43 protein-coding genes and 3 pseudogenes (1 of these 46 running past the window's edge) are annotated in these 57,671 nt (G+C 40.0%); 29 read left to right on the plus strand and 17 right to left on the minus strand.

Going from position 1 to position 57,671, the window contains the following annotated elements; translation table 11 throughout:
• Nucleotides 1-571: 571 nt before the first annotated feature.
• Nucleotides 572-724, plus strand: a pseudogene (locus IQ274_RS27545) (IS5/IS1182 family transposase); the annotation flags it as partial.
• A 59-nt stretch (nucleotides 725-783) separates the two neighbouring features.
• Here IQ274_RS27545 and IQ274_RS27550 read toward each other — a convergent pair.
• Both IQ274_RS27550 and IQ274_RS27555 read right to left on the minus strand, forming a co-directional pair.
• Nucleotides 784-5,073 (minus strand): eIF2A-related protein, encoded by a 4,290-nt coding sequence (locus tag IQ274_RS27550; RefSeq protein ID WP_194144076.1) that lies wholly within the window; start codon nucleotides 5,071-5,073, stop codon nucleotides 784-786.
• 52 nt (nucleotides 5,074-5,125) lie between these two features.
• Nucleotides 5,126-6,517: an AAA-like domain-containing protein gene (locus IQ274_RS27555; RefSeq protein WP_194144077.1), complete on the minus strand. Its 1,392-nt coding sequence runs from the start codon at nucleotides 6,515-6,517 to the stop codon at nucleotides 5,126-5,128.
• A 282-nt stretch (nucleotides 6,518-6,799) separates the two neighbouring features.
• On the opposite strand from IQ274_RS27555, the gene IQ274_RS27560 reads away from it, so the two are divergent.
• The 3 genes from IQ274_RS27560 (at nucleotide 6,800) to IQ274_RS27570 (ending at nucleotide 8,197) form a co-directional block, all read left to right on the plus strand.
• Nucleotides 6,800-7,678 carry a hypothetical protein gene (locus tag IQ274_RS27560; RefSeq protein WP_194144078.1) on the plus strand — a complete coding sequence of 293 codons (879 nt, stop codon included), beginning with the start codon at nucleotides 6,800-6,802 and terminating at the stop codon, nucleotides 7,676-7,678.
• Nucleotides 7,679-7,751: 73 nt separating this feature from the next.
• Entirely contained in the window at nucleotides 7,752-7,928 is a 177-nt protein-coding gene (locus IQ274_RS27565) for a hypothetical protein (protein ID WP_194144079.1), read from the plus strand.
• Between the two features lie 92 nt (nucleotides 7,929-8,020).
• Nucleotides 8,021-8,197, plus strand: a complete 177-nt coding sequence (locus tag IQ274_RS27570; protein WP_194144080.1) for a hypothetical protein — start codon at nucleotides 8,021-8,023, stop codon at nucleotides 8,195-8,197.
• Between the two features lie 253 nt (nucleotides 8,198-8,450).
• On the opposite strand, the gene IQ274_RS27575 is transcribed toward IQ274_RS27570, so the two are convergent.
• On the minus strand, nucleotides 8,451-12,047 hold the full coding sequence (locus IQ274_RS27575) for an NB-ARC domain-containing protein (RefSeq protein WP_194144081.1): 3,597 nt from the start codon (nucleotides 12,045-12,047) through the stop codon (nucleotides 8,451-8,453).
• 476 nt (nucleotides 12,048-12,523) lie between these two features.
• On the opposite strand from IQ274_RS27575, the gene IQ274_RS27580 reads away from it, so the two are divergent.
• The 17 genes and pseudogenes from IQ274_RS27580 (at nucleotide 12,524) to IQ274_RS36795 (ending at nucleotide 39,835) form a co-directional block, all read left to right on the plus strand.
• Nucleotides 12,524-13,414: a hypothetical protein gene (locus IQ274_RS27580; RefSeq protein WP_194144082.1), complete on the plus strand. Its 891-nt coding sequence runs from the start codon at nucleotides 12,524-12,526 to the stop codon at nucleotides 13,412-13,414.
• A gap of 300 nt (nucleotides 13,415-13,714) precedes the next feature.
• Complete coding sequence (locus IQ274_RS27585) at nucleotides 13,715-15,049, plus strand: hypothetical protein (RefSeq protein WP_194144083.1); 1,335 nt, start codon at nucleotides 13,715-13,717, stop codon at nucleotides 15,047-15,049.
• A 47-nt stretch (nucleotides 15,050-15,096) separates the two neighbouring features.
• A complete protein-coding gene (locus IQ274_RS27590) occupies nucleotides 15,097-17,532 on the plus strand; it encodes a CHAT domain-containing protein (RefSeq protein WP_194144084.1) in 2,436 nt (811 codons plus the stop codon).
• 20 nt (nucleotides 17,533-17,552) lie between these two features.
• Nucleotides 17,553-17,603 (plus strand): annotated as a pseudogene (locus IQ274_RS38110) (hypothetical protein); the annotation flags it as partial.
• Between the two features lie 321 nt (nucleotides 17,604-17,924).
• A complete protein-coding gene (locus tag IQ274_RS27595) occupies nucleotides 17,925-19,820 on the plus strand; it encodes a WD40 repeat domain-containing protein (protein WP_194144085.1) in 1,896 nt (631 codons plus the stop codon).
• A gap of 179 nt (nucleotides 19,821-19,999) precedes the next feature.
• On the plus strand, nucleotides 20,000-21,031 hold the full coding sequence (locus IQ274_RS27600; protein ID WP_194144086.1) for a hypothetical protein: 1,032 nt from the start codon (nucleotides 20,000-20,002) through the stop codon (nucleotides 21,029-21,031).
• Between the two features lie 47 nt (nucleotides 21,032-21,078).
• Nucleotides 21,079-22,722, plus strand: a complete 1,644-nt coding sequence (locus tag IQ274_RS27605) for a C25 family cysteine peptidase (protein WP_194144087.1) — start codon at nucleotides 21,079-21,081, stop codon at nucleotides 22,720-22,722.
• Nucleotides 22,723-22,980: 258 nt separating this feature from the next.
• On the plus strand, nucleotides 22,981-23,196 hold the full coding sequence (locus tag IQ274_RS27610; protein WP_194144088.1) for a LysM peptidoglycan-binding domain-containing protein: 216 nt from the start codon (nucleotides 22,981-22,983) through the stop codon (nucleotides 23,194-23,196).
• A gap of 76 nt (nucleotides 23,197-23,272) precedes the next feature.
• Nucleotides 23,273-26,959: a glycoside hydrolase family 18 protein gene (locus tag IQ274_RS27615; protein WP_194144089.1), complete on the plus strand. Its 3,687-nt coding sequence runs from the start codon at nucleotides 23,273-23,275 to the stop codon at nucleotides 26,957-26,959.
• Complete coding sequence (locus tag IQ274_RS27620; protein ID WP_322745354.1) at nucleotides 26,889-29,291, plus strand: glycosyl hydrolase family 18 protein; 2,403 nt, start codon at nucleotides 26,889-26,891, stop codon at nucleotides 29,289-29,291. The genes IQ274_RS27615 and IQ274_RS27620 overlap by 71 nt, the downstream gene beginning before the upstream one ends.
• Before the next feature lie 486 nt (nucleotides 29,292-29,777).
• Complete coding sequence (locus IQ274_RS27625; RefSeq protein WP_194144090.1) at nucleotides 29,778-36,845, plus strand: MAC/perforin domain-containing protein; 7,068 nt, start codon at nucleotides 29,778-29,780, stop codon at nucleotides 36,843-36,845.
• A gap of 399 nt (nucleotides 36,846-37,244) precedes the next feature.
• Nucleotides 37,245-37,635, plus strand: a pseudogene (locus IQ274_RS27630) (hypothetical protein).
• 33 nt (nucleotides 37,636-37,668) lie between these two features.
• On the plus strand, nucleotides 37,669-37,911 hold the full coding sequence (locus IQ274_RS27635; protein WP_228058395.1) for a hypothetical protein: 243 nt from the start codon (nucleotides 37,669-37,671) through the stop codon (nucleotides 37,909-37,911).
• A gap of 598 nt (nucleotides 37,912-38,509) precedes the next feature.
• Nucleotides 38,510-38,710, plus strand: coding sequence for a hypothetical protein (locus IQ274_RS36785; protein WP_228058396.1), 201 nt, complete (start codon nucleotides 38,510-38,512; stop codon nucleotides 38,708-38,710).
• Nucleotides 38,710-39,063 (plus strand): hypothetical protein, encoded by a 354-nt coding sequence (locus tag IQ274_RS36790; protein WP_322745356.1) that lies wholly within the window; start codon nucleotides 38,710-38,712, stop codon nucleotides 39,061-39,063. Before IQ274_RS36785 ends, IQ274_RS36790 begins: the two co-directional genes overlap by 1 nt.
• Entirely contained in the window at nucleotides 39,060-39,617 is a 558-nt protein-coding gene (locus IQ274_RS27645) for a transposase (protein ID WP_228058397.1), read from the plus strand. Before IQ274_RS36790 ends, IQ274_RS27645 begins: the two co-directional genes overlap by 4 nt.
• Nucleotides 39,618-39,694: 77 nt before the next feature.
• Entirely contained in the window at nucleotides 39,695-39,835 is a 141-nt protein-coding gene (locus tag IQ274_RS36795) for a hypothetical protein (protein ID WP_228058398.1), read from the plus strand.
• Here IQ274_RS36795 and IQ274_RS27650 read toward each other — a convergent pair.
• The 13 genes from IQ274_RS27650 to IQ274_RS27710 form a co-directional block, all read right to left on the minus strand.
• Nucleotides 39,830-40,096 carry a hypothetical protein gene (locus tag IQ274_RS27650; RefSeq protein ID WP_194144091.1) on the minus strand — a complete coding sequence of 89 codons (267 nt, stop codon included), beginning with the start codon at nucleotides 40,094-40,096 and terminating at the stop codon, nucleotides 39,830-39,832. The genes IQ274_RS36795 and IQ274_RS27650 overlap by 6 nt on opposite strands.
• Nucleotides 40,097-40,231: 135 nt before the next feature.
• Nucleotides 40,232-41,623 (minus strand): replicative DNA helicase, encoded by a 1,392-nt coding sequence (locus IQ274_RS27655; RefSeq protein WP_194144092.1) that lies wholly within the window; start codon nucleotides 41,621-41,623, stop codon nucleotides 40,232-40,234.
• 14 nt (nucleotides 41,624-41,637) lie between these two features.
• Complete coding sequence (locus IQ274_RS27660; protein WP_228058399.1) at nucleotides 41,638-42,975, minus strand: hypothetical protein; 1,338 nt, start codon at nucleotides 42,973-42,975, stop codon at nucleotides 41,638-41,640.
• 132 nt (nucleotides 42,976-43,107) lie between these two features.
• Nucleotides 43,108-43,305 (minus strand): hypothetical protein, encoded by a 198-nt coding sequence (locus tag IQ274_RS27665; protein ID WP_228058400.1) that lies wholly within the window; start codon nucleotides 43,303-43,305, stop codon nucleotides 43,108-43,110.
• Nucleotides 43,306-43,555: 250 nt separating this feature from the next.
• Entirely contained in the window at nucleotides 43,556-44,155 is a 600-nt protein-coding gene (locus IQ274_RS27670; RefSeq protein ID WP_194144093.1) for an alpha-ketoglutarate-dependent dioxygenase AlkB family protein, read from the minus strand.
• A complete protein-coding gene (locus IQ274_RS27675; protein ID WP_194144094.1) occupies nucleotides 44,143-44,817 on the minus strand; it encodes a hypothetical protein in 675 nt (224 codons plus the stop codon). The genes IQ274_RS27670 and IQ274_RS27675 overlap by 13 nt, the downstream gene beginning before the upstream one ends.
• Complete coding sequence (locus IQ274_RS27680) at nucleotides 44,814-45,017, minus strand: hypothetical protein (protein WP_194144095.1); 204 nt, start codon at nucleotides 45,015-45,017, stop codon at nucleotides 44,814-44,816. The genes IQ274_RS27675 and IQ274_RS27680 overlap by 4 nt, the downstream gene beginning before the upstream one ends.
• Before the next feature lie 8 nt (nucleotides 45,018-45,025).
• On the minus strand, nucleotides 45,026-45,475 hold the full coding sequence (locus IQ274_RS27685; protein ID WP_194144096.1) for a hypothetical protein: 450 nt from the start codon (nucleotides 45,473-45,475) through the stop codon (nucleotides 45,026-45,028).
• Between the two features lie 116 nt (nucleotides 45,476-45,591).
• A complete protein-coding gene (locus tag IQ274_RS27690; protein WP_194144097.1) occupies nucleotides 45,592-46,479 on the minus strand; it encodes a hypothetical protein in 888 nt (295 codons plus the stop codon).
• Nucleotides 46,480-46,564: 85 nt separating this feature from the next.
• Nucleotides 46,565-47,236: a hypothetical protein gene (locus IQ274_RS27695; RefSeq protein WP_194144098.1), complete on the minus strand. Its 672-nt coding sequence runs from the start codon at nucleotides 47,234-47,236 to the stop codon at nucleotides 46,565-46,567.
• 43 nt (nucleotides 47,237-47,279) lie between these two features.
• Entirely contained in the window at nucleotides 47,280-47,738 is a 459-nt protein-coding gene (locus IQ274_RS27700; RefSeq protein WP_194144099.1) for a DUF1392 domain-containing protein, read from the minus strand.
• Between the two features lie 24 nt (nucleotides 47,739-47,762).
• Nucleotides 47,763-47,966, minus strand: a complete 204-nt coding sequence (locus IQ274_RS27705; RefSeq protein ID WP_194144100.1) for a hypothetical protein — start codon at nucleotides 47,964-47,966, stop codon at nucleotides 47,763-47,765.
• Nucleotides 47,959-48,132: a hypothetical protein gene (locus IQ274_RS27710; RefSeq protein ID WP_228058401.1), complete on the minus strand. Its 174-nt coding sequence runs from the start codon at nucleotides 48,130-48,132 to the stop codon at nucleotides 47,959-47,961. The genes IQ274_RS27705 and IQ274_RS27710 overlap by 8 nt, the downstream gene beginning before the upstream one ends.
• A 101-nt stretch (nucleotides 48,133-48,233) precedes the next feature.
• Between IQ274_RS27710 and IQ274_RS27715 the strand changes: the two genes are divergently transcribed.
• Nucleotides 48,234-49,355 carry an IS630 family transposase gene (locus IQ274_RS27715; RefSeq protein ID WP_194144101.1) on the plus strand — a complete coding sequence of 374 codons (1,122 nt, stop codon included), beginning with the start codon at nucleotides 48,234-48,236 and terminating at the stop codon, nucleotides 49,353-49,355.
• A gap of 305 nt (nucleotides 49,356-49,660) precedes the next feature.
• Here the strand turns inward: IQ274_RS27715 and IQ274_RS27720 are convergent, their stop codons facing one another.
• Nucleotides 49,661-50,452, minus strand: a complete 792-nt coding sequence (locus tag IQ274_RS27720) for a hypothetical protein (RefSeq protein WP_194144102.1) — start codon at nucleotides 50,450-50,452, stop codon at nucleotides 49,661-49,663.
• A gap of 211 nt (nucleotides 50,453-50,663) precedes the next feature.
• Between IQ274_RS27720 and IQ274_RS27725 the strand changes: the two genes are divergently transcribed.
• The 7 genes from IQ274_RS27725 to IQ274_RS27755 all read left to right on the plus strand — a co-directional run.
• Nucleotides 50,664-50,990, plus strand: a complete 327-nt coding sequence (locus IQ274_RS27725) for a helix-turn-helix domain-containing protein (RefSeq protein WP_094346501.1) — start codon at nucleotides 50,664-50,666, stop codon at nucleotides 50,988-50,990.
• A gap of 227 nt (nucleotides 50,991-51,217) precedes the next feature.
• Entirely contained in the window at nucleotides 51,218-52,132 is a 915-nt protein-coding gene (locus IQ274_RS27730) for a hypothetical protein (protein ID WP_190964219.1), read from the plus strand.
• An 894-nt stretch (nucleotides 52,133-53,026) separates the two neighbouring features.
• The gene (locus IQ274_RS27735) at nucleotides 53,027-54,769 is read left to right on the plus strand and encodes a phage tail sheath subtilisin-like domain-containing protein (protein WP_190964220.1); all 1,743 of its coding nucleotides are present in this window, start codon (nucleotides 53,027-53,029) and stop codon (nucleotides 54,767-54,769) included.
• A 177-nt stretch (nucleotides 54,770-54,946) separates the two neighbouring features.
• Nucleotides 54,947-55,474 carry a phage tail protein gene (locus IQ274_RS27740; protein WP_199346473.1) on the plus strand — a complete coding sequence of 176 codons (528 nt, stop codon included), beginning with the start codon at nucleotides 54,947-54,949 and terminating at the stop codon, nucleotides 55,472-55,474.
• Nucleotides 55,475-55,698: 224 nt separating this feature from the next.
• Nucleotides 55,699-56,406: a phage baseplate protein gene (locus IQ274_RS27745; RefSeq protein WP_190964221.1), complete on the plus strand. Its 708-nt coding sequence runs from the start codon at nucleotides 55,699-55,701 to the stop codon at nucleotides 56,404-56,406.
• Nucleotides 56,403-57,221, plus strand: a complete 819-nt coding sequence (locus IQ274_RS27750; RefSeq protein WP_194144103.1) for a hypothetical protein — start codon at nucleotides 56,403-56,405, stop codon at nucleotides 57,219-57,221. Before IQ274_RS27745 ends, IQ274_RS27750 begins: the two co-directional genes overlap by 4 nt.
• Nucleotides 57,222-57,223: 2 nt before the next feature.
• On the plus strand, nucleotides 57,224-57,671 hold the start of the coding sequence (locus tag IQ274_RS27755) for a DUF4255 domain-containing protein (protein ID WP_190964223.1). Its footprint extends 872 nt past the window's final position; 448 of the gene's 1,320 nt are visible here — the first part of the coding sequence; it begins with the start codon at nucleotides 57,224-57,226; its stop codon lies off the right edge, out of view.

Raw genomic sequence — 57,671 nt, forward strand, 5'->3', positions numbered from 1 at the left:
TTAATACTATGGACATCAGTTACCACACTCAAAAACAAGCGTCATTATTCAAATTACTACAAAAGGGGGGATGAAGAGGCTGCCGTCGGCAGCCTCTTCATCCCCCCTTTAAAATGATTATCATTATTGTTGATGGAATAGTTTATTTTCTGGAAGTCCCTAAAACCTCTTTCAAGATAGGGGGTAGGGAGTTGGGTGTAGTGAAAACAAGAAAGCCGTACTACACCCTACACCCCACACCCTCGCTCCTTTTCCACATAACGTGAAAAGTCAAGTCGCTTCGCTCCAATTCAAAATTAAAAATTCAAAATTCAAAATTAAAGACAATTAGTGGGAGCTTGGACTCGCCACTAATTGAAGACCACCAAATCAAAGATTATGGTGGGGGCTTGTACCCAAAATTATTAAATTCAAAAAATTCTTCTTCATTTTGAATTTTGAATTTTGCATTTTGAATTCAAAAAAGGTCAGCTAGCCAATAACTTCAAAACAGATTAATTTCTAACACGCTAGCTATTATTTAGGAGAGCATTATTTAAGATTTACTTATTATTTTTATAAGCGTTTGCCCTGCTATCACATTGGATTAGATTGGGGACTTTCAGAATCCGCAGTATGTTGAATAGTTTATAAAATTAAAAATATTTAAATTAATTCAAGAAAGTTTAGTCTACCTGGGAAGAAAGAATTATGGAAAATGTCATCGGATGAAGATTTAGTTGTGTTTCCACGAGCGTTGAACCTTGGTAAATTCCTTAAGGTATTGATTTAAAAACAATTTTGTCAATCACTCAGCTTAAATTCGTGATCTATGAACGGATTCTTTTGATTGCGTAAGGCATTGACCCAGCGTTGTCGTTGTAATTTTTTATCCTTATCATCAGTCTGTGCTATGTATACCTGAAAATCCTCAATTGCGCCAGAATTGTTGCCTGTTAATGCTCTGGCAAGACCACGGCTATCTCGAATTCCTCCATCATTAGGAGCAAGTGCCACAGCTTTTTCACAAGCATACATAACATCAGATGCATATCCCTTCAAACTGCCTTGCCAACATAGACTATTCCAAGAATTTGCAGAAATTTCAAAGTTGGGAGCGAGCTTTTGGATTTGGATGTAAGCTGCAATAGCCTCTTTTATCTTACCGTCTTTAAGAAGGTTTTCCCCCTTGTTAAAAAGCGTTGAAGCAGCTTGTATTTTTGGCTCAATGTTTAGACTGCGGTCGAGTTTTAAAGCTTTTTGGAATACAGCAACTGCATCATCAACTTTACCAGCCTGTACCAGATTTTCACCTTGTTTAATTAGTTTAGAAGCCATAAGATACCGAGCTTGTGTCTCTGGATGGAAAGCTAAACTAGGATCAAGTTTCAAGACTTTTTGGAATACAGCAACTGCACCCTTAATATTGCCCTCCTCTGCCAAATTCTCGCCTTTCTTAATCAGTGCTGAAGCTTCTGTTAATTCCTTTACTTTTGTTGTCGGCTCAAAGCTTAACTTAGGATTCCAGTGTAAAGCTTGACGCAAGGTAGCAATAGCATTATCAAGTTTACCTTCTCTTGCTTGCCCTTCACCTTCTTTAACTAGAAATTTTGCTGCCACTCTAATATTAGAATTATTCTGGCATATCTTTAGTTTCTTTAAGTCTGCGGGATGGGTGACAAGGTAATCATTTAACCAGTTACAACCCCGTTGCAAAAGTTGATCAAAATTTTCTACCTTCCAAACACGGGCTGTATTGTCAAGGGATGCGGTAACGACGCGCTGTTCATCTGGGCTAAAATCGGCTCTCCAAACACTATTTTGATGCCCTGTAAGTGTACCTAATAGTCTACCGGATAAATCCCAGATTTTAGCTGTGTGGTCGTCTGATGCAGTAACAATCATCTGTCCTTTAGGGCTAAAACTGGCGGTTCTGACAGGCCTTGGATGCCCTGCAAGTGTAACTAGCAGTTTGCCAGAGCTATCCCAAATTTTGGCAGTGCCGTCATTTGAAGCCGTAGTAAAGTGTTTTCCATCTGGGCTAAAACTGGCGTAGAACACCCAACCTTCATGCCCGTAGAGTGTGATAAGAAGTTTACCAGATAAATCCCAGACTTTGGCTGTTTCATCCCATGATGCGGTGACAATACGCTGTCCATCTGGGCTAAAAATAGAACTGTTGATCTCTCTCTGATGCCCTTGGAGTGTAGTAAGAAGCTTGCCGGATAAATCCCAGACTTTGGCTGTTTTGTCCCATGATGCGGTAACGATACGCTGTCCATCGGGGTTAAAACTGGCATAAGTGACTACACTCGAATGCCCTTGGAGTGTAGTAAGAAGCTTGCCGGATAAATCCCAGACTTTGGCTGTCCTATCTTCTGATGCAGTAACAATATGCTGCCCGTTGGGGCTAAAATTGGCACTAGTAACTCCACTCGAATGCCCTTGGAGTGTAGTAAGAAGCTTGCCGGATAAATCCCAGACTTTGGCTGTTTTGTCCCATGATGTAGTAACAATGTGCTGCCCGTTGGGGCTAAAACTGGTATTAATGACACCAAGGTTATGTCCTTTAAGTACAATTCGCTGTTTGCCGGATAAATCCCAGATTTTGGCTGTATTATCGAGTGACGCAGTAACAATATGTTGCCCGTTGGGGCTAAAACTGGCATTTATCACCCAACCCGTATGTCCTGGGAGTGAGGCAAGCTGGTCTCCGGACAAATTCCGCACTATGTTATTCATAATGATGCGTTGTCCATCCGGGCTAAAACTGGCGTTAAACACATAGCTTCCAGATGAGTCAATGCTTTTGAGAAGTTTGCCGGATAAATTCCAAATGTTAGCCTTGTTATCATGCGATGCAGTAATAATATGCTGCCCGTTGGGGCTAAAACTAGCACTGTTGACTCTACTTCCATGCCCGTTCAGAGTGGTAAGAAGTTTGCCAGATAAATCCCAGACTTTGGCTGTGTTATCAGTTGATGCGGTAACAATGCGCTGTCCGTTGGGGCTAAAGCTAGCGCTATTGATCTCTTTTTGATGTCCTTTGAGAGTGGTAAGAAGCCTGCCGGATAAATCCCAGACTTTGGCTGTCCTATCTTCTGATGCAGTAACAATACGCTGTCCGTTGGGGCTAAAATTAGCACTGGTGACTCTACTTTGATGCCCTGCGATTGTAACTAGTAAATTACCAGAAGCGTCCCAGACTTTAGCTGTCTTGTCAGTTGATGCGGTAACAATACGCTGTCCGTCAGGACTAAAACTAGCACTTCTGACACCTCCTCGATGCCCTCTGAGTTCCACAAGCACTTTGCCAGATAAATCCCAGACTTTAGCTGTCTTGTCAGTTGATGCAGTGATAATACGCTGTCCATTAGGGCTAAAACTGGCAGTTCTAACAGCTCCTCGATGCCCTTTAAGTTGGGTATGTTCTCGGATATTATAGAGAATTGTTTGTAAAGCCAGTATAGGACTCGTTGTTGGATATTTTTCTAGAGAACGCTTGTCTTTGACTAGTGTTTGCAAGTCTTGTCCAGCTTGCATGGCTGAAAGTAATGCTTGAATTTCTTGAAACTCAAATTTTGATATTGCGCGGTTTCCTTCCATCTCTATTCTTTTAGCTTCTTGAGCTTCTGCAAGAGATTTCGCTAACCAAATTCCTACTAATGCAGCAATAGCTAGGGTCACACCCAAGACACCAGTTCCGATGCGAATCAGCCTATTGGCTTTTTGTGTCGCCGCTTTCAAAATATTATTGGCTTTTTCTTGAGCCTCTAGTTTTTTTCTTTCTGCTTCTAAATTAATTTCAGCTTCGAGTTTTTCAAGTTCTCTAGCCCTTTGTATTTCTCGCTTCTCCAATTCTTGGCTAGCTGTTAAAAATTGATAATCGCGATCGCTCAAGCTTTTGTTGGCTGACCATGCCAAAGCATCATTTAACGCCTGTCCTCGTAACAGACGCGACTCATCTGTATAACCTGAGTCAACCCAAGCTTTGAAAGCCTCAGCGTAAGGTCGCAGCTTGGCTAATTCCTTTTCAACCCAACTCAGGTTGAAAACACATTGATAAATGCGATTATAAATCTTTAATCTTCCTTTCTTCTTAATCACTAATCCCGACAAACGCATTGTCGCTTGTTCGTAACTGTCATCTGCTACCACTTCGCCTTGGAGCAAAATTTGTTGATAAAGTCCCAACCAACGACCTGCACGTTGTTCATTCGTAGTCATGCGATCACGGATTGTTTTCAAATGCTCAGGTTCATCCTGAGATTGCCAATTCTCAATAATATATTTGTGAACTAATTGCCCAATATTTGGCTGGCTACTTTCTGTTTTATCAACAATTAGCTGACACAACTTCTGAGTGAGGAAGGGTTGTCCTTCCGTCCACTCCAACACCTCTTTTAAAACTGCTTGCGGATTGTCTACCTTGCCTACCAATCCCTGAATTAAGGATAACTTTGCTTCTTCTAATGTAAAGCCAGTTAACTCAATCGCTTGACCAATATTAAATGGTGTTCGTTTTTTGTCAACTATCAAGTCTGACGGTGTTGCTACCCCTAATAAGCAAAAGGTGAGGCGATTGTATTCTGAAGCATCTACTCGCCGATTATGACAAGCGCGGATAAAAGCAAAAAAATCATCACTTGGAAAGTCTAAGCTGAGCACACTATCAATTTCATCTATAAAAATTACAATATTTTGGCATATCTGCAATAATAAAATTGATTCAATAAACTCTTTAAATCGGTCTAAAGGTGATAACCAATCTCGTTCTTTGATCCAGCTTCTTAAATTGATATCTAAATGAAAGTCTTTTGTTATATCGTTAAGGATACCAGCATACCACTGCTCTAGGTTTGTTTTCCGAGTATTTTTCCCAGAAATATCAATTACGCTACAAGCAAATTCTTCTTTTTTAAGTCTATTCATAACTTGCACTCGCAAGCTGGATTTGCCTGTTTTTCGAGCGTTGAACACATAACAAAAGTTTCCCGCTTTCAGCCCATTATAGAGTTGGTCATCAGCTTTCCGCCTGACATAGGTAGGGGAATTCTCACTGAGAGTAGCATTAACTTCATATTTGCAATGCATAAAATCTTTATTTTTAAATAATATTTAGTATTTGTTTTTCAAGTGTTTATATTCACAATTCTACTAGTTGCGCTGCAAAATATTGACGATACAAGTTATAACTTGGACTCCAATCATCGCCTTGTGTTTTCACTAAACCCATACTTTGTAATTTAAACGCCTCGTTAGACCTAAGCTTTACAGGAGTATTCTTCGTCACAACTTCCCGAAAAGCTGCTGCTAAGTCTCTATATTGTTGTAAATTCCATAAATGTTGCCGTAAATGGTTGCGGAATGGACTTGATTCCTTTGAAGCTATTTGTAAAAGTTCCTCTAACGAAATTTGCTGGCGTTTAAGATAATCGAGAGCTAAACGCACCAGATGAGGATGTCCGCCAACCAAATTCATCAGCTGCTCAATCTCGGTCTTCACAAGATCGAGTTCATAACGCTTTGTTAAATCCTGTACCTGTTCTGGAGTAAACTCTTCTAAAGCAATAATCCGCCCTACTCCTTGTAGTGGTGAGTAATTAATATCTAAGGAGCTATAAACTTCTGTGGAGTGTACCACTATCAATCTAAGTTTTTTCCAAATAGCACCACGATTACCACTCCGCGTTGCTAAATCGTGCCATGCTCGTATCAAGCGGCAAAAGTCAGTTGCAATTTCAGGTTGCTCAAAAACTAAATCGACTTTATCTAAAGCAAGTACCAAAGGATTGTTAAGGTCTGCTAACAGATACTCTTCAAGGTAATTTGTAGCATTATCATTACAACCAAAAATATCGTCCCAAAATTCATTTAACTTATTAGGCATTCCTAACTGTTTACTCACACAAGCACAGAAATATCGTAAGAATTTATTGATGTCGGAAAAGACTGTACTATCTGTTTCAAGACTCAAATTTACAGTTTGATAATTTTGTCTTTCAGATTCAGATAAAATTCTTTCTAGTAAAGAGGTTTTACCCATCTCCTGGGGAGCTTTAATGCGGATTAGTACTCCATCTTGCTTGATAGTTTCATAACATAAAGATTCAATTTCATAACGCTTTACATAAAAGCGGGAATTCAAAGGAACTCGTCCTCCAGGGAATTCTAAGTTTTCTATTGACCAATCTTTATATATCGATGCTGTATTATTTGCAGATATGTTATGAGTAGTGCCTCCAAAGGCACTCCGCTTCTCCTGATAACGCCTCAATGCTTGTTGAAAATTCTTCTTAGTAACCTCTTCTCCTAAAGCATTAGAGAGCTTTTTCCATAATGGACTACCAACATCTTTACTGAGGTAGATAACAGAAAAACCCAGGTTTTCGGCAAGCTCATTATAAGTTTTACCTTCGTACGCTCCCCATAATACCTTGATCTCAACATCGTTCAGGTGTCTCCCCGTTAATTTAAATACTAAATCATCTGCCAGATTTTGCACTTTTTCCCACGTTAGGTCTGATTTAGAGTTCATAGCTCGAATTGGCAGAATTTTTAGTAAAATTCTAGCAAATATATTCTAATTATTCAATTAGGTAAAAAATCCTACTTTCTCCTATTTTTTCCTGTTTTTTCCATATTTTTAAAATTTCAAGTATTAATTGTCTGCAATTTATAAACTTAAAAATAGGTTTTTTTAAATAAACAACCTATTTTTTCATAATGACAATTAGATATTTATTTAAGACTATAAAAGTATGAAAATTACATCTGCAAATTTTTCCTGCCCTACCCAAAACACTTTACAAGACTAACCATGCATAATGGCTTTTTCATAGATGTTGGTTCAATCTCTATTGAATCTAAGGAAGTAATGCCGAATACTAAGACTCATGCTGGGAGCAATCAATCTAATTTTGCTAATGACAGAGATTGCTTTACTTCAAAAATAATTGATGCAGACATACTCGCTAAAACTCGGAAGCTTTTGGATAGTTCAATAGTATATGCCTGGCATAAAGTGCCATTGAAGTGCAAACCACCTGCCTTAACTCGTATACGCTGGATCTGGCGACTTGCAGGTGCTTACCATTCAAGTCGTTATACTTCGAGATTAATGGAACAAGCAAGCCAACGCTTTGCTGCATCTGGTCGTCACAGTTTAGCGCAATGGGCGGCACAGAAAGCTAAAGAAGAAGCAGGTCATGACCGTCTTGCTCTACTCGATATTCAATCAATGGGATACGATCCCCTTGCTGTTGTGCAAGCACTTGTTCCATCTGCTGCTCAATCCTTAGTAGATTCTTTAACTCGAAGTGTACAAGCTTTAAATCCAATTGATTGTGTTGGTCATGCTTATGCGAGTGAACGTCTAGGAACATTTCAAGGAGAAAAGTATATTCAAAGTGTAGAAGCTTTATTACCAGTAAATATTTGTGCTACACGTTGGCTACGCGTACACACTGCTGTTGGTGCTGAAATCAAGCATGTAGAAGAGATAGTTGAAGTAGTTGCACAGCTTAACGAACGGGAGCGTCATCATGTAGCAGAAGCTTGTTATAAAACTGCATTGTTACGATTTAACCCACCTAAAGAGGGTTATATCTCAGATGAAGAACTCCAACAGATATTAAAAACGTTGGAGTTACCTGCACATATGCAAGCAAAATTCAATTACAAGTTACTAACGGCATAATCAAGAGCTTTAGACAGTTTACATAAAGCTTAATTGTTGTACTTTTCACAAAAATTTTAAGGAGAACAAAACGATGACTACAGTAAATTCCTCCCTCAAACAACAACCTTTAACTGAGGACTTCAAAAATCAGTTATGCGAAATTAGTCAAGGCACATTAGATGGCAACAATATCGACGAATTAGAAAGTCTTTTAAGCACTGAATTTACTCAAGGATTACCTAGTGATATGGAATTCAACGCTTATTAGATTTAGCTTGTCGTTCTGTGGTCTAGCCTAGACTGCAAACAACTAATATTGCTGATTGTTTACTATCTGTATAACTTTAGGAGAACAAAGCGATGACTACAATAAATTTCTCTCTCAAACAGCAATCTTCCACTGAAGATTTCAAAAATAAGTTGTTGGAAAATAGTCAAGGTACATTAGATGGCAATAACATGGACGAATTGGAAAGTATTTTAACCACTGAATTCACCCAAGGATTACCCAGCGATATGGAGTTCAATGCTTATTAAATTTAGCGTGTCTTCTCAGTAAATGCTGTAGACTCTAAATATTTTATTTCCCTGGTTATCCAGTCTATGTTGAGCGAAGAGCTAAAGTAAGTTTGGGATAATTAGCTCTAATTAATCAACAGCTAGGTAGTCAGGGATTACAATGATTATGTAAAAGCAAATTATTAACTTTATAATTTAATGTCCAATATTTTTTTCTAGAAAATTATTTTAAATTGAAAAATTTTATGTTTTTTTAATAGAATTAAACTAGTTAATTGTTTTTAGTAACTGCACCCAATAATTTGAGTGTAGAGATAGTCGCTGAAGTTAAACCTTTAACTCCCATAATATTCATTTGCTCATAGGGTCGCTCTACTTTTAATATTTTTAAACATTCTCCTGTTGCAATGCTCCATAGCCTTATTGTCTCATCTTCACTACTGCTAGCTAATATTTGATTATCAGAACAAAACACAACTGACCAAACTCTACCAGTATGACCATGTAAAGACTTGAGGCATTCTCCAGTACTTATATCCCATAGTTTGACTGTATAATCATAACTACAACTTGCTAGTATTTGGCTATCTGGGCTAAACGTAATTGATTGCAACCAGGCTGTATCTAAGAGTAAAACTTTAAGGCATTCAAATGTTTTGGTGCTCCACAACCTTAATGTTCCATCTGGGCTAGTACTTGCTATTACATCTCCATTAGGACTAAAGGCAATTGACCAAACCCAACTATTATGTCCTTCTAGTGTTACTTCACATTCATTAGTAGTTGTATTCCACAATTTAATTGTTTGATCTAAAGAACCAGTTGCAAGCATTGTTCCCTGAGGATGAAAAGCAATTGACCAAATAGCAGCCCTATGCCCTTGCAAAGTTTGTAAGACTTGACCAGTATTTACATCCCATAACTTTATTGTCTGATCGTCACTGCCGCTTGCAAGCATTGTTCCCTGAGGATGAAAAGCAATTGACCAAATAGCAGCCCTATGCCCTTGCAAAGTTTGTAAGACTTGACTAGTATTTACATCCCATAACTTTATTGTCTGATCGTCACTGCCAGTTGCTAATATTTCTCCTTTTGAAGAAAAGGCAACTGATCGCACAGCAGTCCTATGTCCTTGAAAAGTTTGTAAGACTTGACCAGTATTTACATCCCATAATTTAACTGAAGAGTCACGGCTGCCGCTCGCTAACTTCTTACCATTGGGGCTAAATATAATTGAGAGTAATTGACTAGTAGATCCTGTTAAAGTATTCAGGCATTCCCCAGTTTGAATACTCCATAGTCTTACCGTTTGATCTTCACTACCACTGGCTAACAAACCATCTTGTGGACTAAAAGCAACTGAAAATATATGGCTAGAATGCCCATATAAACTTTTCAAGCATTCGCCAGTGTAGATATTCCAAAGCTTTATTGTCTTATCATTACTACCAGTAGCTAAAATATCACCTTTTGGACTAAATTTAACCGAATAGACTTCATTGGAATGACCTTTAAAGCTGGTGATACATTTGCCAGTATTTATATTCCATAATTTGACTATATAATCATCACCACCACTTGCTAACAACTGCCCATCAGGACTTACAGTAACTGACCTGATTCCGTCACAGTGTCCCTGTAAAGTGTTGAGACATTCACCAGTATTAATATCCCACAATTTAATTGTGTGATCGTCGCTACCACTTACTACTATTTGTCCATCTGGACTGAAAGCTACAGAGCATACCCAACTTGTATGTCCTTCCAAGGTTCTCAAGCATTGACCAGTATGGCTACTCCATAACTTCACTGTTTGATCGTCGCTACCACTAACTAATGTGTTACCATCCGAACTAAAAGCTACAGACCAGACCTCGTTTTTATGACCTTCTAAAGTTTGAAGGCATCGGCCTGAAACGATATCCCAGCATTTAACGGTACAGTCAATACTACTGCTAGCAATTCTTCTGCCATTACTACTAAAAGCGAGTGATACAACCCAGTTATTGTGACCCTTACAGGTTAAAATTTGTTTCCAATCCAAAGTTTGGTAAAAGTGGATTTCACCATTGGTATCACCCATAGCTAAAAGTTTACCATCAGGGCTAAAGGCTATTGATAAAATACCTCCAAAGGTTTGAGAAAAAATAGATTTAGTTAAATCTGCGTTTTGAAAGTTGACATGATGCAACTTCGCTCGACGTAAATCTGCTTGTAAAATTTTTAAATTAGAAAAATCATAGCTTGTTAAATCAATTTGGCACTGAATCAGTAAGTTAATTATATTTCCACCGCCATACCCACCTGTGGCTGCAAACTCATTTTTAATTTTGAATAGAACTTGACAAAGTTTGCCTTCGAGATTTCTTTTAGATATAAGGTTAGTTTCTAGCCGATGGACAATTGGATCTAAAACCATGCGGATTTGACTTTCTCTTATGTATTCCTTTGCGGTCACTTTCATCAGTGCATGGCTAAGTAAAAATTTAGGTTCCTCTTTTGCAATCTCCTCACAACACAATTCAATGATTTCTTCGGTCACGTATTCCATGACAACAGGTTGTTGTGTATAACTGCTAGACCACTTTTCTATCAGATTGCGTCTCCATAGACTTTCTAGTGCTTCCAACAGCTTAAAGCGAGACACCATAGGCACTAAGTCTGACTCTAACTCGCCAAAGGTTGTCCATTCCCGATTAATGGCTAACCAATACATGAGACTTTTTTCCAAAGGTAACAAGCGTTCAAACTGTTGATTGAGTAATCGCCTGACTCCATTGAATATAAAACTGTCTTGTTTAACAAAAGCCTCAATATCCCCATCAAATAGGTCATTAATTGAAGTGGCAACAATTTTTACTGCTAGGGGATTATTACCGTAGCGATCGCACAGCTGTTGTTTTTGTTCTTCACTCCCTACTAACCCTTTAGCGCAGAGCAAGCCAATCCCTGCTTCTTTTGAACCACTCAACCTCAGAGAGCGTACTTTTAAATGTTCTCCTTCGTTAGTAGCGATCGCACTAGGCTTTTCTCGGCTTGTGAGAATTAAACAACTGCTATGTGTATTCTCTGCAATCATCCTTAACAATTCATCATATGTCGAGTAACCGTCACGAAAGTGCCCTGTATCTTCAGCATCTAAGATAGTTTCCATGTTATCCAAAATTAGCAAGCAACGGTTACCACGTAAGTAGTGAAGTAACCGCCATATATCTGCTTTGCTCTCTTGAAAATCGGACACAAAGGCAACTAACTCAGCTAATAGGCTTTCTAAAGGGGGAGCATTCCGCAGACTTCGCCAAATGACGTATTCAAACTCAGACTGCACTTGTTGTACCAATTTTGTAGCTAAGGCGGTCTTACCTACTCCGCCTATACCCAGTATTGCTACTTGGCGACAACAGTCAGTTAAAATCCATCGCTTTAATTGAGCAACTTCTTCAGTACGTCCATAGAACTCAGAGACATCGATCACTTCTTGCCAGTCAGTGTGAGGAGTTGTGAACTGATTTTGTTGTACTACGTTTTCTAAACCTTGTTTACTCTGTTGGTCTTCTAAAAACTGACTTTCAACTCTAGTTTTTACACTAAAGGTTTCCGAAGTACTACGCCATCTGCGCTCTAGTGCTAGTTGAAAGTTGGTCTTGCTCACCTTTTCACCCAAACCTTCTGCTAACAATTTCCACAGCTTGGGCCCCACAGTCTGCTTTAAATAACTTACGGAATAACTTGTTTCTTTAGCAATTTCCTCATAGGTCTTGTTATGCCACGAACCTTTTAAAATTGCAATTTCGGCATGATTTAACCGTTTTCCAGCCTTGGTAAAGACTGCTTCATCAGCTACTTCCAGTCCTTGTTCATAGTTCATAGTTCATAGTTCATAGTTCATAGTTTGCAATTTAGATACTGTAAGTATGAAGTACCAAGCATTATGAGTACTTTACCAGAACTTTATGCGAACTTTTACGAACTTATACATATCGACAAGTAGAAGTGAATACTGGAAACTGAGATTTAAGGGACTTCCAACTAAAAAAATATTCCCAGTTTTCTTGTAGGATGGGCATCTTGCCCGTCCTGAATATGTGGTGGGCTATCCGTCCCACCCCAGAAAATGGATAATTTATTTCTTGGAACACCCTAAGTAGTGATACATACTAATGACAAAGTAAGGATTTAATAACTGAAAGTAATATTATGCGTTGCCCTCGCTGCTAGCCGAGGAACACTGTCAAAAGCGGAGGGACTCATTACAGGAAACAACGCTTGTTCTCTTCCATTCTGAAACACCTTAAACAAGAGACTTAAGCTTTTTACACTACACATATACTAGGGAGCATTGCCATGAAACACTTCACAGAGGAAGAGCAAAATACTCTTTTGGATGTGCTTGCAAGACACGAGGATGAGTTGTGTGCATTTAAGGGTGTACACTACCTAGATGTAGGTATCAAATTCGAGAATGAAATACCAACAGATCAGTTAGCTATACGAGTTTATGTTCACGAAAAATTGCCTGAAAGTCAGTTGGAATCTACTGAGGTACTTCCAAAAGAAATAGAAAATATACCTGTTGATGTTATTCAAAGCAATCCTGAATTACAACAAGACCGAAATCAGCGCTTCGATCCTTTATTGGGAGGAATTGCTGTCCGTAACACTCGATTGAGAGGACTGGGTACACTAGGTGCGATTGTGTATGATCGCACTTCATTATCGCCTCTGGGTCTTTCTAACCATCATGTTTTGGTTGGTGATGATGGTCAACCAGGTGATGCAATAACACAACCTGCAAGCAAAAATACAGACGATATTATAGGTTCGCTACTACGTTGGAATAAAGAACTAGATTGTGCAGTATGCACAATTAATAATCTCCGAGGTATATCGCTTGGAGTAGTAGATTATTCACAAGAAATAGCAGGTATAAAAAAACCCTTAATTGGTATGCGTGTTACAAAGTCAGGAAGGACTACTGGTAAAACTTTTGGCATTCTTGATGGCGTTAATCAACAAAATTTTACAGTCATTACCGATCCCGAACATCCATCTGACAATGGTGAAATCAGTACGGCAGGAGATTCAGGTTCAGTGTGGCTGGAAACGAAAAGCTTATGCGCCGTAGGATTGCATTATGCAGGAGAAAAAAGTCCCGATCCCAAGCATGAAAAAGCATGGGCTAAGAGAATGGACTTGGTAGCTAATGCTCTCAATATTACATTTCAGAAACCTTAATCTTAATTAAAGGATAGTGAGCAGATTGATAGCGGTTGTTAATTGAGTGCAATACATACTCGAATAAACAAACCGCAGATGTACCCATCTTGACTCATTTATTCCATATTCACATCCAACATTTTCTAATTTTCAAATACAGATATGCTCAAGTTTCAACATTTTATGAATAACAAAATATTTCAGATATTTTAAATTTTAATAAATCGTTATAGGGATTGTTCAATTAAAGAGTTCGCATTTTGCGTTGCCGAAATTGAAGAAACACCATGAAGGACTAGGTAAAAAAGGAATTGAATAATGCCAACTGAAATGACACCAGCAGAAGGAAAGCCTTCATTACACTACTACTTAATAAGTTTTGATAGTGCTGGTAATGAACGTGAAGACTACCCACAAAAGATAAGCAAAAAGATATTAAATATCTTAAGTGATGAACCAATTACTGATATTTTCTTGTTCAGCCACGGTTGGATGGGGGACAGAACATCAGCACAAAATCAGTATAATAAGTGGGTTGAAGCAATGTCCAAAAGCATAGATGACATTGAACAAATAAAACAGGTACGACCTGAATTTAACCCATTATTAATTGGTATACACTGGCCGAGTTTACCTTGGGGTAATGAAGAACTAGGTAGTAGCTTCATATCATTTGATTCAACAAATATTGCACCAATTGAGCAATTAATTGAGGGATATGCTCATCGAATTGCCGATACAGAAACTTCTCGGCAAGCTCTGAAAACAATTTTCCAGACAGCGATCGCAGATATTGCGCCTGAGCATTTATCATTAGAGGTACGTCAAGCTTACGAAGTTTTAAATCGTGAATCAGGCTTAGGTAGCGAAGGAGAGGGAGCAGCACCAGGGAGCGATCGCTTTTCTTTTGACCCAGAAGGTATATTTGAAGCTAACAAAGCAGAACCTGTGAGTTTTGGTCAGTTCGACTGGAATGGAATTTTGATGCCTCTGCGAGCCCTATCTTTTTGGAAAATGAAAGACAGAGCGCGTCAAATTGGTGAAACTGGAGGTTTTGCGTTACTAGCACAACTCCAAAAAGCAACTGCAAATACTGTGCGATTTCACCTTATGGGTCACAGTTTTGGATGTATTGTCGTCTCTGCTATGTTAGCTGGCCCTGGTGGTCAGGGTAGCTTAATTCGTCCAGTTAATTCTGTAGCTTTGATCCAAGGTGCTTTATCCCTGTGGTCTTATTGTGCAGACATTCCTGTGTTACCAGGCCGTCCAGGCTACTTTCATTCCATAATCGCTAACCGTAAAGTTGCTGGGCCGATTGTCACTACCCAAACGCAGTTAGATAAAGCTGTTGGTAAGATGTATCCACTTGCTGCGGGGATACGCCAGCAAATAGTCTTTGACCCTATGGAATTGCCTAAGTTCGGCGCATTGGGTACTTTTGGCGCTCGTGGCACAGGTTTGGAGATTGTAGATATGAAAATGCTTGCTCTTAGTGAACCGTACCAGTTTGCAGCAGGCAAAGTCTACAACTTGGATAGCACTCAATATATCTGCGATATCAGCGGAGGGATGTTTGTTGGGTCTCATAATGATATCGCTGAACCAGAAGTAGCCCATGCTGTATGGCAAGCTGCATTGGCAACTGATAAGTAGATTGATTTGATTCCTAATAACTTTCAGAGATAAATACAAGCTTTAAAATGAATATTTTTGAAATTATTATTCAATCTAGAACAGAAGAACAATCTGAAACAGAATATAGTTGGCCTGTTGTTGTTAAATATACTCCATTCAATGGATATTCTATAGAAGCCAAATATACTCTCAAGCTAAATAGCAATTACGATCAAGAACTAAGAGCAATAGAGAATGATGGCAAGTTAAAGAAGTACGGTACAATATTGGGCGAAGCATTATTTAGCAACAGTATTCGTATTAGTGGTACTGATGTTAATGAGAAAAAGACTTCATTGGAAACGGATTTTAGCAAGGCTCTTCCAAAAGATGAAAAATGCCTACACGTCCTTCTTCGCGTTGATGCTGATGACCTTAAACACTTGAGATGGGAAAGGCTACGTGCTCCCATTAATAACACATGGGATTATTTGGCGCGTAACAATAAGACCCCGTTTTATCACTACATACCTACCATGATAGAACGGCTGTTTCCTGCCATTGGCAGGCGCGGCTTGCGGGCATTGATTGTAGTTGCCAGTCCTGATAAAGGTACAGAGCAGTATGGTCTACAGCATTTTAACGTAGAGTCTACAGTAACCAGTCTGAAAACCGCTTTTGGTGACATTCCTTGCGATGTGCTGGCAAAAATTGATGGCGCAATAGGGACACCAACTCTAAAAAAACTGATAAAACTTTTATCCCGAAAAGATAAATACTATACGATATTACATTTAGTGTGTCACGGCAGAGTAATCGAAAAAGAAACAGTAATCTATTTAAATGAGGATGAGGATGAAAATTTAAATGAAGATAAAAATCGGCTAAAGCCAGTAAAAACATCGGAGTTAATAGACCAACTTAGAAGCAACATTGAGCGCGCACCACACTTTACTTTCCTATCTAGCTGTGAAAGTGGTAGTTCAAAGGCAGAGGCAATACCAGAAATCGGTGGACTAGCACAGAGCTTGGTACGCGATCTGGGGATGCCTGCGGTGTTGGGTATGACAGACAAAATAACTATAAAAACTGCTCAAGACCTTGCAACAGCCTTTTACAAAAACTTGAGAGAGCATGGCTACGTAGGCTTGGCGTTAGCCGAAGCAACTGCTCAAATCAGAGGGCAAGCTGATGAGACAGTACCAGCACTATTTAGCCGCTTAGGAGAACGGCCTCTATTCGATGAAAATTTAGACCGACCTCTATCAGTTGGAGAAATTGAATTTGGTCTTGCTCTTTTTGAAAAGTTGTTAAAAAAAAGAGCGCCAATTATGAAAGACAAATTTAATGAACAAAAAGAAATATTACAACGCTATTTGAATATAGAAGGCTTAAACTCAGAAGCGACAGATGAAGGGGACTACGCTTTAAAAGAAATTAATCAGCTTTGCAATCAAGTTCTAGAAATAAGCTTTAATTCTTTGGCTGTAAATGGAAAAATACCAAATTATAATCTCCGTTGTCCTTTTAAAGGCTTATTCTCTTTTACAGAGCGTGATAGTAAGTATTTTTTTGGACGGGATAAATTAATTGAAAAGTTAAAAAATAAACTTAAAGAACATGATTTCTTGGCTGTATTAGGTGCTTCTGGAAGTGGTAAGTCGTCAGTAGTAAAAGCAGGGCTTATTCCGAATTTAAAAAGAGATGAAAAATATCTTCAAGTCAAGTATATTAAACCAGGTAAAAATCCTCTTGAGAATTTGCAATCTGCATTATCAAATATTAAACAGGAGTATCCTTTAATATTAGTAATAGATCAATTTGAAGAATTATTTACTCTTTGTAATAGTGAAGCAGCGCGAAAGATTTTTATAGAAGAATTATTAGCACTTGTTAAAAATAGAAAGCAAAGAGTTGTAATTACGATGCGGGCAGACTTTTGGGGAGAATGTGCCCGTTACACGCAATTAAAAGACCTAATGCAAGAGCATCAAGAATTGATTAGTCCAATGGAGCCTAAAGAAATAGAAGAAGCAATCAAAAAACCAGCCAAGCAGGTAGGTTTGCAGTTTGAAATTGGCTTGATTAATTCAATTTGCAACGAACTTGAAGGCGAACCTGGAGCATTACCGCTTTTACAACATACTTTGCTGGAGTTATGGAAACGACGACATGGAAGAAATTTAGTTTGTGAGGAGTATATTAAAATCGGTGGTGTCAGCAAAGCGATCGCCACTACAGCTGATAATTTCTTTTACAAAGGATTATCCAAAGATAAAGAAGATAAACAAGAAATAAAAAAAATACAAGAAAAGGTCAAAAACATTTTTTTACGATTAACTCGTTTGGATGAAAGTTTTGAAGAAATCAGGGATACACGTAAGCGAGTTTATCTTAAAAATTTGTCACACAATGATGATTTAAAGGTGATTGATGAACTAGTACAAAAATTAGCAAAAGAGCGGCTATTAGTAACCAACTATGAGAAAAAAAATATGAAGGAACAGGTGAAAAGACAGTAGAAATTGCTCATGAAGCTTTAATTAAACATTGGGATACATTAAAAGCTTGGTTAAATACAGACCGTCAAGATTTACTATTTCGTCAAGATGTTAATAAACAAGCCAGTGATTGGAATAATGGTAAAAATAAAGATAATGATAAAAATCAAGACAACGAAGAATATTTACTGCTTGAAGGCTCTCGATTAGAGCGTGCTAAAGAGTTATTAGATAAAAGTGGATTTTTTAACGACGATGAAATTGAATATATAAACGCGTGTAAAGCAAAGCGCGATCGCATCAAAAGTAAAGAATTAGAGGACACTATTTCTACTTATACTGCATACGCTCAAACACTTTTTGTTTCCAATAAAAGGCTGGATGCGTTAGTAAGGCTTATAAAAGCAGGAGAAATGCTGCAAGGAACCAAAATTAGTGAAGATGCAGAATTTAAATTTTTGGTATCATTTGCCCAGATATTTAATGAAGTTGCAGAATTTAATAGTTTTGATGGGCATGATGATGAGGTTTGTAGTGTAGCTTTTAGCCCAAATGGACAAATTATTGCTTCTGCTAGCTATGACAAAACTGTCAAACTTTGGAAACGAGATGGAACTTTAATTCAAACTTTAGAGGGTCATGAAAACATAGCTACAGATGTATGTTTCAGCCCAGATGGAAAAATCTTAGCTTCTGCTAGTATGGACAACACCATCAAAATTTGGCAGAAAGGAACAATAACAAAAGATAAAATTGACCGATATTCTAGCAAATGGTCAGTCCGAAAAACATTAGCAGGTCATCATGGTTGGGTATTGACAGTCAGTTTTAGTCCTGACGGTAGGCTAATTGCATCTGGAAGTAGTGATAACACTATCAAACTTTGGGATAACAATGGAGAGTTAATCAAAACCCTCAGCGGTCATCAAGATCCTGTTGTCAATGTGACTTTTAGTCCAGACGGTAATATGATTGCTTCTGCAAGTCAAGACAAGACTTTAAAGCTATGGACACGAGAAGGTGGATTAATTGCAGATATTAAAGAACATAAAGAGACTGTTACAGCAGTAAGTTTTAGTGATGATAGTAAAACATTAGTTTCAAGCAGTCGTGATTACACTGTTATACTCTGGAGTGCTGAAGGACAATTCCTCAAAACGCTTAGAGAACATAAAGATGATGTTGAGTATGTTGCTTTTAGTCCAGATGGTGAAAAAATCGCATCAGCTAGTAAAGATGGCACAATCATAATTTGGCATAAAGATGGCTCTTTTTTTAGAAATTTAAGAGGGCATAAAGATAGAATAACAAAGGTCAGTTTCAGCCCGGATAGCAAAACACTTGTTTCTAGTAGTCGTGATAAAACTATAAAACTGTGGAATTGCAATAGTAAATTTGAAGGACATACTAAGTTAATTTACAAGATTAATTTCAGTGCAGATGGTAAAACAATTGCCACAGCTAGTGAAGACGGAACAAGTAAGATTTGGGATTGTAATGGTAGATTACTGCAAACCTATGGCGATCATAATGGTGGGGTTTTTGATGTTAAGTTTAGTCCTGATGGAGAAACTCTTGCAACAGCTAGTGAAGATGGAAATGTGAGGCTGTGGAAGCGTGACGGAAAATTACTTAAAACCCTTCGGAGCCATAAAAGTGATGTTACGAGCATTGCTTTTAGTCCTGATAATACGATGGTTGTCACGGGCAGCCTTGATGAAACTGTCAAGCTTTGGAGTATAGAGGGATTTTTGTTAAATACTTTTTATGGGCATTGTGATTCTGTTGCAATAGTAACTTTCAATCCTGAAGGCACAATGATTATTTCAGGTAGTGGTGACAATACTTTTAAAGTATGGAGTCTCAAAGGTGAATGTTGCAAAAATATTAATGCTCATGAAAGTATTGTTCATCTTATAAAGTTTAGTCATGATGGTAAAAACATTGCCACAGTTAGTAGGAATGAAATTAAAATTTGGGATAATAATTATGAACTACTGCAAACGTTTAAAGTAGATACCAAAGGTATAATTGAGGCTATTACCTTTAGTTCTGAGAATGATACAATTTCTATAATTTCTGAAAACCAAAGTTTAGAATTGTGGAGCCTTAATGGTCAATTACTGCAAATAATAGAAGGAAATGATAAAAAGATTGATAGTGCTAATTTTAGCCAAAATGGCAGCGTAATTGCTGTAGCCACTTGTGAACACAGGATAAATTTATTTAATTTGAATTTGAAGCAAATATTGACAGATAGTTGTAACTATATTAATGACTATATAAATAAAGATGATACTTATGCTTAATAACAGTTTTTTAATTGTAAACAAAGTAATTTAAATCCTGAATCTTAATATGTTAAGATTTTATAAAGCTGTTAATTACTAGCTTTTTATGAGATTTACTTAATTGCTCTACATCAAGAAAAGAGTTGGATTAAATTTGTTCATTTCAACAAAATTATAATTATCAAAGTAGGACAAGTATGAAGCCACAAAATGCTAATATCAATTCTCTAAATTCCACAGACAAAACCTTACAATTATCACAACCAATCATGAAAATATTAAAAGCTTCTACACTGATTCTTCCCCTGCTCATAACAACGGCTAACCTCAATGAGTCTCTGGCTCAATCACATAGGAATATTTCATCTAAATCTACTTCAATTTCTAAAACAATTGCTAAACAAAATCTAAGCAATAACTCACCTACATCTCACCTAATATCTCAGAGTGAGCGTAAACAGAATTTAAATAATCAAAAGGGCAGGTTGCGGTTTGTCAATGATACACCCTATACAGGAATAGTTCTCCTGTATAGGCCTGGTGATGGCAAGCAACAGCCTAATAGATACGCTTATATTCCACCTTGCCATTCTAGAGAACTTGCAGCAACATACAGCGGTTATTGGAAAGTCAGCTTCAATGGCACAGAACCAGTTGCTATTGGTGATGTATCTGAAAAAGAAAAAAATGGTATTTTCTTTGAAATAGAATTATCAAGTTTAAAGAGAAATAATGAGTTAATAAAAAATTGTTTATCTGGGAAATTTATTAGCCCAGATCCTGTTTATGATCCAGAAAAAACAGAGAACCCAAGAGAAAAGATATTTAAAAACCTTATTCAACAATTAGAAATAGCTAAGAAACCAAACCAGGATAATCTAGAAAAAATTAAAGCCTTGGATGATGCAGGAAAGAATATATCAATCCTTGAAAAATCTCATATGGATGAAATACTTACAGTGCATTTTAATAAATGGGAAGATGTTTTTGAGAAAGCAGCTACCATAGACTTAAAGAATCCTAAGCAAATAACTGAATTTAATATATTTTTAACTGAAAATGGACTACGAAATGTAACAAAACAAACAATAGAAAGTATGCAAAAACTATGGGGATTAAAAAAACAATGGTTTACTAGATTAGGCAAAACTAAAGAAGCTTACATAGCAAAAGAAATATCGCAAAGCAGTTTATGGAATAGATTGAAATTGTTGGGGAGTTGGATGTGATTACTTCCCGTAAAAATTCAGATTTTTAACTAAATCAAACAAATATTATGTCAAATAATAACAAGGAAGAACTTCTATTCTTCAATGGTATCAATGGTTCGACTGGTGAATATTTGCTACTACCGCTCACACCTGAACAGATTTCTAAAATAGCTCAAGGTGAAGAATTAGACCCAGCACATATAAACGAACTTCAAAGGAAAAATAGACAAATCCAAGGTCTAGATCCTGAGTTTGCACCCATAGAAGGAGTTGATCCAAAAAACTTAGCAGAAACTGGTTGGGGAGTTATTTTTGCTTATGGTGCTGACTCAGCAATTAAAGAAGCTCTGAGTCCATTATTGAAACTGCGCCAACAGCAAGCTACCCAAAAAAAAGAACATTATTATCAAGAATATATCGACGTTAAAGCATATCGTCCAGGAGAGACGAAAAATAAGTTTTTAGCTCGTCATAACGTAGGGCCGGGGCCTGCTGACCCTGATAAAATGCCTTACTACTTGCTCATCGTTGGCGACCCAGAAACTATTCCCTATAGCTTTCAGTACCAACTCGATGTGCAGTATGCAGTAGGTCGGATTTATTTTGATACGCTACAAGAATACGCTCAGTACGCTCACAGCGTTGTAGCAGCAGAAACAAGTAAATTACCACTACCCCGCACAGCTAGTTTTTTCGGCGTGCAGAACAGTGAGGATAAAGCGACTCGACTGAGTGCAGACCAACTAATTAAGCCTTTAGCGGAATGGGTAGCCAAAGACCAACCAAGTTGGAATGTGCAAACTTTACTCAAAGATGAAACTACAAAAGCTCGGTTAGGGCAATTGTTAGGGGGTAGTGAGACACCTAGCCTGTTATTTACCGCTAGTCACGGTATGGGCTTTGATAATGGCGACCCACTCCAAGAACGTCACCAAGGGGCAATATTATGTCAAGACTGGCCTGGGCAATACAAATGGCGGGGAGCAATTCCCGAAGATTTTTACTTTTCTGCCGATGATATCAGTAATGATGCTCGGTTGTTGGGATTAATCACGTTTCATTTTGCTTGCTATGGTGCAGGTACACCAAAATTAAATGACTTCGCCCATCATGAATTTAGTAAAAGGTCAGCTATTGCTCCCCATGCTTTTGTTGCTAATTTACCAAGGCGCTTACTGAGTCATCCTCAAGGGGGTGCGCTGGCTGTAGTTGGTCATGTCGAGCGAGCTTGGGGGTACTCTTTTATGTGGGAGACACCTGGGGCGCAGTTGCAAGTATTTCAGAGTGCTTTAAAACGACTGATGGAAGGTCATCCTGTGGGATCGGCTTTAGAGTTTTTCAATCAGCGTTATGCAGAACTCTCTTCTGACCTCAATCATCAATTAGAAGAAATTAAGTTTGGGGCTAAAGCTGATGATTTAGCTGTAGCTGATATGTGGACAGCCAACAACGATGCTCGTAGTTATGCAATTATTGGCGACCCAGCAGTGCGGTTGGTGGTAAGTAATGAAAATGTTGTGGAACGTCCAATTATAGAAAAGGTGACTTTCCAAGCTACACCTATAGGAGAAAATCCCGTTCAATCGGATGTAATGGAAGAACAACGCCCCACTTATCTTAATCAGATACCTTCACAGGATTGGGAAAAGACTCCAGCCAGTGTCAAAAAACTAGTGGAAGATATGGCACTGCGGCTAGAGGAGCTATAACAAAAACTAGAATCTGACTGTTCCTGTTAAGTCTCTCTAGCCAATTACCAAATCTTACAAATTTAAAATCTTAGCAGAGGAAATAAATCAGAAAATTTGCACCTATTTGAAAAGCTGTAATGGTTTAGATATAACCATCAGATTCAGATTTTTGTAAAAGGCGATCGCACTTCAAAGGACAAACAATATTGAAAGAGATTTAAAGCCTTAATCAAGTAATTTGGAACCAGTAAATACTTACAAAATACGAGGTAATGTATGTCTTGTCCCAGCGCCTATGATTCCTACCACGTAAAATCTGGAGAAACACTATATATTATTGCTGAAAAAGTATATGGTGATGGTCAGTATTGGTGGCAAATTAGAAAGACAGATGGTTCTGCTTTCACAGAACAAGAAGCACAACAATTACAGATCAATCAAGAAGTTTGTGTATGGAATTCAAAAAAGGGGCCAGGGCCATTAAAGCCGTGAAGTGGCACCGAAGTATTGGTAGAAATCTCAGAATTAAAAATATTTTTTCTCTATTACTTAATACAAGGTGTAAAGTATGGGATTTTCTCAAAATTATCCTAAAGTTCCTGAATGGATACACAAGCCCGAAGGATATAAAACAGGAGAAATTGTAAAATACCAGGGCAATATATTTATTGCTGACTTCTGGGCTTCAAAACCGGGGGAAGGAGATCCGAATACTAATGGATGGCGATTGTATGATGAATTGTACGATCGCACCTCTAGCCCTGCAACTGAGCCAGCTAAGATTATTGGTTATATTCCAACCTGGCGAAAGCAAGAGGGATTTGACTATGCCAATGCAGAGATGTACTGCAATATTACTCATGGCATCGTCTCGTTTCTCATGTTTAGTGAAACCGAACTCGGTCAGTTTGAACCCAAAACTGTCAATGATGTCAATGCTATTCTTAGAGATGTTATCTTCACTGGACATCAATGCGGAACTCACATTTTGATAGCTCTTGGAGGTGCAACAGATTATGGCTTTCTTTACCTCATGGAACGCATTGGTAAAAATCCTGCTGATCCATTGCTCCAAAAAGCGGTCAAAAATGTAGTTGATTTTGTCGAGTCAAATGGACTGGACGGAGTAGATCTGGATTTGGAGTGCTGGTGGGATAAAAATAATGATGCCAATAAAGATCAAGGCGGCAGACTTAAGAGTGATGGAGCACATCCCGCAGGCAAAGGATTGACGGAATTTGCCAAACAATTGAAGCAAGCGATGCCAGATAAAATCATTTCATCTGCTGTGTTTGCCACCTCTTGGTATGGTAATTGTTATGACCCAGAATTAATCAAGTATGTTGATTGGCTCGGTATCATGACCTACGACCTAACTGGCTCTTGGAATCAATCACCAGTAGGACCTCAAACCGCACTTCTAAAAATTCGCAAACAAGAGGTTTATTCAGCCGAACAGCAGGGAGAGTGGCCTAGAAATCGCAAGAGTTCTGTGAAAGCGACCGATCCCATGTTAGACAACCCAATTCTTTCTGTAGAAGACTCGCTCTGGTATTGGACGAATCCCTTCTTCACTAACTGGCAAGGAAATGGACAAAAGCTTCCGAGAAATAAAATTGCTACAGGAGTGCCAATTTACGGATATGATTTTGCTTATGGTAAAGAGCCAGATGATTTGAGCGGTCAGGTTCCTCCTGGTTATAAGGTAATCCGTTATAAAGACCTCCTAAATCAATTTTCTAATGCTTCTAAGGCAGATAACGCCAACATTAAGGTGTCAGGAGATACCCCAAGACCCCCGTTTATCTCGGTTTTAGGAAGCTACCCATATGCTCATAACATTTACTTTGAAACGCCAGATACTGCCGTTGCTAAATTGGATTTCTTAAAAAGGGTTGGCGCACAGGGAGTGATTATTTGGGAACTATCTAATGATGTTTGGGAAAGCGAGGATAGCATCACCAAGGCACTGTATAAGAATTCAGGCAATCCTCAAAAGCAACCAAAAAATATAGACATACTGCCAAACGATGCTGTTGAAACAGATGCAAAGTCCCCAGCAGTCGCGGTCAACGACGATGGCATTGCCGTCAAAGTCTACGAGAGGGATGGAGCCTTATTCATTCGAGTTGGGTATTATGTGGAGGAGGGATTTAATTGGTTATTACAAGAATTCAAAGCAGATTCGGGCAGTGAGCCTTCTCTAGCTTTGAATAATGAAGGGTATGTAGTTCTTGTCTACGAAAAATCTAGTACTAACCACGATCTCTTCTGCCGAATAGGACGTGCAGGCTCGTCTGGTTTCTTCTGGTCTGGTTCGCCGCAAAAGTATGGGCAAGGGATTAGACCTTATGTGACACTTTCCAATGCTAACTTGGTTATCGCAACTCACCAGAAAGGCTTTGAGCTATGGAACCAGCAATTAGTCTACAACGTAGGCAAAGTTTCAGGCGGTGTCATCGACTTCCTAACTCAATCTATAGAATATGTAAAAGGGCGCGAACCAGCCATCACAGTTGTTGAACAAGATAGCAAAACTGTTGTTGTTGAAGTTCATATGAGTGATGGTATCTTTGAAAAGCTGTGGGTTCGCGTTGGAGAGGTACAACCAGATGGACACATCAATTGGTGGGGCAGCGATGTAGAATATGACACAGGTAAGCATTCCTCTATTGCTGCAACCAATGATGGTTATATAGTTGAGGTACACCGTTCAGATGGTGAATACGCCAAACTGTGGTACCGTATCGGATACCTTGATATATCTGCGAAGGGCGTAAAGTGGATCACCCAGCAAGCGATCGCCTATGCTACTGGTGAATATCCCTATGTCTGTCTGGCACGAAACCATAGAAACTACATTCTGATTGAAGCACATGGGGCCGATGTGTTCGATGTGAATACTGAAGACGAAGAAAGTCCGCCAAATTTTGTTTCTATGAGAGGAAGTATTCCCCTCGTACAAGAAATACTAGAACAAAGCGATTTTTTCGAGCGCGTCAGTGTTGATTTAGGTAGCCACGGTTTATGCCTTAGTGACGACAAGGAACAGTTGCATCGCTGCGAACTGCAAATTGCTCCCAGCCGCGCTCAGGCATACTTTGACTCTGTAAAACTAATTTTGAACTTTATTCCTTTCGTTGGAGATTTGGTTTCGATTATTGAAAACTCCATTGCTTGCAGAGATGGCGAAACGGCAGGATGCGTGGGACTTAGCATAGACGCGGCATTCCTTGCCCTAGAGATAGTTCCTGGTCTAGGAACCTTAAAAGGGACAGGCAAGGCCGTTGGCAGTGCGGTGGAAGGAATCACCCGTGCCTCCCGGCAAGTTCCTACTGACAACCTGATACGTACTTTAGATGAATCTAATCTTAATGGTCTTGGGCGATGGTGGCGCAAACGGCAGGAAGCTCGCGCCAACGTTGATTGGGACGAAGCCTTTCCCTGTCTGCGATCGGTTAGCCCTGATTCACGCAAGCTCGACGCATCGGTCAGCAGTGAAGACAAGAACTTTAACCTCTCGTTTGATATATCGATCACTCCATCTGTACAGGGCATTGCAACAACCAGCAACCAGATTCCAACCTTAAATTTAAGCGATCTGTCTAATAGTGATCTGTCGAAGATAAATTTAGGGAAAGAATACAATAAATTTATTAAAGGATTGCGAGATGACTTTGAAAAGGCTCATAAAATAGCAAGCCCAGAAGAACGGAAACAACTGGAAAAATTAACCTTCTTAAGACATATCACTATGGGCAAGAAGACCTTAGTGCTTGAGTTTAGAAAAAGCGATCTCTACATTGTTAAAGCTGGGACTCCAGAAGACTTGCAAGAATTATCTGAAAAACAAACACGTTATCAAAATACGAGTAAAAGATTAATTGTAAATAAAGAGAGGATAACAAGTGATTTTGAAGAACTCATAAAGAAAAATTTTAGTGCTGATAATTATGCCTCAGAGCATTTACGTTTATATGCTGGACTCTTTGCTGAAGCGACGCGATTTGGCTTAGTGCGTAAAGGTTTTGCAGATATTTTTAGTAGCAAACAAAAAGAATTCGACCTTGCAAGGTATACCGAATTAATCAACGATTATCAAAAAATATCCCATGCAATTGCTGGGCCTGGCGATCCAAAACGTTTACGTGTTGGCATTGCCGATCCGGAACTAGGAGTCAGTGGTGACGGTAAAAGCTACAATACATTCTTTGACGGAGCTACTTGTAAAACTAGGTATCCAGGCAAACAGTAACAATGATATTTTGTTTTCTCCCTCTAATCAAAATTTTATGAGTGGCATAGGTCTGAGTAAGAATTTAGTTTTTCACAGGAAGATTAATATGTTTGATGGGTTTTCTCGACGGCAATTTGTCAAACTTTCAGGTAGCATCGTAGCTGGAACGGCAGCAGCAGGAAGTGTGCCTTTAGTTAACTTTCTTGCAGCTAATGCTCAAAACTCTACAGGATATAAAATTGTTGGTTATTTTGAAAACTGGTCTCAATACCGTCAAGGTGGCGGACAATTTCTTCCTGCACAGATTGATCCATCGCTATATACACACATAAACTTTGCTTTCGGAATTTTTGGCTATATCAGCAAGGGTATCGATCCAAATAACCCACATCTTACTGGTGACTATAGAATTCAACCTATAGAATGGAACGATCAGACAGTACTTTATCCAGAAATTCAAAAATTGAAGCAAAAGAACCCCAATCTCAAAACATTGTTGTCGATTGGGGGATGGGGATTTAACGATCCTCAAGATCCAACTCAAATAGGTACTTATACGTACCCTCTCTTTAGCCAAATGGCGGCTTCATCAGCAGGAAGGCAACAATTTATTAACTCTGCAATTGAATACGCCCATAAATATGGTTTTGATGGGATCGATCTTGATTGGGAATACCCTGCTGTCACGGATAGAGGGGGAAAACCGGAAGATTTTGATAATTTCCTCACTCTTCTCAACGAGTTCCGCAATGCAATTAATAGTGATGCAGCCGCGCAAAAACTACTTCTAACTATTGCCTCACCTGCAATCCCAAAAGGAGAGTCAAAAACTTCTCAAGAGTTTTTTCAATGGCTTGCTCAGTGTGCCAGATATCTGGATTGGTTAAATGTGATGTCTTATGACTATCATGGTGCTTTTCCTGACGATAAAGTCACAGGAGTTAATGCTCCATTAGCAGAAGATTCTACTCCAGGAGGAACATTCAGTATTAAAAATACCGTTGAAGCTTATTTAGAATCTGGAATTCCTACTAGCAAAATCATTCTTGGAATGGCTACTTATGGGCGAACTTTCAAGGTTTCTAGCCCATTGAGCTTAAGTGATAATGGGCCAGGAAAACCTTATAGTAGTGCTGGAAATGCGGGGCCAGCAACTGTAACACCAGGAGTCCTTTCTTACTACGAAATTCAGAACTTGATATCAAGCGGTTCTCTGACGCGACAGTGGCATGAACCAACCTTAACCCCATATGCCTACAATAGTCAAACTGGGGATTGGGTCAGTTATGACGATGCTGAGTCAATCGGTTATAAAATTAGTTATTTGATTGAGAAAGGATTAGGTGGTGCAATGATTTGGGCTATTGGCCTAGATCAATTTCAAAACGGCTTTCCTCTCATCAAACACGCAAAATCTATTTTAGACAACCCAGTATCAAGACCAAAGTTACCATTTACTCTTATCTCTGGTGAACGCAGATATAATGAATACTCCTTTTTATGTAGCCATAATTCTTTTGTGAATTATGATAACCAATGGACTTGGCCTAACCAAAGCTATTCAATATCTAAACAACTAAATAGTGGCGTTAGATCTTTAATGCTTGACACATATTTTAAGGAACCTGGAAGTGGAGATGTATTTGGAGTAATTCCAGAGCCAGGAGTATATTTATTGCATGGAGTTGATGATCATGGTTGGGTAGCTGGAATTACTTATGGTAGCATTCCTGCAAAGAGGCTATATGAAGCTTTAAATGATGTAATCGAGTTTCTTAAAACAAATGTGAGTGAAGTAGTAACTGTTTTCTTGGAAGACTACACTGAAACTCCGCGATTAAAGGATGAACTGGAGAAAGTTATAGGGTTGAAAGAATTAATCTATGATCCTGATAATGATTCTAATTGGAGAGTAAAAGAAAAGAACCAATGGCCCTTTTTATCAGACATGATTAAGTGGAATAAACGCTTAGTTATTTTCAGTTCTCGAAGCCATGAAAATGCAAACACACAAATTGGAGTTGCTTATAACCGTTCTTATACAAAAGAAAACTTTTGGAGTCTTGGTGATTTAGGTGACCAATGGGATTGTCCTTCAAGATGGAATGACGGTCAGTATGTCGATGCTGATTATCCCAAGTTGTTTGTTTTCAATCATTACAGAAATACTCCTACTGTGATCACAGCAGCTATTGATAATCACTATGACAAAATCATGGACAGAATCGACAATCAATGCTCTAAAACAGCCAAGCAGCTTCCCAATTTTGTTGCTGTTGACTTTTTTGAAGTCCCGTTAAATGAGAGTAAAGCACAAGATGTTGTCAATGAGTTAAATAGAAGATGGTAAATCATGTGAGGTTGCAAGTAGTAAGGTAGTGTGATCGCCTGTGACCAGACGGAGCGATCCTCGCTTCCCTTCGCCCCAACCCTTCACTCCATCCACTGCACCCAATAGGGAGCCTCGGCCACCAACTGCCCAAACATCTGCGGCTGTGCCTGCTCCAACGCCACCAGCACCCCCCAGTGCTCGTCACTTGTAAGGGTGGAAAGAATTCTTTGACTGATAGCCTAGCTAGTTTATGATCATTGCATTTATGTCCTCAAACCCAGTCATACAAAGGTTTTAATGGTTTTCGGAGATGTCTATTTACTACCTAGACTAGCCGTTATGCACATTTTTTCGTCAAGATACTTATCCAGCAGGGTTTTTAGAAACACCATGCATTTGCCCCATCGACAAGAGTGATCGTACAACTTTTCGGTCTACTAATTTGTCTCTCACCAAAGTCATCAAAGAGCATTAAAATCCACTTACCTCAAGAGAAGTCGAACTATGTCGCAACCAACCTCGGATAATACTGACTCTAGCGTAGCAAAAACCAATGAGGGCAATGCACTCACTTATTATCGATATGCGAATAACCAGCTTATAGAAAGGGCTTCAACAGGACTGGCATTGCAAGGGGTTCTCATCGATATCAATGAAGAAATTACATTGCAACCACGAGCGAAACTCATCACTATTGAAGGTGATGCTCAGTTTGTCAATCCATCCCATCAGGGTATTGATCGTACTGAGGAATTTAAGTCGCAAACAAAAGAAAGTCGCTTTAAAAAGGTTGTCGAAAAATTTGGCTCCAATATAAGTGCTTCTGCTGAAGGAAATGCTTTAATCAACTGCCTACAAATAGGTGGTGATTTCAAGATTACCAAAAATAAGGTCAGAGACGCTACTGCGGAAGTAACAGATAGTAAAGAAACTTCTTACTACTCGCGAGTTCAATACGCGGTTGTGCCTACAGTAACTTGCATTTTAACTGACAACCAAATCCGTATCGATGGCGCTGCTTTAAAGGAATTAAAAGTTATCGATATGCAGTTAAATCAAGTTGGTTATGAATCAGAAGTAACCAATACTTGTCGGCGTTTTTTAAAAACCTATGGCTCCCATGCCCTCTTGGGAAAAGTTACATTTGGTGGCATTTATTTAATGTCTGCTTTTTTGAGTGATTTTTCAGAGTCTCAAAAAGCAGAAGCTAAAAAAGCTGTGAACGATAAGATCGCAACTGAATTCAAACTGGCTATATCAATTATTGCTAAGGGCAATGTGGCACTGGAGCAAACCTCTAGCACTGACGAACAGACAACTAATCAGCAAAGTAATATTGCATCGCAAGTGCGCTTAGAAACTAATCGATTTGGGGGTTCGCCACAAGCTGAAAATCTGCAAGATTGGAAGCGCAGTTTACTTGAAAATGCCAACAGTTGGGCAGTAATTGGCAGAGACGATCTGCGATTATTAGGGGTTTGGGAAGTTATATGTCGCCACTATGCACATGAATTTGAGTCTCCGCAAAAACTGGCGGAATTGCTCCACGCAGAATGGATGAAAATTAGTGGCTTGAAGACTGATTTTCGGTACTTTGTCGATAAAATCGGGGAAGTTCGGAATCGTATCAATAATTTGTTACAAAATCAAATCCCTCAATGGTTGACCGTTCAAGAAGTACCCGCTAGTCAACATTTAAAAGAACTGGTTAAATTGCGGCGAGAAGTAGAGGAAACAGTCAATAATAAAGCTTATTGGGGACAAGAGTTTTTATCCAATGTAGTTGTTTGCAATTATCTCAACTGTATAAAACATAACAATGAGTCTAATCAAGAGGCTAAGAATTTGATGCGTCAGTTGTTGACATCGGATGACGCGATTGTCATGAATGACTATACACAATATAAAGATGTCTTTGATTGGCTCAATAAATCAGAAGATAACGAAAAAATCGTCGTTCCAGATATTTATGATGTTGATGCTCTGATTAAGTTAATTGTTCAGCTTAAACAATTGATGGTAGAAGATAAGCTAACCGGAGATTTGACTCAAGTCTCTGAAGAAATGATGGCTAAGTGTAACAAATACTTGGTGTTAGCCATTTTAAGTTTGCGTTCTGAGTTGAGAAAACAAGATGAATTGAGTGAACTTGCTCTCTTAGTTTTGCTGCTATCGCTTGGTTATATTCCCAGTCTGAATATTTTCCCGAAAGATTTGAAGTCAGAAGAATATCAGAAATTAGCCGATATTTTGAAGGAAGATAAAGAGCAGCACTTGGGGATTATGTCTCAAGAATATCGTCGAGAAAAACGAGAAGCTCATCTGCTGCTAAAGGTTCTAGATTCAAGAGCTTTGAATTTCGAGAAAGAAAAGACAATCGAGTTTATTAATACAATCTTGCAACCCAAATTCAAGTCGGCATCTCTTCAAAGCATTCTCACAAGATACAACGTTGGAATTTCATATGAATGTGCCGATGCTCGTGAAGAAATAGAAGCAGTCATCAATCCTAAAGAAATTCCCCCAAATATGAACAATGATTTATCAGAGATTTTCAAGCAACCGGAAGGGATTCCATCACCGGGAGAGCAAACAAGCAGGCCACCTGCACCAGAATCTCCTGCTCCCATATTGGATAACCTTCTCAAGGATTTGGGATTGAGTCAGTATTATCCCAACAAGCTGAGACGGGAAGAAGTCTATACAATTACCAAGTATTCTTTAGCTGAAAATCCTTCACGCAAGCCGGAGGAACTATCACTCTATTTCCTGACTAATCTACTAGCTTTAAATCACCAGGCAAGATGGCTGAAAACTGACAGCAAAGAGGCAAAATCTTCAGAGAGTGAAGAAGAATGGTGGCTTGGAAATAGCGATGGTGATGAGTTAACCAAGAAAGATATTCATCCCTTGGATGTAATGACAGCAACATTCCTCTGTTGTCACCCCATTATTCGCCAGGATTTGGTGGTGAAACTATGGGAGTGTAAATTAGCTATTCCCCTAGTGATTCAAGAAAGTGAAAACCATGCCCCGAAATTCTTTTTGTGGGCAATGCGTGCCCTGGTGATGAGGTGGAAGAAAACACAAGGGGGACAAGTTCGCTCAGAAGAGCGCACTATCGCTGATTATCCGATGGAGATGGTGAGTTTTATTCGCTTTGATCGGGCTGAAATATCCAAATCAGTCCTCCTCAATGCGGTCATGTTTGGTAATAATCCGCACGATATCTTTTTCCACAAAGACTCAGAAGGCTCCAACCAAAATCGCCAACTTGCTGAAGGCACGGTAGAATTGGCGTGGCATCTACCTGAAGTAAATCAGAAAAATAAAAATGACGCATCGTTGCCAGGTGATGGCAACAACCAAAACGATTTTGAGTTTGACGATATTACCGCTTTTGCCAATCTGCGAGGAGATGCACGCAAGCATCCCCAGCAATTAAAATTAATTAAGCAAATTTCCTCACATGTCGTCATTTTCACTTCCAGTAAGCAACTAGAAGACTCAGCCGTCCAAGTTGTTCGTGAATTATTAGATGCTGGCAAAGTGGTCATTTTGTTATTGACCAATAAAAATATTCAAGAAGAAGATAGGGCAATAGTTCGTCAGTTGATGGCGAATTTCCAGAACGAGCGCAACCAAATCACCCTGATTAGTATTGCTGATAAATCCCAGCCAGAAATTCGGGATGAAGTGCGGAATAAGTTAAGAACCTTGAAACCGACTGCTAACTCAAAAATCAGCCTAGCAGACTTGGCAAAGGTTATGCAGCAACAAGGGATGGAAGTTGATGAAGAGGAATACTTCTGTCAGCAAGGCATTAACCAAGCCGCAGAGATTTTAAAACTCGTGCGTCAGCATCCGAAAGAAACACGGAAGGCTGAATTACTCCCCCTACAAAGCAAATGGTGGAAAGAATGGGCACAAGCAGATAAGAAAGTCGTGCGGACAAAGGGCAAAGATCCTAACGAATCTTCAGATGTTTACGTAAAGAAACAAAAAGAACGCAAAGCCCATAGCCGACTACAGCAGATTGAGATGATTCAGCAGGGGCGGCTACCGAGCGTTACACAACTCTTCCTCAAAGCACTATTCCAGAACGAGCTACAGATACTTGAATACTTTGTCAGACAGTTAAAACTAGGATTGGATGCGCTGTCACGAGCCGAACTCCCCGATTTATATGCTGCCTATGGCGAAAAAATGATACAACTAGGGCAATATCAAACCTCACCAGAATCAGCATCAGAGTCAGGAACGACTAAAACTGATGCTCAAAGAAAGCAAGAACTTCAAGCAAGAGACAACATCAATCAGGAACTGAAACTAATCGACGAACAAATTACAGCCCAGTCTTTTGGGTTAGAGCATTTACTACGAGAAATTGGACAGGTGTATTTAGCTGTCAAGGGGATTGAACCCCGTAGCCAAGAACAAGAAGAACTATATCAAAAACTGCCCCAGATTGCGGCGAACTTACTCTTGAGCGGTTATCCACTAGAAATTATGGATGGGGAGGTGAGTTCCGTTCCATTGGAGTGGGTGCAAGCAGTCCTAAGAGAATTCACCCAGATGGTGCAGCAGCAGGAAACAGCAAACCCTCGTATCTTTGTTTTATCAGCAATGGGTATTCAGAGTTCTGGGAAATCCACCCTACTGAATGTAATGTTTGGGCTACAGTTTGCCGTCAGTGCTGGGCGTTGCACGAAGGGAATTTACTTGCAACCGGTAAAACTAGCACCGGAACTGCGAGAACAGTTACAGGTTGACTATATTTTTGTGGTCGATACAGAAGGGATAAAATCACCGGAGCAATCCTTAGAGTCAGAAACAGGACATGATAACGAACTATCTACCTTTGTGATTGGTTTAAGCGATTTATCGCTGATTAAAGCATCTGGGGAAAACTCCGAATATCTGAAAGACATCTTGCCCATATCTGTGCAGGCATTTTTAAGGATGAATCAGGTAAACTTAAAGCCTAAAACTAAAATTGTTCACCGCAATGTTGATACTTCATCTCCAGAAAAACTAGACAAACAAAACGTAAATCTCAATAACACTCTCGATAAATATACCGCACTTGCTTATCAAGCAGAGCGTCAACCCGTTCGTCCTTTTCGTGACATCATCGAGTTTGACCTGAAGAAGGATGTGGAGTACTTGGGGACATTATACAAAGGAGTGGCTGCCCGCAATCCCGTAGACCCCGACTATAGCAAGGGTGTCAAGGGACTGACTAGCAAAATTATCTATGGAATAACCTCCAAGAATATATCATCGATAGATAAATTTGTAGCGCATCTTGAGGATTTATGGGATGCAGTCAAGAGAGAGGATTTTGTTTATCAATTTAAGAATACGATTGAGATTCAAGCACGTAACAAACTCAACACGTTCTGGGGTGAAATCGTTCGAGAATTCGGCGAACAAATTGCTAGTTTGCTTAGTCGTGCTCATACGGATATTAGTAGCTGTGCTTCAGAACAAAATTTATCGAAAGTTGTACAACAGTACGAAGAAGATTTGTCAAAATTAGTTCAGGAAACTTGGCAAGATCAGAAACAGAAGATTGACAAGTTTTTTGCAGAGCCAGATGGTCAGCACGAAAACGCCATAAAAAAGTGGGAAGCAAGCACTGCTAACGACCTTGATGATTTGCGCGACCAACAGCAAAGAAACGCCAAACAACGGATTCAAGATTATCAAGATAGTCGCCTAGCTAAATTGAAACGTAAAAAAAGTTATAGCGACTATAAAGAAAACGTTATTCCTAACCGCATAACTAACTATGTCAGAGAGAAGAAACAGGGCAAAAGCAAAGCAGATTTGCTTGCCATATCAGACTCGGAATTACGCCAAGAGTTTGAAAAACTATGGGTAGAGTTACTCGGTGAAATCCCGCGTCCCGACTTGAAACCAGCACGAGTATTAATAGATGCTGAAGAAATTCTTGCTAACCATCATCAAGATATTTACAATCTGATTATCCAACGGAAGGATGGCAAATCTCTTAAAGATTGCCAAGGAGAAGATTTTAAAATTACCGACCAATATTATCAAGAAAAGGGTTTGCAAGTAATAATAAATCAGTTCAATCCAAATGAAATTTTGAGAACTAACAAAATAATTGAGAAGCTAAAAGATGATGTTTTAGAAGATTTAAACGAAGAACTTGGCCGAATGGAAGACCAAGTAATTAAAGCTGAATATGACAAAAACTATTTGAGGAAATTTCTCACAAAAGTTGATGCACAGTTTGAGGAAAAATCTGAGAATTTAAGTAGCTTGTTAAATCTAAAAGGTTTTAGTCTGACTCGTCAGTGTAAAGCCGATCTATTTATGATTATTTGTGGGGAGGCAATCCGCAGACTTGAAGAAATTGATAAACTGTGGCGCAAAGCACAAGATCCAATTAGCGAGATGAATGAGGAGAAAGAAGACTTCTGGCAGCTTTTTCTGACCATCTTCCATAGTGCTAACTTAAAAAATGCGGTTGTGGGAACGCTACTAAATATTATCCAACAAGGAATTGTCAAAAAAATAGAGAATGACCTACCAGATAAGGTCGCTAATATACGTCATGCACCAAAATACAGCAAATTTTTCAGGGACAAGCAATCACTTATCGCCAGCATAATGATTGACTTAGCCAAGCGCGAAAATTTTGCCGATTATATTGAATATATTCGCTATCCCAAAACTGCTCTAGAAAAGTGGATTGGGCGTAATATTGATGACTATAACAAGTGTGAAGGAGGTATTAGAGGGATGATCGAAGATAGCATTAACGCCTCAGTTGAGACGGCAGAACAGGTTATTAAAAAGACAAATACATCAATTAAAACTAGCCCAGCAAATTCCCGTTCTATTTTGGATTGGACTAATAAATTCTTGGAGCATAAAGGGTCTGATTTGATTATTGACAACTTAGAGCGAGTCAAAAGGTTGTACAGTCAATTTCCAAAAGAGGATTTCACATTCCCCGATGATGAGATTAGCAAAGAGTTGCAGAAAGTTAAGCAACAGCTACTCAATACATCTGAGTTGAATTATTTTTCACAAGCGAACACTCAGCAATACCAAAAATTACGAAATCAAGTAGCTGAGAGAATCATTGATGAAGTTTTAGGTTGTGTTGAAGCCTGCCCATTCTGTGGAGAAATCTGTTCCCTTGGTACCAAAAATCACAAAGGTACTTCCCATGCTACTTTGAACAATATACATCGTCCACAAGGGGTAACAGGATTTAGAGACAAAGATACACGCAAACTCATAACTGGAATTTGTTCCGAACATGTAGCGGGGGAGTATCAATTCCAAAATAGCGATACTAATTTCAATTGGAAATCCTACAAGCAATATCGAGATGTGTATCCTAATTGGGATATCAAGGGGGATTTCTCAGTAAAAGCCGAAGATTACTGGAAGTGGTTTATGTGCAAGTATCGCACTGAGCTTGCGCGACAATATCATGTGGAAGAACCTGATATACCTTATGATTGGAAGAAGATCACAAAAGAACAAGCCACTGAGAATTTACGCAAAATCGTGGATAATAAAGGCTAGTTGCGAATATTAGCGATCATATGCGGGCGTTTCACGCCCGCAAGCTTGGTGCGATCGCCAAAAAAATAGTAGTTTATGATACTGTTTTTTAGAAAACGGGGTGGATATAGCGAAGACTCTGTTGGCGAATTCATGTAAATGACAATTTATGGGGTGACTGTACGTTCGCTTATTTTTGAAGTGTGAAAGGAATTAATGCCTTACTGTTAAAGGAAACAATACGATTTTGGATATCCTAAAACCTAACCCGTGTAATACATGGCGAAAGGAAAATAGCCCTTTCCATGTATTACATGAAAACTCTGGCTCATTAACATCCTCATCTGTAATACTAGATATTACACTTCAAACTTCACTAATTTCGGGTTAAACTTACGATGTAATACACGGATGAGGCGAATGTTAAAGCGGGACATTCAAGGGAAGTTCGCTCTCAAAGACGATGATTATCGTCAAGTGCGCTCTTTAAGATTAACGGATGAAACCTGGAAGGCTTTGGGGATCGAGTAGCGAATGCTTGGGTATGACTAGAGCTGATTACGTCGAACAGGTGATTAGAGAGAATGTTCACCCAGGTATTACACGGAAAAAAGAGTTCGTACATGAAGCCAAAACTAGTGTTGTTGAAGTTGCGAGCGCGCCTCTAAAGGTGGCAACACTTGAAAGTTTACGTAACCAAGTCATAGTGGAATTGAAGTTAGGTAAGCAATCACCGGGCTACAAAGCAGCACTTAAAGCCCTCAATCATTTTATTGTGGTACTCAATAGCGAGTATACACAACACTTTTGATTCGCTGTTTTGTATCAGTAAGCGGGGAAAACAGTGGACATAAGTTCTGAGCGGATTGATGATATTCCCGTAATCGTGGAATGGCTTGTGAAGATGGGGATAGCTAAATGTATTGACCAAAAACTCAAAAAACCACAAGGAAACCACAAAGGCATGAGTTATGGTCAATTGAGTGTATTGTTACTGACATATATAATTACTCAATCAGACCATCGGTTGTGTGCTGTGGAATCATGGGTAAAGGCACATCGAAGGCCCGTTGTAGGCATCGCCTAAAAGAGGTCAAAAAGTCAAGGTTTCATTCCTGGAATCCATACCACATATTTAAGTTATGCTGTCAATGCGTAAGTCCTAATTTTTTCATTACTTCTTAACCTTGCTTGCGAACAAGAGTAATTTAGATGCGTTTGCCCTGACCATGATACTAATCATGGCAACATCGATCAATATTTCCGAAGTTGCGACTAGTTTTTCATAATCCTTAAAATCGATATTAGCAGTATCGATAAATTTGTAATAGTAGTAAAAATTAAGTAAATCTAAATTTTTTAACTAAATATTTGCTGTATCTTTATTTAGCCTTGCTCCTAGCGTTTATAAACAACTCTTTATCTTCTATAAAAAAAAATATAGGTTTATATTTATTATTGATTTCATCTTTAATATTTTACTCTGCAAACATTTTAATTGTTAAAATCCCCACACCACTAACAGTCTTTCACCAAAACCCGATATCTATATCTGCAATACCTAAAAGTTCTTAAAAGCTTACACAAGGTTCTAGTGGGTCATTTGGCACGCTTATAGCCATAAAAAAAAAGTTAATGGCAAAGTAAAAGTATGAACTGCTAAATCTAAGGAGGGCAATGTAGATATGTCACGTTGTCCAAAAAAACCACTACGTTCGTTGACGGAACAAGAACGAAATGTGCTGTTAAAAATTAGTCGTGCTGAAAGTCAGCCAGCAAGTCATGTTATACGGGCGAAAATCCTACTGTTGGTGGCATCGGGAAAAAGTTATACCCAGGCAGCAACAAGCGTTGTTGACGTTCTGGGGATGCGGTTTCACAGTTAGTGGCTCGTTTTAATGCTGAAGGATTATCAGCAGTTGCACCTCGACATGCAGGCGGGCCGACAATAATTTACGGTGTCAACGAACAAGAACAAATCCTGGCAGGTGCTACGCAACCTCCAGATCGGCAAAGAGATGGAACTGCTAATTGGTCACTCAGCACCTTACAGAAACATTTACAGCATATAGATGGCTTGAGCGACATTAGTACTTACACAATTTGGAAGGTATTACATGAGGCTGGTTGGAGTTGGCAGAAAAGTCGAAGTTGGTGTGCAACTGGACGCGTCATGCGTAAGCGTAAAGCTGGAAGTGTAGTAGTTCAGGACCCGGATACACAAGCAAAAAAGCCTTGATTGAGCGAGCCTACAAGTTTGGTGAGCAGTTAGGGATAGCAGTATGGTGTGAAGATGAAGCTGGCCCCTATTCCACTACACCTTATGTGGCCTCCAGTTGGCAACCACAAGGGCATCCGATACTGCAACCACACGAATATCAACCTAACGGTACAGCAAAACTATTAACGCTATTTCACCCAGCTAGTGGAGTAGTGCGAGTCAAAGGTGTTGAAACTTGCCCTAATACTGTGTTACACGCTTGGCTCAAACAACAATTGAGTGATATCATCCAGTCTTTGCCACAAAGTACAACAGTTTTATCTATTCAGGATAACCACGCTTTATGGTCAAGTTGGCGGCAAGGATTAAAAGTTAAATTTACCTTACCTGAAGAACTCCCACATGAGCGGATGTTACTGGTGTGTGACAATCTGGTCGGCCATAAGACTCCTGATTTTGTGGTTTGGCTATGTCATCAAGGTATTCTACCGTTATATACTCCCCTGGGCGGCAGTTGGCTCAATATGGCAGAGTCTATTCAACGCATTCTTAAACATCGCGCACGCTTATAGCCAACATCCCAAAACCTCTGGACAAATTATTGACTGGCTAGAAACCGTGGCAAGTTTTTGGAATCAAAACCCAACTCATGACAGAATGGGCAGGTAAACGATCTGCTCGTCGTCAACGTACTCGTTGGCGATCGCACCAACATCGATTAGGCGGTTCTGGTGCTTGTACCACTCGACACATTAGAACCCCTAAAATTATTTTACAAAAATGGCTATAAGCGTGCCAAATGACCCATTAGTGCTATAGCTTCTGCTGTTTCCCCCGAAGAAAGATTATTTATGTATTCAGAAAATGTATTTATGGGAGTGTTTGATGTTTGGCGCTCAATCAAAAATTCGATTAGTTCTTTGGCTTGTGTATTGGAATCTGTTAATTTTATATCAGATATTGATTGGGAAGTTTTTGAACCATAAACTAACTTAGCAAGCTCAATTATTTCTTTTACTTTGTCAATGGTCAGAAAATTTATCTTCATCATAATCTTCTCCTCCTTTTGGATTTAGACTGAACCAACATTACTTTTTTAAGTGTTATATCTTTTCGCTGATTCCCTCGCTGGAATACTGCTTGCATGAACTCTTACAATGCTCAGGTTAACTCCTATTGTATTTGTTTAATATTGAGACTTAGCCAAATTCTTAAACTGTCCAAACCGCTCATCAAACAAGAGATTAACAGTCGTCTCACTACTAAACCGACTTTTTAAAACTGAAACTTCAAAAATGCCTTTTTGGGTAGTCTGCTTGTCGTAGTAATCTTCTCGATATAAACCCAACATCACAGCAGCTTCTTGTTCAAATCCTCCAGATTCTCGAAAATCAGCTTTGGTTGGACGCTTTTCGGAACGAGAATCAACTTCTCTTTTTAACTGCGCTAAACCCAAGACAGCGCAATTGAATTGTTTAGCAATCGCCCTGAGTTGTTTCAAGATGGAGTCGATTTCTTGCACGCGGTTTTCGCCACGTTCACGGCGCATTGGTTCAATCAACTGCACATAGTCCACAATCACCAAACTGACTGACCCACAACGAGCTTGTATATCTTGCAAATCACCCTTGATTTGTGAGGTGGTGATTACAGGGTTGTCATTTAACCAAAATGGTAGCGCCATCGCATCTGCACAAGCTTGAGCCAAAGGATTCCAGTGAGATTCCCGGAGTGCATTGCGTTTAAAAAGCAAGTCAGCAGGAACATGGGGTGCTGCCAGCCTTGAGAGGGTCTTTTTGACCATTTGTGAGGCAGACATCTCTAAAGCAAAATAAGCGGTTGTTAAGCCGCTAGCAGCAGCCCGAATACCAATATCTAATGCCCAGGTGGACTTACCGATGCCGCCGCGACCTCCAACAACGGTCAAAGCACCAAAAGGCATACCGCCAATTACCGAATCCAAATCATAGAATCCGGTAGGGACATTCACCTCAATCGCATCTTCACCGTTATTGGCCAATTCAATCTCGGCATAAACGTCAGGAATGATGTCAGCCATTAGCTTCATCTGACAAGGCATAGTTAATTGGCGCAACTCTAAAAGTTTTTGTTGTCCCATTTCGATGACTGAAGTGGCAGTAGTTTCAGTCAAAGGAGCATCCATCGCGTAGCGTGCCATTTGTAAAGCCGTTTGGATCACCGCTCTCAATTGCGCTTTTTCTCGAATCAATTCTGCTAAGGCATCGATGTTAACTGCTGACACGCAAGAGTTAAGCAAGGATGCAAGTTTATTTCTTCCGCCAACATTATGCAACAGTCCATGAGATTCCAGCCAACTGGTAACAAACAATAAATCCGTTGGTTGCTGAGACTGGTGCAATCTGACTGCGGCTCGGTAGATGTCCTTATGCGAACCAACGTAAAAATCTTCTGGTTGCAAAATCTTAATTACACGAGCGATCGCTTCGGGGTCAAACAAAATGCCACCGAGTACTACTTCTTCAGCTTCAATCGCCTGGGGCGGTAAGCGGTTAGGCATTGAAACTACGTTATCTGGGGCAAAATCTGATGAAAACATCGCTTTTTCTCCTGCTATGCTACTTTTGTAAATCTTCGTGCTTGTCTGATTTCGGGTAGTACTGCCCTCAACTCATTAGGGGCAGCATGAGCCGTTTGTATGGCTTTTTGTTGGGCAAGGCGTTGAATTTCGGCACTATGAGCTTGGTTATAGCGCTGCATCAGGTTCGTCCACCCACCTTTGGTTTTCTCCCAGGTATTCATGACTGCGATCGCATGAGTAATTTCAAGTTGTGCAGAGCGTTTCGATTTCGTGGCTAATTCTTGTGCTAGAAAGTCCACGACTATGGGGTTGAAGTTCTGGTACAAGTTATTCAGCTTTCGCTCTCCATTGCGCCAAGGTAAAACCCAGCAATTCCACTTGATTGTTTCTCTGACAAGCAGTGGTAGAGAATCATCACTCATAGCAGTCGGGTCTGTTAGCCAAGCATCAATCAATTCTTTTACGTTCCGGGCTGTCTTGTAGGGACAGGTTAGTTGCGGCTTATTCGTTTGTTCGTGTTTCTCGAACGACCCCCCCGCAATAGTTGATCCTCTTGAGGGATTATCGGTTTGTTGCGAAGACTCGGATTTTTTTAACAACGAAGTGGGTTGTTGTGGGGTTGGTTCTTCTGGGGTTGATTTTTCTAAGCTTGGTTCTTCTGGAGTTGGTTCTTCGAGTTCAATTTCTTGCGTTGTTAAATCAAGTTCTTCTTTTTCACACACACTCTCTTGGGTGGGGGGCGCGGGTGGCGAAGCCAGGGGCGCATTGTGTGTAATCTCTGAAGTAATCTTTGAAGTAATCTCTGTAGATTCTATATATATAGAGTTTGTTGACCGTGAGCAACTGGGATTGTTGACGGTCATCGGACTAGCTTGTTGACCCTCAGCAGACAAGTTTTTTGAGGGTAAGCAAACTGAGTCAGTTTGTTGACCGTCAACAGACTCAGAGATTTGAGAGTATTTTTTTGTATTCTTGTTCTTTGGTCTAATGGATGTGAAAGAGCCTTTTTGAATGGCATCTAAGAAGTTATTCAATACTTTGTGGTTGAGCCGATAATAAAGTCGTGCTGGAGAGCCTTTCAATTGGGTTTCTAAGATATTGATACTGGTGAGATGATGCCTAATTTTGTCTAATTCATAGCGATTTAGTGCTGTTTCTAATGTCCATTGTTCATAGGTTTTGTAGAACCATCCTTGTGGGTCATTAGTTCTCAAATCCCAATACATAGCTTGGCTTAGAAAAAGTCCAGCACTAGCACTACCAGCTATCGTGGCGTAGACTCGATGAAATGCTATTGTGCTACCAAATATTCCATCATATTTGTTATTCTTTTTAGTTGTCGGTGTTTTTGTAGCTTGGGATAAACTCATAAATATTTCCTCTTCCTCAGCAGTGAATGAAGTAATTACTACGCTTTTGTCAATCTAAAAACTCTTGAAATTTACAAACTGTTCACATCTTTTGTAGATAATTGCGTCTTTGTATTACTAAAAACGCTTGGTTTAGTCTTCTGAAGCATTCGTTTGACCGTCAGCAGATGCTCGTTTGACCAGCTCTCCAAAAGCTTGGCTTTCATGTTCTCGTTCTAAAATCTGTCTAATTAAAGTACCAATAGGAATTTTCTTCCACGTAGCTACAAGGCGAAATTCTTCGTAAGCCTTTTCTGACAAAGTGATCGAAAGCATATATCGTTCTGGCATAAGGCTCTCCAAAATCTGAGATAATTCAAAAATACGCTCTGCGCGTCTGTTAGTACTCATGTACTAAAATTATATCGAGATTTTCTTACAATTGCCCTACAATTGTCATGCAATTGTATAGATTCTGTTGATGGTAAATATCCTAAATTCTCTATTGACTCAATCGTTCGAGGTAGTTAACAAGATATCCTCATCTGTTAAAAGCAGCAGTCCCATCAAACCGATCCCTTTCGTTGTCCCACTAATGCCTTTATCTCTTACCTCCAACGTGCGGTCGAAAAGTTAGATTAATCCGTGTACTAACGACCTTATTGGTCTTCGGAACTTGATGCAGATGTGTGGACTGACAGCCTGGAAGCATTACAAGCAGACTCCCATGCTCCAGCCAAAAGTCAGTCGGCTTACCCCCGATGGGCTTGATTTGGAATTTCCTCATTGAACCCAGACTGATGGATGCGATTGCAGGATTTAGCCCCATCGAAGCTTCATTGTCGTTGTGCCAGCCGATACTGTCTTGTCCACTCCTGTACTGGTTGCCGATGACAATGCGGAAGCTGTAGCCAGTAGCCGCAGTAATCCTATCTCGCAGTTGGGCCAGCGATGAAGTCCAAGGTAATGGTTTGAGCAGTACACTCTTGGAGTAGAGGTAATCACAGCCTTCATCGCCATAAATGCACTCCAGACGCGGAACGGGCATAGTTTTACCCAACATCCTGATTTGGTTTTGCTGCCATTGCAGTTCTTGGCAATGTTGGTAGAGTTCGTCGGCTTCTTCCTTGTTCAGAAATTCTGGATAATAGTTGACTGGTAAAGTAGGAGCAGATTCGGGAAATAAAGTTAGTTGTTGCATAATTCTCCTTTGGCAATCGCTTGAACAATTTCTTCTGCCCGTTCTTGTGAAATAGCCTGTTCTGGATTTTTGTAAAACCCAGCGATCGCCGACTTGGGACGAATAATAATTTGCTGCCCTGTTGCGCGTTTGTCCCAGACAAAGCACGAGATGGTGATATTATCTGTCGCCCAACGAGTACCCCGTTTATCCTTGCGAAAACAGAAGCGCGGCATGATGATTACAAGTGACGGCGGATGCTGCTGCAAGAAATCAGCCCGATCATCACAGGGTTCGAGAAAGCTGGTTAATAGGAATGCAGCGACACCCACACGCGCTTTCTGGTAAGCATTTTTGATGATTGGCGCAGCAAATTTAGTGCAGATCCAATCGCACTCTGGAAACCTAGCCCATGACTCGGATAGTGTTGCATCCAGATGGGAATCAGCCGATTTATGTGGATCAATATCGTTCGTCCACATTTGCTTGGTGTAGGGCCACACCGATAGTAATGAGGCGATCGCTCCATGCCCCACACAAGGCTCACCAATGACACCAGATAACGGAACATGGCGCAGTAGTTCAGTTGTGAACCATGAAGGTGATTCGTAAAAGTTCAGTGGATGTCGGGTTCCTGTTTCAAGAACATCTGTCTGAGGTTTTAGTAATGGTGTAACAGTCATGCTGCCTCCTGCGGTTGTTGAACAATCGTTGCGCTGATAGATTCAAAATCAACCTGAAATATATTTAAATCAGGAGTTATTTCGCCACTGTTATAAAGTCCAACGATGTGGTGTTTGATTGCATCTTCTGTGAGTCCATCAGGAATGTGAATGTGGGCTTCACTAATGATTTTTTCTACTACTTGAACTACGACTTTCATAAATACTCCTAAAACTCAATTCGGTTCAAAGTTTGTAATTGTGCAGCAAGTGTGGTAATAAAATCCTGTAGTTCTTCTGTTGCTTCTTGAGGGCTGATTGCTTTTTCAGAAACGTAAAGCCTTGTATTCTCTAAATAAAGTTCTACACGAGTCATATTTGTATGTAGCGAAGTCAATAGTGTTAAAGTAAATTTCTCATATTTGCAAAAGTAGTATTGACATTCTTCACTCAGAGATTGCCCTCGCTGCCATTTGATAATTTCTGTATCGTCATCGTTCGCAAGTTCAAATTCAACTTCTTCGATTGCAGTGAAAGCCATAGCCACACACGCTCTTTCTGCTGGATGTGTAGCTGATTGCATCCGATATGATTCGGGGACTACATAGCCTTGGATCGCGTAGAATTTCTTAGCTAGTTTTTCAATGAGTACATCTTTCTGGAAGTAGCCGAGTTCCATATCTTTTCCCCTCAAGGTAAAATTTACCTTTGTTGTAAAAGTCTTAATTCTTGATTACTTGGCGATCGCTCTGCTTGACCAATTACCAATGACCAATGACCGATGACCAATGACCATTAAGCAGTAACTACAGCTTTCTTACTAGCGAAAGCTCCTGCCTGCCTTAGCGCTGCACCAGGACTGGGATGAGCGAAAAATTCTTCTATAGCTTTGGTCAACCCAGCCGCAACAGCCGGATCGTGACAAGCGTAGACATAGATGGGCTGTTGAACGCCGTTAACCAATCGCGTTTCTTGGCGATCGCCCAGATGTGGGTAAAACGTGCGAACCCATGTGCCCAAGTGTCCCCGATAGTAAGTGCCGCTCAGGGGGACTTTTTTTCCAAGTTCAATCTCAGCAAAATTCACAACCCCTAACCAGCGTTCTTCTGAAGGGGTTAGCAATTTCCTGTTGTGTTCAGCCAGAAGATTCCCGGCATAGTCTTTGAATTGCTGTTCCATGTATGGGTTGAGTCTGCCACCAGTTAACTCAGCTAAAGTTTTCATGGCCAAAACAAGAGTATGCAATCGCTGTTCAACTGGGGGGAGAGTTGGTGTAGAGGGTTGTTCTTGTGTTTGAGTAGCAGGTTTTGTCCAGCCCATAATGTCTTGCATCCAGGCACGAACACCGATCCGGTTAAAAGCTTTGCATACAAGTCTGGCTTGCTGTTTGCAGTACCGCCCAGCATCAAAAGCGTAATATTCAATAACGGCAGCAACACCCATATCAGGTATTCCCTGATTCCAGGTTTCCAGTGCCGCAGGGCTAAATCCTTGTTGTATAAGGCTTTGGGCTAATGCAGAGGGTTCCAGTGCCGCACTTAGTAACGCACGACGAAGCGAAGAATCTTGTACATCTGCCAGTCTTGCAGTTGCCCGAATAGTGGCTTTACCATGACCGTTAGAGTCAATAGTGATTTCTTGCTTTATCTGTTCAATGATTTGAATGATTTCGATTTGTGACATAATCGTTGCTCTGGTTTTTTCAAAAGTGAATAGTTGTAGTAATAATCGAAGCCATAATGAAAGTTAGTAGGCTTATAAAGTTGAGCTATTGCCAAGTAAGCTGAATATTAAATTGGTCACAATGAGTCTGAATGATTTGTTTAATGCTTACAGAACACTTTCCAAATAAATGAATCCTTTTTTGATGATTAGGATAGTAATGCCCATAGACTAATATTTGTCCTACAGCACTTTTCCATGCAGACGCTTTTTTAACTTCTATGATTTCACGATCAGTCAAAATGTCTATTTTTCCAACTGGAGTATTGACTTCAACTACGGGATGAGACATTTTTTCAACCTTTTCGATAAGAGAAAGTTTTACTTGGTTTTCTGGAGAATACTGTCCTGCGGTAAATTCCGAATCAACCAAACCATCAAAATTTTTGTATTTGCTAAAATGCTTAATAGCTTGCCTTGCCCTTTTAGTGCAGCGTTTACCAGCTTCAAAGGCATAATATTCAAGTATTAAATAAATGACATCATCAGATATACCGTTAATGCGCCAAGAATCAATACTTATGCCTTGCAATTGGATTTTTTGTGCCAGTTTTGAAGGTTCTGAATTAAATGTATTTAAAGTTTTACAAATTGTTCCGTTACTCACTCCAGCTATTCTTTCTACTGCCCTAATACTGATTTTGTTTATACTATTAGAGTCAACAGTGATCTCTTGCTTTATTTGTTCGATAATTTGAGCTACTTCGATTTGTGACATAACTTTAGTTGGGTGATAATTTTTCGTTGTTGATTAGAGAGAATTAGACATTCACTCGCACCAAACTTTTTTCGCCAACCAGTGAGAAACGATTAAGTATAGTTGGTGTTTCAGCCAATGTTGGCGATACTAATTCGACTAGGTAAAACCAAAACTTATCCACAAGTACAACTCCTAAAATCAGCCGTTTCTTTGTGTCATCACCATAAGAACATAGGATTATTTTCTGTCCTAAAGCAAAAGCAGGTTTTTGCACCGTGAGAGCTTCTAATTGACCAGTCCCAATGATTTGATGTTCTGTAGCGTGAACAATTTCATTACCACAAATGATTGTATAAAGCCAGCATTCATATTTCCACTGGACACCAGAACAGTAACCAAATGTTCTCGTAGTTTTCAGGTAAACTCTCTCCAGTAAATTTACCTCAACGGGCGGAATTGTTTGACCCCAAGGCGGGGAAATATACCAACTGGTTTTAAGTGCGTTAACGTAGTCAATCATGCTTTTTCCTCTGGGATTAATAACCTAAAAATCTTCGGCAATCTCCAACAAAAAACCGCATCCAGTGTTTTGTATTTGCACCAGTTCTTTATCCAGCAGAGTTTGGATAACTGAATCTGAGAATTGGAATTGCAACCGATGTAATGGAACGCAACCACCACAAAGCTGAATCGAACGCAGCAAATGATTGGCTCTGCGGTCAAAACTGGGGTCAACTGTCTTAGGCATTTGTGAAACCTCCGGTTAATACGGCTAACTGTTGTTGCAGAATAGAGATTTGCTGTTGATAAAACTCAATCTCTGCGGTAATTTCTAAAAATAATTCTTCTGGTGTAAGCGGTTGGATTTGACCCTCTTGCAAGTACGATATTTCATCAGAATTTTTGTTGGGCATTAATACATAACGCCAGCCATCATTAAATTGTTCAGCTAACTCTGTAAGCTAATCGTCACTTAAGTTGCATAATAAGAAGATGAAGCCGTTTAAAAGCGACGATGCCGCCCCCAGCCAAGAACTTTTTAACGCCAGAACAAGTTAGCTCCTTACAGCAAGCTCTAAAAGAGAGCGACAAACCACACGTCAGGGAAAGAATTTTAATTATTCTGCTACAGAATGATGGGAAACCGCAACACGAAATTGCTAAATTTTTAGGCTGTTCGCACAGAACAGTGGCATATTGGTGTATGCATGGTGATCCAGATGAGCTAGAAACTCTACATAATAAAAGAGAGTATGAACATTATCGAAAAGCGACTCCTGAATATATTGAACTGTTATTAAAAACTGTTGACCAAGAACCATCAGATTTAGGCTACGACTTCGGCAGATGGACGGCAGAAAGATTAGCCACATATTTAACAAAAGAAACAGGAATTGATTTAAGTAGCTCTCAGGTTAGGAGGATATTAAAGAGAAAAAAGTATAGTTATATCTGGGCTAAATATGACCTAGAAGATAAACAAAATCCTATTGAAAGAGCGAAGTTTAAAGAGAAACTTACTCAATATTTATCAATAGCGCGAGAGCAACCAGAGCGTTTACAGGTATGGTTTTGGGACGAGAGCGGTTTTAGTTTATGCGTGATTCGTCGCAAGGGTTGGGGTAAAAAAGGAAAACGCAAGAATGTTCCAGGTCAACGGCGTTGTGGTCGAGTAAATGTAATGGGAGCAATCAGAGAACTAGACCGAAAACGAGTATGCTTTTTTGTCAAAAAAGGGAACGCAGATATTTTTTATGAGCAATTACAACAATTAAATGAATTAATTAAGCAAGAATGGTTAAGCAAAGGAAACCTTGGTGAGGATTTTGCGAAATATGGGCCAAAGATTATTTTAATTTTAGATAATGCTAGTTTTCATAAACGCAAAGATGTTCTAGCTAAAATATCTGAAGAATTCCCAAATTTTGTTCTAGAGTTCTTGCCCGCTTACAGCCCTGATTACAACATTATCGAGTTAGTCTGGCATTCATGTAAAGAATATATTGCTCATCGGTTATTTAAATCAGTAGATGAATTAAAATCACTGCTAGATAAGCTGTTGAATCAAGGCGAGTTAGTGATTAGGTGGCATCGGAATATAAAACATAAAGGTAATTTCAGCTATGTTGCAGCTTAAATGCTGATTAGCTTACCAGAGGGATAGTAATAAAGTCCCAAGATGATGCCCTGTTGTGTACGCTGTTCCAAGTTAAAGCGAGGGTAGGGCCAGTGTTGAGGGATCGAGATTGTGGGTTGCATAGATGAATAGGTCAATGAAGGGAAAATGAAAGAAGAATTCAGGAGCCAGAATTCAGAAGTCAGAATTTTGGGGAGAGGTGGGAAAAAGAGGAGAAAGAAAGGCAGATTTTATTAACTTCTCCACCCTGCTCTTTGTTTCTTTAATCACTCCTGAATCCTGACTCCTGACTCCTGACTTCTGAATTACGCTGTGACTAACTCCGTTCTCTCCAGCAGTCGTTGCAATTTATCGCCAGTTAGCTGTTCTAAGGGTTGGTCTAAAAAATATTCATCAAAAATGGATTTACTATCAGTAGACACGTCCACCATCGACAATGAACGCACTGCATCATAGACCGAGTTAGAATACTGTTGCTGGACTGAATAACGCCTCTTCACCCACCAGTTCCTGTCAGTGCATCCGACTTGCCCCAGTTTCACGCCGTTGTTGTTGTAAATGCCATCATTGAGAATTTCAAACCCGTAATTTTGGCACTCGTTGAAGATATGCGCCATGATTTGGTTTTCAGTCGTGCATGGTGTTGCAAGTTGTTCCTGCACAGGTAATGAACCGTCTTTGTAGTGAGTGCAGATGAAGCGATCGCAACGCATTAGAGTGTTGGCACGAAATAATTCTTTATCGTTGACCATGACTACCCAAGGCTGGGTTAGATTATCGTCGTGGGTGATGCTGGCTATCAGTTGATTACCAGCATAATATTCATGATGGTCAAACGAGATTTCGACTATTGTGAGGGGTTCGGGAGCGATCGCTTGGGCTTGGTCAGTGATGTAGCTGTCGAGTTCGGCTTGGGCGAGGGCTTGGTTGTCAACTTTCTGAAGCTTAGTGAATTGGTCAGTGATAATTGCGTTTACCCAGGTGTCAGCCGCTCTTTTGTCCCCAGTAGGTGTTACGCCACGTTCGGCAGCGATTCTTTTGAGGCGCGGGACGGTGTAACGAGAGAGGGCTTGCTGTGTGTATTTGGGATATGTCATGATATAGATTCCTGTAAAGGGTTCAAAAGACGACGCTTTTGCTTACCAGGCTTGGGGTGTCGTCTTTTGTTATTACTATAATACCTACTATTAGTAGGTAAGACAATAGATAGTTATATGATAGTTAGTTATCTATTGAGCTACTTACAATAAATACTATTGATAGATAGACTACTAAAAGTAGGTTAATCTATTTATATGAATTCAACTCATGCCCGTGGAAGTAAGACTTAAAGAAATTAGAAACGAAAGAAGAATTTCGCAGAATGAGCTAGCAAGAAGACTTGAAATGTCGTTGGCTAATGTTCAGAAAATTGAGTATGGCAAAGCCAAATCAATACCTTTGGAGACATTAGACAAGTTATGTCAGATTTTGGAGTGTGAAGTTGGCGATCTGCTAGTTCGCGTACCTGATAAGGATGGTGGAAGTTCTGAGAAGGAACAAAAAGTAGTTCAAGTAGCTGATGAAGTCAAAGAAGGCAAAATCAGCACACTCAATTCAAAAAGCACAAATGCAAGTGGGATGATTGCAGCATGAGTGCAATCGCTTTAAATTTAATCAAGCCTGTAGCATTAGCGTTGCTCTCTTGAAGTGGAGTAGGGCATGAGTACCAAGAAAAATTAGAGTCGCGGCACGCTGCAACAGAGGAAAGAGAAGTGCCGCAATATGGAAAACAAGTATGGTTGGAAGCTGCTATGGGTAGAGGTAAATGAGGACAAGAGCCTGAAAGTTAACTCTTCAAGTACTGTTCAAGAGGTGGAATTATGACTAAACCATCCTCTAAGCGCAAAAAAGCCACCTCTGCCACATCCAGGGATAGCACACCGCCAGATGATCACGACCTTGAAGATATCTCCCAAGAAGAAAACCCAGCTACAGCAACAATTACAGTTAGCGCTGTTGAAGTAACAGAGTTGACCCAAGAGGAGCAAAGCGATCGCCTGCACCTGGAGCGGAAAGTGGAACGGGCGTTTTTTGAGGCAGGTAAGGCACTGGCAGAATTGCGCGATCGTCGGCTTTACCGTTCAAGTCACCGCACGTTTGAGGATTATTGTCGCGATCGCTTTGGGCATAGTCGTCGCCAGTCTTATCTTTTAATGGATGCGGCTACTGTTTTTGATAACTTGGTTGAAATTTGTGATCAATTTGATCACATTTTGCCGACAGCAGAGGGACAAGTAAGACCGATGACAAAGCTTGAACCTCAAGAACAGCAGGAAGTGTGGGTAAAAGCAGTGGAGCAGGCAGGGGGCAAAGTGCCACCAGCTAGAATCGTTAAAAATGTAGTGCAGCAAATAATGGAACGCACCCAAGCACCCAACACCTACCAGTTAGGCGAAGTATGCCAAATCCTTGCAAAAGACAACCCCGAACTCAGAGGTAAGGGCGGGTGTTGGGGCATTGTAAACCATGTGGGTGAATTTAGCTGCACCGTCAGAACCTGGGATGGTGAGTACACCGTTGGTTTGCAGCACCTTAAATCTTACAACTACCTGCCTGCCGAGTGTGAGCAGATGCAATTAATCAGCGATCGCATTAGTCGGGTGTATTCCGATTCGTTGGAGGAGACAGTCAAAAGTCTGTTGCAGTCGTTGGGGAAGGTAAATCGGCCTTATCTTACTGCTGTGGAAGAGAAATTATTGACGCTTCTGGAGTTGGAGTATAGGAGAATACCCTGAACAATTTTGGCATTTTGGCATCCAGTGGAGCGATCGCTCTAGTAATAACATAGCGTGAGCAAGGCGTACAAGCAATCGAGCGATTCATGGACGGATGCTAGGAGCGGGGTAAAGCGCCTAACAGAAATTGTTGAACTTTATTATTCCCCTACCTCGCGCACAATTATCATTTTCATTTAGGTTTTTGGGTATTTTAACTGATTGACAAAATGTACTTTATCTTTACCTCTGACAGATGCTTTAGGCGCGAATTCTGTCGCCTGAAGCCTTTGTAACTTCGTTGTTCCAATTTCATCTTATGTGCAAACCCATACTAATTTAGTTTTCATGTTTTTATTTGAATATTTTATGATTTTTGTTACAAATAAATCTAATCAGCCACTAATTTTGCTTTGATATACACTGTGTGTGATAACACTGAAGCTCAAAAACAATATCTGAAGTTTATAACTGCCCGGCAGCTACTACAAAAAGGCAAAAAGCAACAATCAGCAGTGAGAATGCTTTATTCTTAAAGTCTTTAGTCCATTTCCAGATAATGGCTTTATTTTTGTCGAATTTGTACTAGCGTAGATGTGATTGCTGAGAGAGAGCGAGAAAATAGCATTTTTTTAGGGATGGAATGAATAATTTTCGTATGTGTACCGTAAACTCACTGGGTAGAGTGCTTCGGGTTCCATGCGGACATGATAATTGACCAATAATTCCTTGATGGTAACAAGCCTCGGATTTATCGATGAAATCAATCGAAAATCCTAAATCCAAAATTGTCTGACAAGTTATAGCAAAGTGCTGTTAGCGGTAGCGGGGCGTTTAGCCCGTGCTGAGTGCTGAGTGAGAGAGTAATTAACTTTCGACTTTCGATTTCATTAATTGCAGTGGAGACTATTTGTTATGCCGACAACACCAACATATCCAGGTGTATATATTGAGGAAATTCCCAGTGGTGTACGTACAATTACAGGTGTAGCCACATCAATTACTGCTTTCATTGGCAGAGCTTTGCGTGGCCCCACAGATGAACCAATTACCATCAATAGCTACAGCGATTTTGAAAGAATTTTTGGTGGTTTGTGGGTAGAAAGCAGTTTAGGTTATGCAGTACGGGATTTCTACCTAAATGGTGGTTCACAAGCGATTATTGTGCGCCTATACGAAAGAGAACAAAACAAGGAGGAAAAATCTCCACTTGCAGTGGCGGGATTAACATTAAAAGCCGCATATCAAGGAAGATGGGGAGAAAATCTGCGAGCTACAGTTGATGTAGAGGTTTCCGAAGCAGTCGCCAAGCAAATGGGACTGAATAAAACGGACTTATTCAATCTCACGATTCGGGACCTTACTCCTGGGGGGACACAAGAGAAGTTTTTAAATCTGGCGATCGCCCCCAACAAACCCCGTAGTATTAATAAAGTCTTAGAAAATGAATCAAAACTGGTTCGTTGCACATTACCAAATAGCTTACCCACAGCCATCGCAGACGCACATACAGCTTTCCAAGCCCTGATTAATGCCAAGCAAGCCAACCCACCAGTACAAACTAATATTAACAATGCTACGACTGCATACGCTGATGCTGTTAAAAACCTAGACGATGATTTAACTAAAGCAGAAAAACAACTAGCAGAAGCCAAAAAAGCAGATCCCCAAGTACCAGGCGATATTCAAGCTGCACAAACAGCCGTACAAAATGCAACTAATGCCAAAGCAGCATCCAATGGTGTCAACTTAATTAAAAATAGCTTTTCTCCTCCTGAAACTGGTCAAACTCAGAAAGAAGGACTCTACGCCTTAGAAAAAGTTGACTTGTTTAACTTGCTGTGCATCCCACCTTATATAGATGGCGATCCAGATGTCGACTCTAGTTTAATTGCGGAAGCGGCTGCTTACTGCGAAAAACGTCGGGCTTTTTTGATAGTTGATGCGCCGAAGAACTGGAGAACTAAAGATGATGCGAAAAATAATATAGATAACGTCGGTACACGTAGCAATCATGCGGCCGTATTTTTCCCCCGCCTGAAACAGCCAAATCCCCTACTTGGTGAACAAATAGAAGATTTTGCCCCCTGTGGAGCAGTAGCCGGAATATTTGCTAGGACTGATGCCCAAAGAGGGATTTGGAAAGCACCAGCCGGACTAGAAACAAATTTAGTTGGTGTACCCCAGTTGAGTGTACCTTTAACAGACCCGGAAAACGGCGAATTAAATCCCTTGGGAATTAACTGTTTAAGAGCTTTTCCTGGTGTGGGACGTATCGTTTGGGGTGCGCGTACCTTACAAGGAGACGATCGCTTCGCCTCCGAATGGAAATATATTCCTGTCCGCCGCACAGCTCTTTACATCGAAGAAAGCCTCTATCGGGGGACACAATGGGTAGTATTTGAACCCAACGATGAACCCCTATGGGCGCAGATTCGCTTAAATATCGGTGCATTCATGAATAATCTTTTCCGCCAAGGAGCATTCCAAGGACGCACTCCACAAGAAGCTTATTTTGTCAAGTGCAGCAGCGAAACCACTACCCAAAACGATATTAATTTGGGAATTGTCAACATCGTAGTTGGTTTTGCTCCTCTCAAACCGGCAGAATTTGTGATCATCAAAATTCAACAAATAGCAGGTCAAATTGCAGTGTAAACCAAGAAAGGCAAAAGGCAGAAGGCAGGAAGCAGAAAATTTAAGAATAAGTTTTTGGCTCTGCCACTTTCTTTTCTAGCTACTCAATTTATTTATGGGAATTCACCTTCTGTTTCTTGTCTCTAGGATAGCCGTCTTCTGAAGAATTATGAATTAGTCAAAAAGGAGTAATTAATCATGGAATTTACAGTTAACCCTCAGCGATTTGACCCCTATAAGAATTTTAAATTTCGGGTGAAATGGGATGGTAAATACGTGGCGGGCATTAGTAAAGTTGGGGCTTTAAAACGGACAACAGAAGTTGTCAAACATCGAGAAGGTGGTGATCCTAGCACATCACGTAAGTCTCCAGGACGTACCGAGTATGAAGCCATTATGTTAGAACGTGGTGTCACCCACGACCTCGAATTTGAAAAATGGGCGAGTAAAATTTGGAATTATAAAAATGCCCAAGCTGGAGCAGATCAAAGAACTAAAGAAGTATCACTCGCCGATTTTCGCAAAGATATTATTATCGATGTGTTTAATGAAGCAGGACAAAAAGCAATATCTTACAAAATTTATCGCTGTTGGGTTTCTGAATATCAAGCTTTGCCAGATTTAGATGCAAATGCTAACGCTATTGCTATCCAAAATATTAAGTTAGAAAACGAAGGTTGGGAACGGGATGACGAAGTGAAAGAACCCAAAGAAGAAAGTTTCTAAAATTGTTGATGGTTGACTGTTAAAAAGGATCTTGGTGGTGGGTTGCGCTATTGCTCCACACAATCTATAGGACTCCTGTTTGATTCTTGAACAAAACTTTAGATCAAACCCTAATCAAACGGGCTTTTCAGTCTCAGTATGGTTTCAAAAATCAAATCGGAGTCTTATACTTCTCAAGTTACTCTTTGCGTACCTTTGCGCTACTTTGCGTTTTGAATTCTTTTATGCGTAGACTCTCATCTCAGGAATTGTTAACAACTTGGGAGCAGGGATTGACACAACAACCCCTGCAAAAAGCATTGACTTTGTTAACTGCGGCTTGTCCAGACAGTCAAAATTTAGCAACCCTGAGCATCGGTCAACGCGATCGCTTATTATTCACATTACGGGAGTTAACTTTTGGTTCACAGGTGCAGAGTGTTGCTGCTTGTCCCAAGTGTGGGGAAAAGTTGGAACTCAATTTTCAGATTGCAGATATTACCGCCGTCGCTATCACACCAACAACAGAGACTTTTCGGTTGCAGGTAGAGGGGGGAGAACTAGAGGTACGCTTACCTAATAGTTTAGATTTAATGGCGATCGCTACTTCATCGCATCAACTAAGTCCCACCGCACTACTAGAACGGTGCTTACTCAAAACTCCTGCTAGTGTCCAACTTAGTACCGATACAATGAAAGCGATCGCTCAAGCTATGGCTAAAGCTGATCCTTTAGCAGATATCCAACTTGATTTAGCTTGTCCAGCTTGCGATCATCACTGGCACTCTCATTTTGATATCGTCTCATTTTTCTGGAGTGAAATTCATGCTTGGGCAATTCGCACTCTCCGGGAAATACATCTGTTAGCTTCTGCCTACAGTTGGCGAGAGGGTGATATTTTGGCGATGAGTTCCTATCGACGGCAATTATATTTGGAGATGGTAAGACGATGAGTGACTATCTCGGTAATTTAGTTAGTAGAAGTATGAATCAGCTGGAGACAGTGCAACCCCGACTACCATCTCTATTTGAACCGATGGGGATAACTACTGGCTTAATCAATGAAGATTTCCAGTCGGAACAACCCACAGAGGTAGTAGCAACTCCATTTCCAGCAGTACCCAGGCGAGAAAGTGTAGATATATCCGTCAATTACCAGCCTACAGCATCGCCACTTCCGAATTTTTCCCAATCACCCCCCCTCATTCAACTGACTCCATGCACACCAGATTTATCTCCCATCACTCAACTTCACTTTGTTGAGTCGTCAACTATTCCCCAAACAACGTTCACCCCTCACGAACCATCACCACAGCCCGTAAATCAGCCACAAACTGTCATCATTCAAAAAAGTACACCAACTATTGAACCTCAACGCCAAAATTCACCACCAGTCATAATTCAGCAAATAGTTACGGAAAATACTGTAAATGAACGCATTGTCACACCAGCACCAACAAATCAAAAACATACACTCCATCTAGAAGCAACAAGCTCAAAACCTACACAAAATGAGCTTCCGACTATAGAAACAATTACGACACACCAAACACAAGTGGTGATCTCGCCGCAAATTACAACTACAAATTATCTAAATGAGCGTCAATCTTCACCAACACCCACCCCAGCACCCATTCCTACTATTAATATCACCATCGGCCGAATTGAAGTTCGAGCTACAACCGCCACATCACAGCCAAAATCATCACGTCCCGAACCTCCAGTGATGAGCTTGGAAACCTATTTAAAGCAACGAGGAGGTAAATAATTATGAGTAACGCTTTGGCGATCGCTGCCGTCACTAGCACCCTCCGCTATATACTAGACCGCAGGTTCAATTCTCAAGGTTCTGGGAGTGTCCTCGTTACCACCAAACCCTTAGATAAAGCCCGTGAGCAGAACGGTGATAATAACAAAGACCAAGTAAATCTGTTTCTCTACCAAACCAGAGAAAATGCTGCTTGGAAAAATATGGATTTACCCTCCCAAGTAAAATTAGGCGAAACCGGACAACCACCTTTAGCATTAAATCTTTATTACTTATTAACAGCCTACGCTCAAAACGAAGACTACCCAGACCCTACTAGCCACACCTTACTAGGGGAAGCAATGAGCGCTTTTCATGATTACCCTATTCTCAATCCCCAAGATATTCAAAATGCTTTACCCACTGCGGATTTAGGTAATCAAATCGAAAAGGTACGCATCACAACCCAAC

This window comes from Nostoc sp. LEGE 12447, assembly GCF_015206985.1.
Taxonomy (GTDB): Bacteria; Cyanobacteriota; Cyanobacteriia; order Cyanobacteriales; family Nostocaceae; genus Nostoc.

Coding starts and splice junctions, on each gene's coding strand:
- IQ274_RS27585 (WP_194144083.1), top strand. CDS start 13,715: ATGCCAACTGAAATGACACCAGCAGAAGGAAAGCCTTCATTACACTAC.
- IQ274_RS27625 (WP_194144090.1), top strand. CDS start 29,778: ATGTCGCAACCAACCTCGGATAATACTGACTCTAGCGTAGCAAAAACC.
- IQ274_RS27655 (WP_194144092.1), bottom strand. CDS start 41,623: ATGTTTTCATCAGATTTTGCCCCAGATAACGTAGTTTCAATGCCTAAC.
- IQ274_RS27730 (WP_190964219.1), top strand. CDS start 51,218: ATGACTAAACCATCCTCTAAGCGCAAAAAAGCCACCTCTGCCACATCC.
- IQ274_RS27735 (WP_190964220.1), top strand. CDS start 53,027: ATGCCGACAACACCAACATATCCAGGTGTATATATTGAGGAAATTCCC.
- IQ274_RS27705 (WP_194144100.1), bottom strand. CDS start 47,966: ATGCCTAAGACAGTTGACCCCAGTTTTGACCGCAGAGCCAATCATTTG.
- IQ274_RS27600 (WP_194144086.1), top strand. CDS start 20,000: ATGAAGCCACAAAATGCTAATATCAATTCTCTAAATTCCACAGACAAA.
- IQ274_RS27595 (WP_194144085.1), top strand. CDS start 17,925: ATGCTGCAAGGAACCAAAATTAGTGAAGATGCAGAATTTAAATTTTTG.
- IQ274_RS27580 (WP_194144082.1), top strand. CDS start 12,524: ATGAAACACTTCACAGAGGAAGAGCAAAATACTCTTTTGGATGTGCTT.
- IQ274_RS27750 (WP_194144103.1), top strand. CDS start 56,403: ATGAGTGACTATCTCGGTAATTTAGTTAGTAGAAGTATGAATCAGCTG.
- IQ274_RS27570 (WP_194144080.1), top strand. CDS start 8,021: ATGACTACAATAAATTTCTCTCTCAAACAGCAATCTTCCACTGAAGAT.
- IQ274_RS27560 (WP_194144078.1), top strand. CDS start 6,800: ATGCATAATGGCTTTTTCATAGATGTTGGTTCAATCTCTATTGAATCT.
- IQ274_RS27690 (WP_194144097.1), bottom strand. CDS start 46,479: ATGTCACAAATCGAAATCATTCAAATCATTGAACAGATAAAGCAAGAA.
- IQ274_RS27695 (WP_194144098.1), bottom strand. CDS start 47,236: ATGTCACAAATCGAAGTAGCTCAAATTATCGAACAAATAAAGCAAGAG.
- IQ274_RS27665 (WP_228058400.1), bottom strand. CDS start 43,305: ATGCCAGAACGATATATGCTTTCGATCACTTTGTCAGAAAAGGCTTAC.
- IQ274_RS27670 (WP_194144093.1), bottom strand. CDS start 44,155: ATGCAACAACTAACTTTATTTCCCGAATCTGCTCCTACTTTACCAGTC.
- IQ274_RS27660 (WP_228058399.1), bottom strand. CDS start 42,975: ATGAGTTTATCCCAAGCTACAAAAACACCGACAACTAAAAAGAATAAC.
- IQ274_RS27610 (WP_194144088.1), top strand. CDS start 22,981: ATGTCTTGTCCCAGCGCCTATGATTCCTACCACGTAAAATCTGGAGAA.
- IQ274_RS27650 (WP_194144091.1), bottom strand. CDS start 40,096: ATGATGAAGATAAATTTTCTGACCATTGACAAAGTAAAAGAAATAATT.
- IQ274_RS27715 (WP_194144101.1), top strand. CDS start 48,234: ATGCCGCCCCCAGCCAAGAACTTTTTAACGCCAGAACAAGTTAGCTCC.
- IQ274_RS36785 (WP_228058396.1), top strand. CDS start 38,510: ATGTCACGTTGTCCAAAAAAACCACTACGTTCGTTGACGGAACAAGAA.
- IQ274_RS27565 (WP_194144079.1), top strand. CDS start 7,752: ATGACTACAGTAAATTCCTCCCTCAAACAACAACCTTTAACTGAGGAC.
- IQ274_RS27605 (WP_194144087.1), top strand. CDS start 21,079: ATGTCAAATAATAACAAGGAAGAACTTCTATTCTTCAATGGTATCAAT.
- IQ274_RS27685 (WP_194144096.1), bottom strand. CDS start 45,475: ATGGAACTCGGCTACTTCCAGAAAGATGTACTCATTGAAAAACTAGCT.
- IQ274_RS27700 (WP_194144099.1), bottom strand. CDS start 47,738: ATGATTGACTACGTTAACGCACTTAAAACCAGTTGGTATATTTCCCCG.
- IQ274_RS27710 (WP_228058401.1), bottom strand. CDS start 48,132: ATGCCCAACAAAAATTCTGATGAAATATCGTACTTGCAAGAGGGTCAA.
- IQ274_RS27590 (WP_194144084.1), top strand. CDS start 15,097: ATGAATATTTTTGAAATTATTATTCAATCTAGAACAGAAGAACAATCT.
- IQ274_RS36795 (WP_228058398.1), top strand. CDS start 39,695: ATGACAGAATGGGCAGGTAAACGATCTGCTCGTCGTCAACGTACTCGT.
- IQ274_RS27615 (WP_194144089.1), top strand. CDS start 23,273: ATGGGATTTTCTCAAAATTATCCTAAAGTTCCTGAATGGATACACAAG.
- IQ274_RS27740 (WP_199346473.1), top strand. CDS start 54,947: ATGGAATTTACAGTTAACCCTCAGCGATTTGACCCCTATAAGAATTTT.
- IQ274_RS27680 (WP_194144095.1), bottom strand. CDS start 45,017: ATGAAAGTCGTAGTTCAAGTAGTAGAAAAAATCATTAGTGAAGCCCAC.
- IQ274_RS27575 (WP_194144081.1), bottom strand. CDS start 12,047: ATGAACTATGAACAAGGACTGGAAGTAGCTGATGAAGCAGTCTTTACC.
- IQ274_RS27550 (WP_194144076.1), bottom strand. CDS start 5,073: ATGCATTGCAAATATGAAGTTAATGCTACTCTCAGTGAGAATTCCCCT.
- IQ274_RS27745 (WP_190964221.1), top strand. CDS start 55,699: ATGCGTAGACTCTCATCTCAGGAATTGTTAACAACTTGGGAGCAGGGA.
- IQ274_RS27555 (WP_194144077.1), bottom strand. CDS start 6,517: ATGAACTCTAAATCAGACCTAACGTGGGAAAAAGTGCAAAATCTGGCA.
- IQ274_RS27720 (WP_194144102.1), bottom strand. CDS start 50,452: ATGACATATCCCAAATACACACAGCAAGCCCTCTCTCGTTACACCGTC.
- IQ274_RS27725 (WP_094346501.1), top strand. CDS start 50,664: ATGCCCGTGGAAGTAAGACTTAAAGAAATTAGAAACGAAAGAAGAATT.
- IQ274_RS27675 (WP_194144094.1), bottom strand. CDS start 44,817: ATGACTGTTACACCATTACTAAAACCTCAGACAGATGTTCTTGAAACA.